The sequence below is a fragment of the Novipirellula herctigrandis genome, from assembly GCA_007859835.1.
GTDB classification, from domain to species: Bacteria; Planctomycetota; Planctomycetia; order Pirellulales; family Pirellulaceae; genus Novipirellula_A; species Novipirellula_A herctigrandis.
This window is the reverse complement of the sequence record SJPJ01000001.1, coordinates 4,742,091-4,799,761: the sequence shown is the minus strand read 5'-3', so window position 1 is coordinate 4,799,761 and position 57,671 is coordinate 4,742,091. Positions and strand designations below refer to the sequence as shown.

Annotated in this window: 33 protein-coding genes (1 of these 33 only partly in view); 20 read left to right on the top strand and 13 right to left on the bottom strand. The window is 52.2% G+C overall.

Translation table 11 applies throughout. The features are described from left to right. Window positions 1-114 precede the first annotated feature (114 nt). A complete protein-coding gene (locus CA13_RS17570; RefSeq protein WP_146398784.1) occupies window positions 115-438 on the bottom strand; it encodes a hypothetical protein in 324 nt (107 codons plus the stop codon). A 102-nt stretch (window positions 439-540) separates the two neighbouring features. Beyond that, window positions 541-1,401, bottom strand: a complete 861-nt coding sequence (locus CA13_RS17565; protein WP_146398782.1) for a hypothetical protein — start codon at window positions 1,399-1,401, stop codon at window positions 541-543. A gap of 235 nt (window positions 1,402-1,636) precedes the next feature. On the opposite strand from CA13_RS17565, the gene CA13_RS17560 reads away from it, so the two are divergent. Next, window positions 1,637-1,831, top strand: a complete 195-nt coding sequence (locus CA13_RS17560; protein ID WP_146398780.1) for a hypothetical protein — start codon at window positions 1,637-1,639, stop codon at window positions 1,829-1,831. A gap of 284 nt (window positions 1,832-2,115) precedes the next feature. Here the strand turns inward: CA13_RS17560 and CA13_RS17555 are convergent, their stop codons facing one another. The 8 genes from CA13_RS17555 to CA13_RS17520 all read right to left on the bottom strand — a co-directional run bounded on the left by CA13_RS17555 (window position 2,116) and on the right by CA13_RS17520 (window position 14,538). Next, window positions 2,116-2,844, bottom strand: a complete 729-nt coding sequence (locus CA13_RS17555) for a peptidoglycan-binding protein (protein WP_146398778.1) — start codon at window positions 2,842-2,844, stop codon at window positions 2,116-2,118. 236 nt (window positions 2,845-3,080) lie between these two features. Continuing rightward, the gene (locus CA13_RS17550) at window positions 3,081-3,572 is read right to left on the bottom strand and encodes a hypothetical protein (protein ID WP_146398776.1); all 492 of its coding nucleotides are present in this window, start codon (window positions 3,570-3,572) and stop codon (window positions 3,081-3,083) included. A gap of 298 nt (window positions 3,573-3,870) precedes the next feature. Next, window positions 3,871-4,389: a hypothetical protein gene (locus tag CA13_RS17545; protein ID WP_146398774.1), complete on the bottom strand. Its 519-nt coding sequence runs from the start codon at window positions 4,387-4,389 to the stop codon at window positions 3,871-3,873. A gap of 55 nt (window positions 4,390-4,444) precedes the next feature. Next, a complete protein-coding gene (locus CA13_RS17540) occupies window positions 4,445-5,266 on the bottom strand; it encodes a DUF4329 domain-containing protein (RefSeq protein ID WP_146398772.1) in 822 nt (273 codons plus the stop codon). 67 nt (window positions 5,267-5,333) lie between these two features. Beyond that, window positions 5,334-7,589: a type VI secretion system Vgr family protein gene (locus CA13_RS17535; RefSeq protein WP_146398769.1), complete on the bottom strand. Its 2,256-nt coding sequence runs from the start codon at window positions 7,587-7,589 to the stop codon at window positions 5,334-5,336. Between the two features lie 135 nt (window positions 7,590-7,724). After that, window positions 7,725-8,210, bottom strand: a complete 486-nt coding sequence (locus CA13_RS17530; RefSeq protein ID WP_146398767.1) for an Hcp family type VI secretion system effector — start codon at window positions 8,208-8,210, stop codon at window positions 7,725-7,727. Between the two features lie 152 nt (window positions 8,211-8,362). Then, the gene (locus CA13_RS17525; protein ID WP_419194505.1) at window positions 8,363-9,070 is read right to left on the bottom strand and encodes a hypothetical protein; all 708 of its coding nucleotides are present in this window, start codon (window positions 9,068-9,070) and stop codon (window positions 8,363-8,365) included. A 677-nt stretch (window positions 9,071-9,747) separates the two neighbouring features. Further along, window positions 9,748-14,538, bottom strand: a complete 4,791-nt coding sequence (locus tag CA13_RS17520) for a hypothetical protein (RefSeq protein ID WP_146398763.1) — start codon at window positions 14,536-14,538, stop codon at window positions 9,748-9,750. 176 nt (window positions 14,539-14,714) lie between these two features. Here CA13_RS17520 and tssK point away from each other — a divergent pair, with 176 nt between their 5' ends. The 5 genes from tssK to CA13_RS17495 are packed head-to-tail and all read left to right on the top strand — an operon-like array spanning window position 14,715 to window position 19,696. Then, window positions 14,715-16,172 carry a type VI secretion system baseplate subunit TssK gene (gene tssK, locus CA13_RS17515; protein ID WP_146398761.1) on the top strand — a complete coding sequence of 486 codons (1,458 nt, stop codon included), beginning with the start codon at window positions 14,715-14,717 and terminating at the stop codon, window positions 16,170-16,172. Window positions 16,173-16,202: 30 nt separating this feature from the next. Beyond that, complete coding sequence (locus tag CA13_RS17510) at window positions 16,203-16,853, top strand: DotU family type IV/VI secretion system protein (protein WP_146398758.1); 651 nt, start codon at window positions 16,203-16,205, stop codon at window positions 16,851-16,853. Between the two features lie 28 nt (window positions 16,854-16,881). Then, the gene (locus CA13_RS17505; protein ID WP_146398756.1) at window positions 16,882-18,588 is read left to right on the top strand and encodes a type VI secretion protein IcmF/TssM N-terminal domain-containing protein; all 1,707 of its coding nucleotides are present in this window, start codon (window positions 16,882-16,884) and stop codon (window positions 18,586-18,588) included. An 8-nt stretch (window positions 18,589-18,596) separates the two neighbouring features. Further along, window positions 18,597-18,959 (top strand): hypothetical protein, encoded by a 363-nt coding sequence (locus CA13_RS17500; protein WP_146398755.1) that lies wholly within the window; start codon window positions 18,597-18,599, stop codon window positions 18,957-18,959. After that, complete coding sequence (locus CA13_RS17495) at window positions 18,956-19,696, top strand: sigma-70 family RNA polymerase sigma factor (RefSeq protein ID WP_419194504.1); 741 nt, start codon at window positions 18,956-18,958, stop codon at window positions 19,694-19,696. Before CA13_RS17500 ends, CA13_RS17495 begins: the two co-directional genes overlap by 4 nt. 36 nt (window positions 19,697-19,732) lie before the next feature. Here CA13_RS17495 and CA13_RS17490 read toward each other — a convergent pair whose 3' ends face one another. Continuing rightward, window positions 19,733-23,899, bottom strand: coding sequence for a serine/threonine protein kinase (locus CA13_RS17490; protein ID WP_146398751.1), 4,167 nt, complete (start codon window positions 23,897-23,899; stop codon window positions 19,733-19,735). 357 nt (window positions 23,900-24,256) lie between these two features. Here CA13_RS17490 and CA13_RS17485 point away from each other — a divergent pair, with 357 nt between their 5' ends. The 11 genes from CA13_RS17485 (at window position 24,257) to CA13_RS17435 (ending at window position 39,881) form a co-directional block, all read left to right on the top strand. Next, the gene (locus CA13_RS17485; RefSeq protein WP_146398749.1) at window positions 24,257-25,585 is read left to right on the top strand and encodes a tetratricopeptide repeat protein; all 1,329 of its coding nucleotides are present in this window, start codon (window positions 24,257-24,259) and stop codon (window positions 25,583-25,585) included. Between the two features lie 189 nt (window positions 25,586-25,774). Beyond that, complete coding sequence (tssA, locus tag CA13_RS17480; RefSeq protein ID WP_146398747.1) at window positions 25,775-26,920, top strand: type VI secretion system protein TssA; 1,146 nt, start codon at window positions 25,775-25,777, stop codon at window positions 26,918-26,920. A 109-nt stretch (window positions 26,921-27,029) separates the two neighbouring features. Continuing rightward, the gene (gene tssB / locus CA13_RS17475) at window positions 27,030-27,539 is read left to right on the top strand and encodes a type VI secretion system contractile sheath small subunit (RefSeq protein ID WP_146398745.1); all 510 of its coding nucleotides are present in this window, start codon (window positions 27,030-27,032) and stop codon (window positions 27,537-27,539) included. A 115-nt stretch (window positions 27,540-27,654) separates the two neighbouring features. After that, window positions 27,655-29,160: a type VI secretion system contractile sheath large subunit gene (tssC, locus tag CA13_RS17470; RefSeq protein WP_146398743.1), complete on the top strand. Its 1,506-nt coding sequence runs from the start codon at window positions 27,655-27,657 to the stop codon at window positions 29,158-29,160. A 77-nt stretch (window positions 29,161-29,237) separates the two neighbouring features. Further along, window positions 29,238-30,845: a type VI secretion system contractile sheath large subunit gene (gene tssC, locus CA13_RS17465; protein WP_146398742.1), complete on the top strand. Its 1,608-nt coding sequence runs from the start codon at window positions 29,238-29,240 to the stop codon at window positions 30,843-30,845. 48 nt (window positions 30,846-30,893) lie between these two features. Next, window positions 30,894-31,703 carry a type VI secretion system accessory protein TagJ gene (locus CA13_RS17460; protein ID WP_146398740.1) on the top strand — a complete coding sequence of 270 codons (810 nt, stop codon included), beginning with the start codon at window positions 30,894-30,896 and terminating at the stop codon, window positions 31,701-31,703. 7 nt (window positions 31,704-31,710) lie between these two features. Next, window positions 31,711-32,205 carry a type VI secretion system baseplate subunit TssE gene (gene tssE, locus CA13_RS17455; RefSeq protein WP_146398738.1) on the top strand — a complete coding sequence of 165 codons (495 nt, stop codon included), beginning with the start codon at window positions 31,711-31,713 and terminating at the stop codon, window positions 32,203-32,205. Further along, entirely contained in the window at window positions 32,202-34,049 is a 1,848-nt protein-coding gene (tssF, locus tag CA13_RS17450; RefSeq protein WP_146398735.1) for a type VI secretion system baseplate subunit TssF, read from the top strand. Before tssE ends, tssF begins: the two co-directional genes overlap by 4 nt. Beyond that, entirely contained in the window at window positions 34,013-35,131 is a 1,119-nt protein-coding gene (tssG, locus tag CA13_RS17445; RefSeq protein WP_146398733.1) for a type VI secretion system baseplate subunit TssG, read from the top strand. Before tssF ends, tssG begins: the two co-directional genes overlap by 37 nt. A gap of 39 nt (window positions 35,132-35,170) precedes the next feature. Beyond that, on the top strand, window positions 35,171-38,005 hold the full coding sequence (gene tssH, locus CA13_RS17440; RefSeq protein ID WP_146398731.1) for a type VI secretion system ATPase TssH: 2,835 nt from the start codon (window positions 35,171-35,173) through the stop codon (window positions 38,003-38,005). A 250-nt stretch (window positions 38,006-38,255) separates the two neighbouring features. Beyond that, complete coding sequence (locus CA13_RS17435; protein ID WP_146398729.1) at window positions 38,256-39,881, top strand: hypothetical protein; 1,626 nt, start codon at window positions 38,256-38,258, stop codon at window positions 39,879-39,881. A gap of 50 nt (window positions 39,882-39,931) precedes the next feature. Here the strand turns inward: CA13_RS17435 and CA13_RS17430 are convergent, their stop codons facing one another. Further along, window positions 39,932-47,479, bottom strand: a complete 7,548-nt coding sequence (locus tag CA13_RS17430) for a dockerin type I domain-containing protein (RefSeq protein WP_146398727.1) — start codon at window positions 47,477-47,479, stop codon at window positions 39,932-39,934. Between the two features lie 339 nt (window positions 47,480-47,818). Here CA13_RS17430 and CA13_RS17425 point away from each other — a divergent pair, with 339 nt between their 5' ends. The 3 genes from CA13_RS17425 to CA13_RS17415 all read left to right on the top strand — a co-directional run bounded on the left by CA13_RS17425 (window position 47,819) and on the right by CA13_RS17415 (window position 57,137). Beyond that, window positions 47,819-52,843 (top strand): protein kinase domain-containing protein, encoded by a 5,025-nt coding sequence (locus tag CA13_RS17425; protein WP_146398725.1) that lies wholly within the window; start codon window positions 47,819-47,821, stop codon window positions 52,841-52,843. A gap of 383 nt (window positions 52,844-53,226) precedes the next feature. Beyond that, window positions 53,227-55,680 (top strand): TonB-dependent receptor domain-containing protein, encoded by a 2,454-nt coding sequence (locus tag CA13_RS17420; RefSeq protein ID WP_419194503.1) that lies wholly within the window; start codon window positions 53,227-53,229, stop codon window positions 55,678-55,680. Between the two features lie 305 nt (window positions 55,681-55,985). Beyond that, window positions 55,986-57,137 carry an alginate lyase family protein gene (locus CA13_RS17415; RefSeq protein ID WP_419194502.1) on the top strand — a complete coding sequence of 384 codons (1,152 nt, stop codon included), beginning with the start codon at window positions 55,986-55,988 and terminating at the stop codon, window positions 57,135-57,137. A gap of 193 nt (window positions 57,138-57,330) precedes the next feature. On the opposite strand, the gene CA13_RS17410 is transcribed toward CA13_RS17415, so the two are convergent. Beyond that, on the bottom strand, window positions 57,331-57,671 hold the 3' portion of the coding sequence (locus tag CA13_RS17410; RefSeq protein ID WP_146398721.1) for a DUF1015 domain-containing protein. 991 nt of this gene lie beyond the right edge of the window; 341 of the gene's 1,332 nt are visible here — the last part of the coding sequence; its start codon lies off the right edge, out of view; it ends in the stop codon at window positions 57,331-57,333.

The window sequence follows — 57,671 nt, the reverse complement described above, 5'->3', positions numbered from 1 at the left end:
CGGTGCCGTCAAACAAACGCAGCCAATCCGGATCCCTCGGGCTTTGGGCAAAGGGTTTTGCACTACCGCTAGCCAATGCGGACAAACGTTCCGATCCCGAAATGAGCCGTCTCGTTACAGACAAATAGCTTTGCCATTAATCGTCACACGCGTGCTCTTTCCGGTGACACCCTTTAGATGGGCTCCGCCGACAACCATTCGTGGTGTCAGCATTTGAAGTGTATAGGCGACAGCGACCGCGTTCATCAATTTTAGTGCCGTTGTTTGCGCACGCCGACTCGTGAAATCCGCCAGTTGTGCCTCAATTGAAAAGCTAAACAGAAAGTTGCAGCCTGAGGACGCCCCGGTCAATCCTCGGGGCGATTGTGCGACGCCTCGACGCGCGGGCGGCTTCGAGCTTGTCATCACAAAATCGTCGCCCTTCGTCGATTTCGCCATTCTTCTGCTGTTTGTGAGCGTTTTTTGGCAAGTTTTTTGGAATCGATACCGCTGAACTAGCGAACCATCATCGCTAGTTCTCGGCTCCCATGGGGCGTGGAATCACGGTTGGATGACCAGGGTGCCGATCTTCTTTCCGGTGTTTTTGTATTCAGCGTGCCAATCGTTGATATTTGGAAAACCGTCGATGAATAATTGCATGAAGCGGCTCCAATCGTTCGGCGGCAAATTCAAACATCCGTCCGAGGATCGCTTGGTGGAACTGATTCCGTTGTGGATGTTGATGCCGGAGGAAGTTTTTTTGGATGAGCTGTCGCTGTTAACCGAAACCGACTTGCGCATTTCAACCAACAATCCCGCTCGAATGCCACTGGTTTTTACCACTAGGTTCGCCGCAGTCTGTTTCGTAGCACTGCCGCCCTTGTGGAACCCAATGTGCAAATTGTATGTGCCGTCGAGCAAGTGCCCTTTCACTGTCATATCATTGGGCCAAATCGATCCACGGAATGTTCCGGTCAATCCGCCCGACAATTTAAACGACGACTCATAAGCACCATTGTAGGTACCGACGGGTTCGCCCGATTTTCGTTTTGTTCCCGTTGGCACCAGTCCACCGTGTGAAACGGTCAAGGTGATCAGCCCCTTGGCAGGCGTAGGTGTCTTAACCGGAACCGTCCCTGCAGCACTGGTTAATTTTCCCCAGGTGTTCCCGCCGACATCGATTCGACTGTCCGGGCGAATCATACGAACTTGTTCCTTTTGGAATGCGGTAATAGCCTTGACCGTTCCTGAGCGAGAGGCCACGCGGCTGATTAACCCATCAATCCCACCAGGATCAAACTGGGGACGACTAAGTTTCTTCGCCGCCGCAGTCAGTAACTGCTGGACCGTCGTTATGTCTGCTTTCACGTTTTTAGCACCGCTCTCGTAACTTCCGACCGAACCACTGATTCTTGCTGCCATTTTATCGTTCCTTAGAAAAGAAATTTCGAAACCTACCGAGGCTTATTGGCCGCAAGACGCGGCCTGAAGGGCGTGAAACCGTTCTCGTTGAATGACTCAAATAGTTGCGTAAGAAACGGCTAACAAACTAGAGAGAAAAGTAACGATGAATTGCGGAAAACCAAGCAACTACCCATGCAAGGTTACGAGAACAGTTATTGTCATCAACCTCGATTAAGTTTTTCGGAAAGATGCCATGAATCCAAAGACGAATCCCAACACCAATTCAAAGACGAGTAGCAAAACTCGGGCGTGGGGAAGTGTTCTTCCTCGGGAATACGATGCCAATCGTCACCAACGATTCATGTGCAAAGAAATGCGAGTCGCTTATCGAATTCAATTCGGTTGGCGTCGTTTTTTGATGATTTCTTACTGGCGATTGCTGGTTTAGAAGCTTTCACCCGAGATGTTCGACTGCGGAACAATCTTGACACTTCGATCCAATTCGAGGTGATTCATCCGAACACCCGATTTTTTGCACGTGTGAACACCCATCTTTTTGCACGTGTGAACACTCGTCCCAGATTCCAAGAACGTCTTGAAGCTCAAATCGCAGTCGAACGCAATCATTAAGCCCCTATAACAAGAACCTTGGCCGACTTCCTCGTAGGTGATTCAGTAAATCCCATATTCACACGTGCACTGAGATGCTAATTGGTTAAAAACGCTAGCAGACTATTTTGCGAAAACTCGGTAGGTTCGGGTGGGAACTTCGTTGAGCCATTTCATTGCATTGACCGATTTTTTCTTACCAATATTTGGTTTCCACGGGTCGTGTAAGCGTAGCGTCGTCCCTATGCCCGAAGGGTCGTCATCGCCTCGAATGCCAATGACGCAGATCATGTGACCGGGGGATCCAACGCCCTTCACATAGTCGTCAGCGTTCCACAGCATGTCAAACATTAACGGACTACGCTGCAACGCACTTCGAAGTCTTGAAAGCGCCCAAGACATTGGCGGATTGCATCGTAGATTGTGAATGCGGGCATACCGATTTCCCGAAGTCATTGCGTCATTTGTGTTCGACTTGTTGAATAGCCCCGCTTGGTCACTCCACATATCTTGTGGTGTCTTTGCCTTTACCTTGGCGACCGTTGAATTCGTCATCATTGCCGTACTCGCTGCCCAACAAGTGGTTAGAGTGGGTTGCGGTATAAACGGAATGAGATGCAAAACGGAAAGGTAAGTCTCTTTGTCATAAAGGGCGTTTTGGGTACACACCCCAGCAACACCGTCTTCTACGAGCCACCTATCGACTTGGAAGGCTTTTACTGCTTGGTAGGTCTTTCCGCCAAAAATTCCATCGGGAGCCAAATTTCGACTTGGTCGCAATTTCGCGTTTAGAGCAAGCTGCAATTTTTTAACCAGCGAACCACGTGAGCCAATTCTAAGATTCGTGATCATGATATATCTCCTTTGCGTTAACGATTGTGAGTAAGCCGTAACGTTCTGGTTGACATATCTGTTGTCGTTAGAAAGGAGCGTATGTTGTCGAAAATGCACCAAAAGCCGCTCGAAATCGCTATGATTTCAAGGACGTCCAAGCTGGGGTGACCGACCCAAAAAAGGCGGTTAGCAGAATCGCAATCGAGTGGGTGCGCAGCATGACTCGAAGGTGGTGCTCCGAGTTGATTGACGGTTTAGATTTGTTGCATGCGAAATTTATCAAAGACGATGTACTGCGTTCCACCACCACGCGTCATCTGGCCCAATTTTCCTCTCGCAGCAGGCGAGATGGACTGAAATAGGCGGTCGGTAGTCCAAGTGTCTTTGATCGCTCGAGCGGTGGACTGCAGGGCATGGACGACGCCAACGGGCTTGAATAGTTTGCGTGTTCGTTTTCCACCGGCCAAGCCAACCAAGTCAGGTGTCAAACCAGTGTCTGTAAACCAAATCCCATTGTGCTTCTGAACGTACTGCACGTAGATTGAGTCGGGTAAACGTATCATTTTCACAGGTTTGGAAAAGTCAATTCCTGTGAGGCATCCGCACGCTTGGGCCTCGGACATTCGGGCCGTCTTTTCGAGGAACTCGCCAGCAATCACGACGCGCTGGCGAACCGATTGACTTTTGCCAACTTGACCCGCCGCCTTCATCCAACGATCGATTTTGTCGTCTGGTGTGAAGCCCATATTGCGTTCTCTTTTGTTAGTGATAACACCTGTTTAAGATGGAGAAGGATGGGTTTGGTGCGGTCAAACCTTCCATTAGATCTTCCGTGCTTCTGCAAAGACCGGATAAAGATCTTTGATTGCATCCTTGAGACGTGAAGCACTATTGGCAGAAATGTCGGCGATCCGTTCAATCCATTCACAAGCGGAAATTGATTGCGTGTGGATCCCACTTTATTGCTCACGGTTGAAGCAAAGCTTTTCGGGGAAGGAAAGGCCTTGGCTATTTGCCGCCATCCGTGCTCTCTGAAATTGGTTTTCAACGAATAAAATTGGCACGGCGAACTCTGAGATCGTCTGGGTTGAGTTCCACTTCAAAACTAGGGCATTTCGGATTGTGGCCGCGAGTCATGGGGTCGCGGTCTTTGTCTGTGAAGATGGCAACAACAGATTCTCCGTCACGTACCAATTGAATTTTGTAGTTTACTAAGTCCACCTCTAATTTTTCTCGGAAAGCTTTCACAGAAACATCGATGATTTGGTAGTGTTTTCCCTTGATGGAAACTGCGATTTCAAGTTGCTTCAGTTCCTTGAGAGTTTCCAGTAGATGCTCCGCCGCAAGTACGAATTTGAGCTCGGGCTGAACACCAAAGTTCACTAGAGCGTCAGACTGATCACGCGTGTCCTTGAAAATCACCGTCTCGACACCGTTGTCGACCACAATCAAAATTTCGTAATCGACCAGCTTGAGTGTGCGACGTGCGAGAACTTCCAACGCCGTGTGGATGGTTAAATAGTGGCGACCGAGGCAGTTTTGTAAGACTTCGATTTTTCCCATGATTTATCGCTCGATCGTCATTGTATTGGTGATCATCATCATCGATGTTTCAGCTTTAGAGTACGCTGTCGGTACCCGTTGCAGGATCATATTTACGGAACGTACCACTTGGCGTCCCCAGATAGCCAACTTCACCACGGTTGGTAAAGACAGTCTTATCTTGAGTTGAAAAATTGTCACTGTTGAATCCATCGTTCGCTGGATCGCTTGTTCGGATCGCAGCACCCGTTGATGGATCCACGGTGGAATAGTCAGCATGGGTGTGATAGCTGGCCACCGATGTTGTTCCAGCGGGAGCCGGCGCATCGGTGAACGGATTGGCTCCTTGATCTGACCCTTGAACCGGTCCGGTGTAGTAGAATTTGCCGTCACTACCTTGGTAAATCATCCCTGAATATTCAAGGTTGTCGCGGATAGATGGCGGATTGGCAGCGTTCAACGCTGCTCGGGCTGCCTCGTCTGCTGAATCAAAGGGACCATTACTCGGTGTTGCCGGTGCTGCTGCCGTCCCGGTGGCCATTCCTGCTGCACCGCCTCCGCCTGCGGCACCCCCGCCGCCCCCAGCACCACCTCCGCCGCCAGACTCTCCGATCAATACGGTTGGGCAACCAACCGTGATTACGCCGCCGTGAATCGTCGGGTCTCCCAAGCGTGCGGCAGGCTTCATGCCAATCAATACCGACGGAGACCCCATCGCGATTGAGTCGGGAGGGCCAACACAGACGCACATGTCGCCCATCCGCGCGGCTGGCATCATACCAATCAACACCGTCGGCTCGCCGATACTGACAGGTCCGCCAACGTGTGGGACCGGTGGTGTCCCCGGCGTGACCATCGGGCAGACGTGCATATCGCCTATACGGGCTGCGGGTTTCATGACGGGAATTTCTTTGAATCGAGCTTGCTAGTCTTTTCTCATACGGTAGCCAATGAATGAGGTTTGACTAATCGGGTGCGGACTTAGCTCCGGTGTTTGAATCGTCGGCTTGGCTTGGTTCGGCCGGTTCGGCTTCTTCGGCGTCCTCGGGTGCCATGCTTTGTAGCATGCTGGCCTGAGAGATTACCGGCGGTGCCGGGCCGCTATTGATCCGTACTAAAGTACCAACAATCGTCACTCCCGAAGGGTCAATGGTGATGGAATTGCCGCCCGACTTGATACAGATTGCTTGGCCTTCGACCGAGATGTTCATTCCTTTTAGCAAGTGATCCGCACCGGCGATGTGCGCACTGCTGCCACTGACTTCCAACACTTGATCCCCACCGACGGCTGTATTGCGATTTCCATCAATGGCTTCAAGGCTTTTGCCTTTAACGTGCAAGTGTGCATCCCCCTCGATCAATTCCTTCTTGTCTTTCTTGACCACAATGTCTTGATTGCCGTCGCCGTCGATTCCGCCGACCAGCAATTTCATGTCGCCACCGATATGCTCGGTTTGATTAGCGTGGACTTTGGTGTCCTTGTCCTTTTTAATTTCTTCTTTTTGGCTGCCACCTTTATCACCGTCTTTTTCCCAGCCGACGATTTCATGGCGGTTGCCATAAATTCGTTCAAGGGAATCATTCTTAACACGCACGTCCATATTCCGTTCGGCATGAACGAAGATTTGTTCCTTGTCTTTTTTATCCTCGAACCTCAGTTCATTGAATCCCTCGCCGCCTGGCGACGAATTGGTTTTGATGTACGTTTTTGTTTTATGTTCTTCGGGATCGTAGTAGGGCATTTGCCCCTGGTTGTAGGCGCTTCCGATCACGAGCGGTCGATCAGGATCGCCTTCGATAAAATCGACGACAACTTCTTGACCGATTCGTGGGATCGCCATGAAGCCCCATTTGTTCCCGGCGATACTCTGTGCGACGCGAACCCAGCAAAAGAACATTTCGCCGTTGTCGACTTTCTTGCGAGGCTTTTTCTTGCGGTCGTCATCTTCGCGGTCCCAGTGAAACGCAACCTTGATTCGCCCATATTCGTCAGTATGAATTTCTTCTCCCTTGGGGCCGACCACAACCGCTGTTTGGATTCCCGAGACAACCGGTTTGGGAGTGATCCGAGCCGGGCGAAATTGAACACTACTAGGGATACAGGTGAACGAATTGGTATAGCTTGCCACTTCGCCGGTTCCAGCATCGGGCCCTGGTTGTGTCGCGCGGTGCTGGATGGATGTGATTAGGTAGGGTGTTTCGTGCTCCGAAACCACGTCGCCGTCGGGATGTCCGTCAAGTTCAAACGTATGCCCTGGCATGAGCGTGCGACAAAAACTGGTGACAGAGACGGAATCATGCGGCACTTCCTCTTCTTCCTGACGCACGCGGGCATCGGTCTTTCCTTCGTCGGGTTTCGTGTATTCGCCCGGATAGTCGTAAACTTCATATTGTGAAGCCGAGGGGAATTCTAATGAGACCGCAGGTGAATCTTTGCGCAAATTTGTGGTTGGATTTTCGAAATCGTAGTCTGTATGCATCCACTTGCCAGAGACGAATTCGTAGGAATGTTCCCAGCTGGTGATGTGATCGACGAGTGTCATACCGCCAGTATTAGCCGGGTACGTGATTTTGCTTTCGACCGCCTGGGGATAGTTCTTGGTCATATCGAGCACCAGTTTGTGCTCGCCGTCTTTTTGCGTGAAGTAATAAAAGACGCCGTATTGTTCCATGATTCGCGAAATGAAGTTGAAGTCCGTTTCACGGTACTGGACGCAATGCTTCACGACGCGATCATTTAGCTCCTTGATTCCTTGGAGATCCACTTTCGGCTCGATGTGATATTCTTCTTTTGCTCGCTCAAAGATTTCCTCGATTACTTTGAAGATCGTTTTGTCTTCGGATTCGGGAAAGAAGATGTACGAGCGAGCGGTCTGAGTAAGGAACCACAACCAAGGGACCAGTTCCGCCCGATATTCACGATGTCGAGTTCCATTTTTAGCGGTTTCGACGACGCCAGCGCTCAAACGGCTGATGTAACCGTTGATAAAACGCGACTCGAGTTTGCTGTCATCCTTGTCATGACGCGACAATTCAATCGTCATCGGCTGGCCAATTAAGTCGACCGGCTTCAAGTCCAACTTGCTGGAGACAAATTCCAGCTGAAAATTATACAATCGAGACATCGCTTCGTGCCCCGAGATCCCTGTTAGAATGACTTCACTTTCGTCGAGAGGCCCTTTCGTGATCCGCAGAAAACGATCTTGTTGTGTGAATGCCATAGTTCGTCGTTCTTACTTCAACATGAAAAAGCAATTTTGAAAGTGACCCGTTTCATCGACATCACAACGTAGCCTGGGCTACGTTGTGAATTTCGGCGGATGACCACCGTGCCAATATGCATCGACGGAATTGGTCTAGCCCTTTTCGCCTTCTTCGACCTTCCAGCTGTACTCGACGTTGCCCTTCTTCTTGCCGCCACTGTCGTTTTCGGTGTAGGTCACTTTGATCTCTTCAAAGTTTAGCGAGAAGTTCTCGGTTGGGACATCATCGGATTGACCGCTGCCGCCAATGCTGTAGCTGGTCACCGAAACATTCTTTAGTTCGTACTTGTAGTACGTCACTCGTCCAGCGTCGGTATAGGAAGCCGTCAGATCGATTTCGACTTTCGGGAATACCTTGCCGTTGCAAACCGCTTCGGCGATCTTGGGGCTTGACTTGTCCAATTCCTTGACAACCTGAACGTCTTCCATGATCGTGTCGCCACGGCGACGGGTGGCACCTGTAGCACTGCCACCTGGTTTGTGAACCGCTTGGCTGAATGACAGAATGTCAGTCCATTTCTTGTGGTCTTTGTCAAGACATTCGCCGTCGATGCCATCGAATTTGAGATAAGCAGCCATCTGAATTGTCCTCTGTGAAAATGGTGTTGGAAGATTTTTTTGAGAGGCGTTTGCCCCCCGCGACAATACCGTTTTCGTTGGTTTCCCTGAGGAGTTGCGTGTTGTTCGAAAAGATTCTGAAAAACATTGAGTCGCATTTTGCGCTGCAGCTGCTAGGCTTCGAGCTTATCACGATCGGTTGCTGTCCAGAGCAAGGGTATGACTGCGTCATTATCAGCGGTTTTGATCCTAAATACTTTCGGTGGTAAGTCGTCGCCGCAACGAATGTTCGTCGCAGCTAGCACCATTTCCGAGGCATCGCGGTCGACGAGATCCTTGAGAATCTGAAGACCTGTACAAAGGAAGACATTGCAGGTCGTGGCACGCTGTTCTCGACTCAGTCCACATCCATGGAAACCATGAAAAATACATGAGTCAGTGAAGGTCTCATGGGGAATTTTGGCCATGTATTGAGCCACCACATCAGCAGGCCCAGCTTCAGGTTGTTTTCTCAGCACTTCCTGGAATTTGCTGACGTTTAAAAACGCTGTATCACCACCGATTCGGCAGCAATGTCCGCCACATGTTCCACACGCAATTCCATTAAGTCTCGCAAGACGCCGCTCATGAGAGTCGTTGTTAGTTGGATTTTTCGAATGTTCGACGTTGGTGGCGGCGTCCGGCTCAGGATCGTACGGCGATTGGGACTGGGCGTTTAGTGCATAGGCTTGGTTCGCAAGTTCAAGGAACCCGGCTCCCACTTGTTGCCGTCGTTCCTTTGACACGATTTGCAGATTGTGGGCAGTGAACGGCAGGACAACAATGTTCAGTACTGGCTTCTCGACCAATTCCGGCTTGAGACTAATCACGAGTTCACGCACGCGTTGGATCAGTTGCCGCCTTTGCTCACTTATTTGCGCTCCATGGATTCGTGCATTCTCGGCTCTGGTTCGAGCGGCATCGATGGTGTGACAGATGGAACTTGGGCACAAATTCTTTGTAGCCGTGGTCGTGCGAGGTCCCAAGTAAATGCCGCACACACAACAAAACGAAGCATTGGCAGCGTGAATCGAGGCCGCCCTTGCTTGGCACTGAACTCGTGTGCATACCAAAGAGGGTTCCACGCGCGGGCGATAGCCTTTCATTGGCCGCCCGCACACACCGCAGAAGGCTTGGTGAGTCATCAAGTGCCTGCGAAACATCGACTCACAGGCTCGTGATTCGCACAAATGGTTGCCAAGTTTTGCTCTCGTTGGCGAAAGTGGTTGCTCACAAATGATGCACCGTTTTGCGTTCTGAAACATCGGAGATACTCGGCACAAAGGTTCGTATGCGATCCTTGGCAAACAGACAGCCACAACCGCGTTCGATAGGAAAATCTAACGCGAGAATATTGTAGGCCAGCCTTGAGGCTGGAATCATTTCGAGTGTTCGCAGCTCCGAACGGGACGAGGCTGGCAGAGTCGAACCTAGCAGAGCAGAGTCGAGCCTAGCAGCGTCGACACCGTATACTGAGTTTCAAACTTCGCCCTTCTCCAACAAACGTGTTCACCTTTACTTACTTGGATTTCGCCGCTGATGGTGAAAGCGATAAGAATGGTTTACCGCCAGCGATATCAATCTTTAATCCAGACCAAACGAAAGTCTTTGAGGCGTTGTTCTGTGTTCCTCGGAAAGTCAACGTGTATTCCCCAGGCGGGACATTTGAGAAATCGAACTGCGGATTCGCACTGCCAACTTCAATCGTATCGCCGGGGCGTATTTTTTCCGGAGCGGGTGAAAGAACGAGCTTGCCACGCATGGTACTGCCGCTTTGGATACGACCCTTGATCCGTCCACGTTTCGGAGGTTCCGCTGCGACCGGTTTGGAAGACGTATTCGACGGTTTCATTTCGCTCGTTGACGATGTTTGTTTTGGTTTTGGTTTTGGCCGGTCGAACACGATCACCGAGTCGCTTGTCCCTTGGCTAGCCAATCCGACGCCATCCCAAACCTGTACAGCAATTTTTAGAGGTTCTGCCTTCGCTGCCTTGAACGTGCGTAATGCGGCTGGAATTCGGGGTGAGTCTTCCGCTTGACGCGGGCGGAACAATCGGTCCTTGGAATCCGGTTTGCCGTCACCATTCTTGTCGACTCCGATGACGACTTGGCTGATGCCTGTCGATGCATCATTGCGTCTTGTATCAGCACAATCGATATCCCAAGTCACCGAACCGCCGACATAGACCGTGTCAAAACTAGTGCGACGTGGTCGTTCCACGGTTGGCGGGGTGGTATCGAGCGTCAATTCGAAGGCGGCGGTCTTTTGTTGATCGCCCACCCTCAATTCCGCTTGAAAGTCAAGTTGGTCATCCATTCGCGACGCTTCGGTTGTCCAAACCTCCTGCAAATCGCTGACGGTCGTCGTCATCACGATCGTTCCATCGTCGCCGACTGTGTTGGCGACGCTGGAAACGATTCGATCCGTCCAATACCTGCGCCGAACCTGCCCATCGATCAACAATCGAATTTCAGGGGGAGCGACATTATTGAAAAGCTCAGGTGAAAGATCGGCATTGATAAGCGTTGTCAATTGCTGACCGCCACCGCGAAAGATGACGCGGCTGGGGAAATTAACCGTCGTACCGTTGATGGGTAAATCATCCGCACTTCGACTTGGGGGGCTGTCGCCATAGTCGATCGAAACGGACGAAAAATCGATCGTGTCCCAGCGTGTTGGCGCACGACCTTGGAACCCTTCACGATGACTCACGAGTCGACGAATCGCTCGCGGCCATCCATCGACATCCAACCGCACAATCGTCTCTTTGCGATTCGGCACCAATACTTCCATTCGCTCGCCGAGCATACCTGGACGCAGCAACAGCGATTGTTCACGCCGCCTGTCGGTCGAATCACGCTGATGGCGGTCCCATTGGTCGTCTTGTGTCCAGCGAACTGTTACCGCTGTATTATTAATGTCAGGGATCTGGTCTGGTCGATCATCGCCATCGATCTGCGATTTTAATGTTGCGACAACGTTGACTTCATTGCCAGTGTGTAACAACGATTCGATATTGATGTAGCTTTCCGGCGACCAGGGCCTTGGGATTAACCATACAATTTCGTCGTTACTGGGAGTCGCGTTGCCTGTTTCGTCCAGCAAGCGGATCACCAACGCCATGCCATGCGAAATGTCGACCGATCCCGCCGTTGGTGCACTTGGCGGTGCTAAATCTGCTGCTGCGGGTGTATCGGTTTCCCCAGTATCGATCGGCTTCCACGTCAGCGGAGTTCGTTCTTTACCGGCACCGAGGATTAATTCGGAGGGGCCTTTCAGCACCTGGTCTCCGCTGAGCACCCTTGGCATGACACGTCCATCGCCGTCAACCAACAGCGATTCCATTGCCTCGATTCGATTCGCGACGAGGTCAGGCCAATACGCGGTAATTCTCTCGCCGACAAAAGGATTCTTAAGCCGTAGCAGCCAAACGCGAGCCCGAGCCGCTCGTCCCGATTCATTGAAGAGTGCAAATGAGAACGATGTCTCTCTAGACGCAAAACCTCGTAGCCATACACCATTGGCCAAACTCTCTTCATCGCTAACGACTTCGCTACTGAGCCCTTCGGTTGTCACGACCACACGGATTTGATCGGACTTTGGCGTTTGAACGCGGAACCGTTTGGTGACGTTCAATTGGTTCAACAGTGGATCGGCGTTCACATTGAGTGCTTCGATTCGGATTCCAATTTCGCCCGCGGGAGAGGAGTCGTCCCGTTCTCGCATGGCGCGGATGTCCAAACGAGCGACTCCCACTTGGCCGCTCGGGACCGTCAACACGACGGTATCGTCATCGGCGGTGCTTTGTAGACCGCTGCCGGCTCGCCAAGAAATTTGCAAAGGTGGCTCGGCGAAACCGGAAACCTCGGTTTGCTTTTGCCGAGCGGTTATCCGATACGTTGTCGTGCGATCACTCTCAGGCTGGATCTTCACTGACATAGAATCGGTCGTTGACTTTAATTTCAATACTTCCCCCGCGATGAGTTGGTCAGAGGAATTGAGAAATACCGATTTAAGATTACGAGGACGAACTGCGGCGACGACGTTGTGCATGATCGGTGACAAGCGATCCTCCGCATCGGTATCGGAGGGATCGATCCGCAGTGCAGCCGCAAACTGGTCGAGAAAATCAGCGTCCGCCGATCGTAGCTTGGTGTCTAGCAGGGAGTATTGGTTCGCCTTTGGCTCTCCGGTTTCTAACGGCAGCTCTAATGCCGTGAATGATGCAAAGTCGCGTTTGAGTGGTAAGAGCAGTTGGCTGACGATCGCGTTTGCCGGACGACTGGAGGCTAATTCGCTCGACGCGATTCCAATTGCGACTTGCTCGGTATTTACCGTTTCGATCCGAGTCTTTGCAATCGCAGTGGTCAATGCAGCTCGCATCTTGCCGCTGGGCAAAGGGCTTCGCAACCACGCATGAGCTTGGCGGATCACCGGCCACGATTTCCCTTCGTCGACAACAAGGAACTGATCCAGCAATTTTTCAACCATCGCTTCGACCGATCTGTCGGATTGTGCAACCAAGTCACGAATTTGTCGGGTTCGTTCCTTCATTCTCGATGCATCAACTTGGTCACCCTGTTGCTCGGCCAATAAACGTTCAGATGAATTCAAAATTTCAGGCCAATCCGAGTCATCCATCAGTCGAGCACTATCGCCAAGGATCGCCTGTTCTCGGTAAAGTAACCGGCTAGACAATCGTGTTCGAGCAATGGCGATGGCGTGCTGCAATTGATTGGCGATGACCACTTGATCATCAGGGTTTTGAATATTGCGCCGCGCACTGTCCCATCGAGTTGCCAGCTCTTGAACCAATCCCGGCAAATAGGCTTGCAGATCGATTGGGCGTGCCGACGTTTCGTCCCGCGATGATTGGAGCGTCGAGAGAAGGATTCTTAGGTCATCGGCTGTGCTACGGACAATTTCAGCTCGCGACAGGTCCGCTTTGGGATCGAGCGTTTCGATATCTGCATGGAGGACTTGGAGGATCAATTTTCCCCAAATTTGCGGGGCGATCGCGATCGGGTGAGGTTGCTCGTCCAGCGATATGGATTCAAGCGAATCACGAAGTTCCCAAAAACCAAGCGGCGCGGGCGGCGTTGCAGCCGCGTCGATTGGTGGTTGCGTTCCCTCAGCGTCGGGGGATGAAAGGTCGTCCGGCGGTGGCTCCGATGGATTGACTGCGGTTTTCGGATTGACTGCGGTTTTCTCTTCGTCAGTTGATGATGGGTCTGTATCCAACGCTTGATAGCGGACCGTTTGAATGTTGAGCTCAGCGGAACGAGTCGTTGACGCCGAATTTTCAGTCTCCTGGTCCGCTTCGGGTGTTGGAGCGGCAGTCTCGTCTTCATCAATCTCTGGTTCAACAGCGGGTTCTGATTTCTTGATCCAAACGTCATCGATCTCCGACAATTTCGTAATCCGACCGACGCCACCACGAAGCACCATGATTTGTGGCGGATCTGTCTTACTGCGTTGGCCGAGTCGCTGGTAACGCGAGGCCATGTAGTTGCAGAGCTCGTCGAGCGTGAGTTCGTAATCGTCGTTAAAGTTAGCCGCACCGAGCAGAGCATCGGTGAGTGTCGCGGTGGAGATCGGAAGTTTCGCCGCCGTGTCCCAACCAATGTTTTGCAGTGGTCCACGCGTCACCAAAACCCACAGCGACTCGGCATGGTCACCGGTAATTTGAGCAACGCAGTCGTTCAGCGATTCGAAAGCTTCATCGCCGAACTGGTTCAATCGCGGCAACGCAGCCAGCGGTTCGATGTCCAACACCACTAAACGCGTGCCCGAAAAAGACGAGGGTGCTTCGGCAGCCAACGGTTTGAGTAGTTCCGCAAGCGGCAACATTCCATTGGGCGAGTTGAAGTCCGCGGAAGGTCCTAGATCGCTGCAGGCAATCATCGGTTGCCCATCGGGACCGCTCAACAAATAGCCTCGCACGATGACTAACACGGAGTCGTCTGGGTCGCTGAGGTACTGCTTCAGCGCGGTCGTCTTGGTCAACTTTTCTCGTATCGAGGCTGCCGTTCCCTCAATTCGGTTTGCATTAAAACCGGTGACGATTGTTTGTGTGGCGGTCGCACCATACATCGTTGGCATGATCACATCGCCATCGAACGACCCAGGCTGCAGTAGAAATGTTTGCAGTTCTTGGTCAGGCCGAGCGCGAAAGAAATAGTAAATCAGCCATGCGAAAAGTAATAACGCGATCGTCGTCAACACGATGCGCCCGATCCAGCGGTTACCGCCAGAACTCTGAGTTTGTCGCCACGATTTTCGTTCGCTGTAAACGCCTGTATTGCTCATCGACTACGCCAGCAGAAAAGTTTTGCGTCCAGAGCCACCCTTCACTATGTTAGAGGGGTTCCGATGGTCTACCTAGTGGGCTACACAGTAAAAAGCTGTTAGACTACCGAGGTAGGGTTCGGCTATAAAAGAATTAGTGTAACATCTATCCCCTCATGTCTGTGTGAAAAAAGACAATGCAAAACGAGCAGGTCGCATGGTTGGAGGGAATGTTTCTCCGACCACATCACATGCAAGCGGCAGAACGCAGCATGACCGATCTGATGGGCAACGAAGTTGCTCTGGATCATGGTTACAGCTACGGATTGCGGCAGATCAGTTATAGCACTGAAGCGATCGCGAACGGTCAGTTTGAACTGAGTGAATGCAAGGCAAGGCTTCGAGACGGAACGATCATTTGGTTTTCCGTCGGTCAAGAACCGGATCGCAAGGACTTGGGCGGTTCGGCTTCCATTCGAGCCAAGGATCTTTCTCAAGCGTTCGAGCAAGACGAATCGATTGATGTTTTTCTTGCGGTTCCCAAATTGCGTCTCGGGCGCGCCAACACGCTTGTTGAGCGAGGTGGTGAGCATCGTTATGTCTCGCTCGTGTCGGACGTGCCAGACGAAAACGCTGGAGGTAACGAACAAGAGATCCACCTGCGAACTTTGAACGTCCAAATCATGCTGGGGACCGAGAATTTGGCCGGGTTCGAAACCTTGCCGATCGCCCGTGTCAAACGTAGCGGCTCGACCGAGGCGGCACCGGAATTGGACGCCGATTACATACCGCCACTGTTGGCCTGTGACGCGTGGCCTGAATTAGCCCGCGACTACGTGCGCGCGGTCTACGATATTATCGGCCAAAAAATCGAAGTCCTCAGTGCCCAAGTGAATAGTCGAGGAATTATGCAGGGCGCCCTCGAAGCAGGGGACATTAATCGTTTACTGATGCTCCATTCGCTTAATGAAGGGTTCGCTTCGCTGCGTTCATTGGCGTTCGCGGGAGGGGTGCATCCGCTCGTCGCTTACACCGAGTTGTGCCGCATCGTCGGATCGTTGTCCATATTTCGCAGCGATCGTCGACCCGGAGAAATTCCGCATTATGACCATGACGATTTGGCGCGTATCTTTCGCTGGGTACGTGAAGAGATCCGTTCGCTGATCACCGAAGTGCAAGAGTACAAGTACGAACGGCGCGACTTCATTGGTGCTGGTCGCGGCTTAGAAGTGGCACTGAGTCAAAAGTGGCTCGGAAGGGATTGGGAATGGTATATTGGCGTTCAGCATCAACAGATCACTGTAAAGCAGATCCGCGAACTGCTATCGCCAAAAGGATTGGACTGGAAATTGGGTAGTAGCGAGAAAGTGGACTACATGTTCAAGTTCCGCGTCCCTGGTTTGATGATCGAAGAGACACCTGCTCCTCGCGTGTTGCCCCAAGGCAGCAATTGGATTTTCTATAAAGTCAAGCGTAGCGGTTTGATTTGGGATCAATTGCAGGCTCAGGACTCACCGACATTGGGTGCTCGATTCAACGAGAACTTGATTGCGAATCTCGATTCGCTGCAAGGCCAAAAAGATTTGCATATTAACGCGAACGAGATCAGCGGAATCATTCGATTGAGTTTGTTCGCGGTTCCTTTGGGGCAGTAGTGATCCCTTCGAAAAGAAGTCACCAATTTTATGTCACCCGAGTTTTCCGCCGCTGTTGATCCTATTTTTACCTACGTTTTGTCTGTCATGGATGAAATCGAGGCTGGTCGTACGCCGCTTCCCGAAGATATTAGCGTTCGCGTTCGCGGCCTTATCGATAACGCCGAAAATCGACTTGGCTCACGGCCGGATTGGGAATTGGCAAAGTATGCCCTGGTCGCGTGGGTGGATGATTTGTTGATCGAAGCTCCTTGGGAAGGACGGACGTGGTGGGAAGAGAACCGGTTGGAATTCCAGCTATTCCGATCGGGCGATGCGTTCACCGCATTCTATTTGCAGGCCAAGAAGGCGAGTGAGTTTCCGAAGAAAGATGCGTTAGAGGTGTTCTACGTTTGTGTCGTTCTTGGTTTTCGCGGTCTGTACGGCGACCCTAGTGCGATCGAGCATGCAGAAGAATTTGGTTTGCCGCGATCGCTTGACGAATGGGCACGGCGGATTTCGATGTCGATCCAACTGGGGCAAGGACGTCCGCAACTTCTTGAACTGGGCCGTCCTGGTGCGGGGGCGCCACCGCTTGAAGGTAAGTATTTGGTGATTGGGTCGGGATTGTTTTGCGTTCTGTTAGCTGCGGTGGTCGCTGCTTTGGCGTACAAGTTTTTCGGCCCCGAATCGCCCTTATAAGACACGTTCTGATAATTGAGATGATCGCATGAACTTGAGTGGCCTTCGTAGTTTTATCGATTTGATCCTGTATCCGTTCCGGATGCTGGCTCGCATCCCCAGCAACGTGATCAGTTCACCGAAGCGTATGTTGGGGCTACCGCTGCCGGTTCGCGTCGCATTGCTGTTGTTTATCTGTTTGTTGACGATCGCGATCGTGCGTTGGATATTGATTTGGCGATTGGAGGGAATCGAGCAGTACTGGGTCTTTTTCCGGACGGATGTCTTTCCCATCTTGATGCTGGTGCTGTTTATTCCCTGCATCGTTTGGTACGCGCTAAAGCTATGGTTGCAGGGTGAACCGTCTCCTTATCCGGAAATCGACCGTGTTTGGAGTGAAGCGGTCAAAGCGATGGGGACGCAGTCCATTGATCCTTCCGAAACGCCTATCTTTTTGGTGCTTGGCCCGGGCGACAACGACGCTGCCAACGCGTTCATGGCGGCTTCCAATTTGAAGTTTTCCGTTCACGTCCCAAGTGGACCCGGACCATTGCATGTGTTTGCAAACGAGCAAAGCATCTATGTCGTTTGCACGGAGTGTTGTTGTTTAGGGCATTTGCTAAGTGCCGGTGTGGGGGCCGTTGCGGGAGCCGGTGTCAGCTCAGGCCCGGTACCAGCATCTCCGGGAAAAGCCACGCCTGCGTTTGATCCTACTCGGACGCTACAAGTCGGTTCGGCACCGCCGGAATCCTACAACGAACCGCAACTCGGCGGCAACGAGCCCGCTAATCCGGTCGTTCCCTTTGGCGGACCCGCCGATTCCTCAGGTTCCCCCGCTCCGATGGCCGGCGGTGGTGGCGATCCGAACGACATGGTTCGCGGCACGATGATGGTTGGCATGTCGGGAGCCGAAGGGCACTCGGTTCCGGTGGCGCCCGCTGCCACACCGCGGTTGGCCATTTCGCAGTCAAGCGAAGCGACCGCTCGATTGTCCTACCTGTGCCGATGTATCCGCCGTGTGCGAGATCCATTGTGTGCGATCAATGGAGTTTTGGTTGCAACGCCGTTCAAACTGCTTGCCGACGGAACTAGCGATGCCGTCACGCAATTGCAGACCGCGATCAAAGCGGATTTAGCCACGGTGCGTGGCGCGACGCGAGTTCGTTGTAGTGTGACCCACATTGTTGACGGCATGGAAGAGGAGTCGGGGTTCCGAGAACTGGTGCGCCGTGTTGGGAACAGCCGCGCCGCAACTCAGCGTTTCGGAAAAGGTTTCGGACTTTGGAATCCAGCGAAGCCGGACCAACTCGATGCGGTCGTGAAGCATGCCTGCGGTGCGTTCGAAGATTGGTCCTACTTGTTGTTCCGCGAAGAAGACGGGCTAAGCAAACGAGGCAATCGTCATCTGTACGGCTTGCTCTGCCGAATCCGTTCAAACTTCTTGCCTCGATTAGCCCATCTAATTCAATCTTCGTACGCCCTCGATTTGACAGCCAATTCGCTCTCCAGTCGCGAGCCGTTGCTGTTCAGCGGTTGTTACTTTGTTGCCAGCGGTCAAACGCCCGACCGACAAGCATTCCTCGCCAGCGTGTTTCGGAAATCTCGCGAGGAAGAAGAGGAATTGGAATGGGGCAGCGAAGCCATTCGAGAAGAAAATCGGATGCAGGCGGCCGTCCAACTCTTACTGATCATTAACGGTGTCCTTGTCGCAACCATTGCCGCAATCCTAATTTACTACTGGAAGTTTAAGACGTAATTCCGACTATGACAGCATCACAAAACGAACCGAATCGTTTCGTGCAATCGGACCTGCAATCCGAGAACATGGCTGCGACACGCGACCAATTGCTGGCTCAAGTTCTCGGTGAGACGCTTTCTCGGCGTCATGAAGATCCCGACACCTTGTTGCAATGGCTTTGCCAGTGGCGAACGACGCTCTCTAACATCGCGTTCGGGCCGGAGTTGTGCGAGTTGCTTGTTGAGCAAGTTCTGCAATATCGGATGGGAGCCGATTCAGGTCGTATTCCCATTCCGCTACGTCAAAACGTCGCGGCGGCACTATGGAACGACCCTGAAAGTCGCCGACGGATTGATCGATTATGGCAATCGCTGGAGACAGACCAATGACACGTCCCAGCGCTAAGATTGAATCCCTCGAAGAAGTTTGCGAAAGCAAACCGCAGAGCACGGAACCGGTCGATGTGGCCGGTCTAATCGAACAAGGCCAAGGGCTTGTCCGTTCAATCGCATTAAGCGTTTTTCACAGTTTGCCGGTCCCAATTGATTTGGATGATCTAATTGCATACGGCCAACTAGGGCTTGTCGAGGCAGCCCAGAAGTTCGACCGTACAGCCGGGACTCGGTTTACAACGTATGCCTATTACCGCATTCGAGGACAGATCTACGACGGTGTGTCCAAGATGACTTGGACAAGCCGAGCCAGATTGCGGCGGATGCGATTCCAGCAAATGGCCGATGATGTTTTAGAGCGAGAGCAGTGCGAAGCGAGTGATCAACCGACGTTGAAAGAGGACGTCGCATGGCTTGGCCGAGTGACCGAGCGTTTGGCGGTCGTCTATCTGGCGAGCGGTCGCGATGAGGAATCCAATGATGCGTCTTTACGGAATGCCGTTTCAAGCGAGCAATCTCCAAGTGCAGCGCTTGCTAGTTTGGAAATGCAGCAGCGTTTGCAGAAGGTTGTTGCTCAGCTTCCGCCCGATGCAGCACGTCTCATACGAAGTATCTATTTCGATGGCTATACGCTAACCGAAGCCGCTCAGCGGGCCGGAATTAGTAAAAGTTGGGCGAGCCGATTGCATGCCAAGAGTCTTGACCAATTAGCCAAGGGCATTCGGCAGGATTAGTTGACAATCTGCGGAAACGCCACGCTTCAAGTTCGCTCAGTACTTTGCCAATTCCTTCAAGAAAAAGTCTTTCTTTGCGCGAATGTCGGGACGCGGGTTTTGGATTTGGTTGAGGGCACTCTTTAGTTGTTGGACAAGTTCTCGGTTGAATTGACGACTGCCGCTTCCTAACGCTTCACTTTTTAGAATCACATATTCAAGTGAAATGATGTGTCTTAATGGATCTTCCGCATCAAGCGATTTTGTCGCAATTGCATAACCTTGGTCGCTATGTTGTCGGGCGGTCTTTTTGTCTCCAATAATGTCGTAGACTCGCGCCGCGCGACTGTGCCACTGCGATCGCAACCTCGCAGAGTCGGCGCGGATCGTCAGCGTTGCTAACCGACCTTTTTCGGTGGCCACCGCCTGATCGCTGATTTCGTTCATCCACTGCAATGCTGAGTTCTTGGTTTGCTCCGTTCTAACGGATTTCCCGTTTACCAACATGTCGATCCACAATCCGTTGAGTTTCTTTAACGCCAATTGCGTGAATTCCAATGAGTCGCGTCGTCGCATTAGGATCGCTTGATCGATCGCACCAATTGCTTCGTTCAATAAGCTGTTCTTTTCGTCTTTTGTCACCGATGTCGAGGCACTTACAATTCCCCAACAGACATCCGCCAAGGTTTCGAGTCGGTCGTCGTTATCGGCGTGCCAGTACGGGTGAAGTCCGATCGCGTCGCGAGCATCTTCGAGTGCTTTGAGATGTACCCGTTCGCTCTGTGGGGCGTTCAACTGAGTCGCACGACGTTGCTGAATGCTTGCCCGGCAACGCAGGACAACTCCACGGAAGCCGTCGTCAATATCTTTTGTCGAATCAATCAGTTGATCGTAAAGTCGAATCGCGTCTTGATAGTATGTTGTGCTGCGGTGGCTATCCGCTTCGGCGAACCCTTTTTGATCGGCAATTCGTGCCAATAAAAAGTCGGCGCGAGGTGTGTTGCCAATTGTGACCGCCTCGCGGTGGTATTGTTGCAAAATGCGGATGATTTCTTTCGCCGCTATATCGTCTTGCTGTTCGTAACGTGACTGCATGAAAGCTTCGCTTGCCGTGCAAAGAAGGTCCGCACGATGCGGAAAATCGCTCGACGCATTGCCTGCGATTGCCCCAGCCACTTCGACATCGTCAAGCCATTGAAGTATGTCTTGGTAAATTCTGCGCCCATCGGGCTGGGCAGCCAGTTTGACGAAATTGTCACAGAACTTAGCAAAGATACGCTCGTCAACGTGATTGGGGATTCTCGGGGTTTCGAGAGCGGAAGATCGCATTCGTGGCTTTTGCTCTTGCATCACCGGTCGATAGCAGCGAACAAACAACGCTTCCCTGGACCGCTTTGATGCTTCGTGTTCTTGAAACAGGTCGTCGGTTGTTTGTGCGATACACCCCGCGCACAACAGATACGTCCATTCGGCGTCCGGTGAATCGCGATTCGAGTCAACGTGATTCGAAGCAATGTCGAAAACGGCCCGTCCAAGTTGGGGCGTCAGGTCGGTTTCCAGTCGTTCGTTGGCCAACCTTCGGTACTGTGTTAGCAATACTTTCGCGGTATCAAAATCCGCTGCCGCTACGCAGCACAATAGTCGTTCCGATGCAAGCGGCAGTTGTAATGCATCCGCACCGGCACCAAGTTTCTCTACCGCATCCAATACCATGATGGCACTTCGATGAAGACGAGAGTAACGGATGGAGTCTATCTGGTTGTCACTCGTGTCTGATGATTTGATGAGCCAGTTTAATAGATATTGTGCCGCGCGATGTCGATCTTGATCAGCGGTCTTGGTTGTCAAGTCAGCATCCATGGCTGCTTTCTGCCAAGCATCAAATGCAGATCGCGATTCACCTTGATGCCAATCCGCCCATCCGGCAGCCAATCGGTATTGTGGCTCGAGTGCAACCGGCAGTGTTGATGGTGGATCTTTTGGCAACGACGGACGCTTGTTCGCGGGAAGAGATGTCTCGTCTTTTTCTTCTATCGGATGGAGCAACCACAGTGCCATTGATGCGATCGTGGACCACTTTGAATCACTGATTACGGAAGTAGCGGCTCGCTCGGTCGCGTCGGCGAGAGGTTTGTCGAGCGGCAATCGAGACCGTTGCAACAGCAATGCGATCAGATACCGCCCATGCAATGAAATCACTGCGTTTTGGTTCGCGGAATCTTTTGGGTTTAAGCTCTCGCTTCGCTGCAAATCGGACTCGGCGAGCTGGAAATCCCAGGCAGCGTTATTCCACTGCGCGGGCCAACTGTAGGCGATTGCCAAGGCGGCTTCCGCATTTGCTTCTGGATACGCATAGTGGCCATTCGCATCAAAGTGGCGACGAACTTGGGCGACTCGCGCCGCGATCATGTCAGGACTCACCGAATCGGAGACCGCCATCTCACGCTGCAGCTGGGCTAGCGCTAGTTGGGCCAATAGTGGCTGCGTGTTGGTTAGGGGCGCCTTTGGTAAAAGCGCAATCAATAGCGTGACCATTTCATTTGCATGGTCGATCAATTCACGATCGCTCTCTGACTGATTGGTCACAGCGTGAAATTGAGCTTGCATCACGCCGCAGGCCTCTGCCACTAACGCTTCGAGGATTTTTGGATCTAAACCGTTTATCGCCTCAGGATCCGCGTTTTGAAGCAACCTGAATTGACTCACGATACGCTGAGTTGTCGAATCAATCGAAGCCGCTGTTGATCGTAAAATGGCATTCAAATCAGGCGACGGGACAGCCATTTCCCTTGATTCGCTTTCGGTCGCTTCCGGTTCCATCGGTTCAATGTTGTGCTCTGTCACCGATTCTGCTTCCGATTCGATGATCGTGTCCGGTTCAATTGGCCGCGTTTCAACGATTTCTTCTTTCTGCGGTGCCTCCTTTGGCTCTGACTCAGCGACTTCTGACGCAGAATCTGAATCGGACTCAGCGACTTCTGGCTCTGGCTCTGGCTCAACGCTCGCGGTTTCCGTCGTGGTCGTTTCTGGTTGGGGCGTTGGTTGCATGTCTGCAAAGAGAAACCACCATGCTGCGATTGCCGAGCCGACGGCGATTAGTAAGGCAGCCAAGGTCACTGGGGCACGCCATTGTCGAGGAGCCGCCGGCGGACGATCCACCGCGGATTTAAGGGCTGCGACAAAGCTTTGGCAGTCCTCGTAGCGTTTGGTTGGATCTAACCGGGTTGCTTTCGAAATGACGTCTCGCTCTTCGGGAGCAACAAGTGCAAGATCCAGTTTCCCGGATGCTTTGGCTTTTAATAGCGACGATTGGGTGACTCGATCAAACGGTAATTTTCCAGTACGCAATTCGTAGTAAGTGATCGCCAACGAATATTGATCAATCGTCTTGCTGTAGGTGCGATCAAACAGCATTTCCGGGGCCCCATAAGCGGGTGTGCCGAATGCCATTTGTGTTTGACGACTCTTTGCTACTTGGCGGGCGAGCCCGAAATCGCAGACCTGAGCTTGTCCGCCGACGACGAGGATGTTTTGCGGTTTGATGTCGCAATGATAGATGCTGTATCGCTTGTTGAGTTCGTCGATGGCCGATGCGGCGGCATTGATATAACGCAGCAGTTCATGGACCTCGATTCCATCTTGCTTTGACTCGTCGGTTTCAATGCCGGCTAGCTGATTGGCTTTTTGTTTCGATGACTGGACTTCGTGCAAGCGATCGATGAGCGTTTTTTCTCCCAATCCCATCGCGACAACCATTTGTGTGGGGATGGGATGGTCGGGTCGCTCGTCCGACCGAGCGGATTCGGGTGAAGGATGCGGAATTGGGGCGGATGTTCCCATCGGTTGGGTGGCAACGAAACTTTGGTCGTCTGCTTCGGTTTCGGATTGGTTGGTCGAGTCGAGAACCATCGTCTCGCGCAATTTGGGATCGTGATAGAACGCGGCTTCCGTTTCTGCGGCATTGAAAAGGTTGCCCCCTACGTCAAAGAACCAAACGCCGAAGAGTGGACAAAGGTTTGGATGTTTGACTTCACGGACGATCCGCAGGGCGCCGAGTTCGCGTTGGCTGCCGAGCAATTCAAGATCTTGAATGATTTTGATAGCGACTTGCACGCCGCCCGAGGCGCGCGCTACCCAAACTTCACCGGCCATTCCCGATCCAAGCAATCGAACGAGCGTGAATCCGGGAACGATTTCGTCACCGGCTCTGGCGGATATCGACATCGACGAATGCTGTCCCTTTTGATGCAGCCGAATGATCACCCAACCACACACACTTTGGCTTTTCCATTACGGACAAGCCGAACGAGGGTGATTCCGGATCCGAAGTTCATTGAAGTGACGCCAACGTGCTCATTGTAACGAATCGTCCGGTCGTCAGTGCAAGGATGAACCTGATGGAGACCAAGCGTCCGGTGTCAAATATCAGAAAATCGAAACATTTTGGTGAACTTCGAAGAGTTTCGATCGACAATTCAAGTTGAGTGCCGCTGAGCCGAATCTTCGAAACTGAGTCGAATCTTCGAAACTGAGTCGAATCTTCGAAACTGGGTCGAACTAGCAAAGAGGGGAAGCTGATAGATGAACATCCGCGAACTAACACTCGAAAGTCTCAAGGCAAACGACTTAGTCGCGGCGCGAGCTCATTGCGACGAGTGGCTACGCATCGATCCGAAAAGTGGTCAGGCGTGGCACTTGCTCGGTGTCTGTCATGCGCAAGGCGGCGAATTGGCGGACGCGATCCGCTGTTTCTCCAATGCGACGGAAAACGACCCGACAAGCTCTCTCTATCCCTACAACCTTGCAGTCGCGCAGAAGCTTACAGGCGATTTGGAAAAAGCAATTGCGGCGTTCCGTCTTGCCATTGACCGACGCGGTGACTTTTTCGAGTCGAGGATTAACTTGGGAGTGTCATTGGAGGAAGCAGGTCGAAAAGAGGAAGCGATTGAGTGTTTCCGAGCGGCTGTCGATCAATTCCCCGATTCCGCCGACGCCAATTTCAATCTTGCCAACATGCTCAGCGAGGCCGGGCGTATTGACGAAGCCGCTTGCCACTATCGCCAGGCGATTGAATTGGATCCAAATCATTCTGCGGCACACGAAAATCTGGGTCGTGCGTTTTTGGATGCAGAGCGATTCGATGAGGCGAAAGAGGTTTGGACGCAGTGGCTCAGTGAAGATCCGAGCAATGCGACGGCCAAGCACATGTTGGCGTCGATTTCCGGTGAAGCACCACCGCCGCGCTGTGACGACCAATGCATACGAGAAGCGTTTGACGAGCGATTCGCTGAAAATTTTGATCGGAAACTGGCACGCTTAGATTACCAAAGCCCTCAACTGATTGCTGATGTTCTTGAAAAAATCGAGCTGCCCAATAGAAAAGTTGACGTGCTTGATTGTGGTTGCGGCACCGGACTATGTGGGCCGCTTTTGCGGCCGCTGGCCTCGAAACTTGTCGGTGTGGATCTGTCAAAGGCGATGTTGGACCAAGCATTCAAACGACAGCTTTACGATCAACTACACGAATGTGAAATCACGCAATTCATGTCGACTCATCCATGTTCGTTTGATGTTGTGATCTCTGCCGACACGCTTTGCTACTTTGGAGAACTTGACGAGGTGCTGCGATCCGCGAGCCAGTGTTTGAAACCGGGCGGTGTGATGATCTTCACGCTTGAATCGCTGAAACCTTCAACACTGAAACCTTCAACACGGCAATCGACAGCTTCAGCGGATTTGTACCAATTGTGTCCGCATGGACGCTATACACACAGTCGTGAGTATGTTGCAGCGGCAGTTCAGGGCGCGGGTCTGGAACGGATGAAGATTAGCAAAGTGGTCCAGCGGTTCGAAATCGGGCGGCCTGTTGAAGGTTGGCTGGTTTCGGCCCGACAAGGTTCTGGCAAGTAGTTTGTGTTCTGGTGAGCAGTTGATATCGATATTTTCGTCTTAATCGCTATAGGATCCCTAGGGGGAAGCGTTGGATTGTGGGAAACGCCCGGTAAATTAGGTGTTTCGATCCTACCTTGTTCTTAGACACCGACTATTGTGGTAGGTGATCGTACTCCCAATGAGGCTACTCTAAGGTTTAGCAATAGCATGGCATCCGAACTAACACTGGATCTTGATCATCTTGTTTCGCCGATCTCCGAGGAACATCCTGCCGGAACGTATTTGCGGGAAACCAATCGCGATTTGCTGCAGCGAGCCAAGGACGGTCGCACCGAGTCGGTCTCGAGGGAACGCCGCCAGCGAGAATTGGAAATCTATAGCGAAGAAGATTTGTCGCTGATCCCCGAAGAGGATCGCCGAATCGAAGCACCGGAATGGCGAAGCGTACTGGATTGCTGTACCGAAATCATAGCCGAACACTCCAAAGATCTCTGGGTTGCGTCGTGGTTGATCGAAGCGAACACACGATTGTCAGGTTTCGCCGGTCTTCGCGATGGGTTCAGACTTGTTGCTGAACTGGTTGATCGATATTGGGATAATATTTGTCCACCACCGGATGAAGAGGAAGGCCATGTGGGGACCGTTTCTCAATTGGCAAGCCTCAACGGTGAGAACAGTCAGGGGACGTTGATTATCCCAATCGAGTCGATCCCCTTGCTGACCGTTGCGGACCATTCCGATTTGTCATTTGCTGCCTATCGTCAAGCAACCAATGACTCCGATGCGCGGCCTTCGGAGGCCGAGTTTTATGCAGCCGCGAGGAAAATTGATCCCGAGCGACTTCGGCAACATGCCGAGGATATCGAGGAAGCAATTGAAGCGTTCTCGCAGATGAATCAACTGCTTGAGGCAAAGTGTGGAAGCCATGATGGGGTTCCGGTTGCACCACCGAGTTCACAAATTGCAAGTGCATTGGCGCAATGTCAGCAAACATTTCGGCTGATTGCTCGGGATGTCATGTCGGATGATGCATCCTCGGACGCGGAGCAATCCGAAGATGATTCAGGATCGCTGGTGCAATCAGGTGCATCGACTGGCGGGGCGGGTGCGGATCCTGTTAAGAAGCAAGTCGCCAATCGTGAAGACGCGTTCCGGATGCTGCTTCAAGCGAGCGAGTTTTTTCGCAAAACGGAACCGCACTCACCGGTCGGCTACATGCTGCAGAAGGCGGTTCGGATTGGCCGAATGGAACTGCCTGACCTGCTTCAAGAGATGATCACCGATGAGGAAGTTCTGACTCGATTTGCCGAACGCACCGGCATCGATATCAAACATGAGACGGAAGAGGACTAAGTCTTTCGGAAAACCCCTCCATTGGATAGTTGCATCACACCTGCCATCGTAATAGAATCGAAGATGTGTGGGGATAGCGTCTTTCAACTACCGCTCGGGAGAAACCATCATGGCTTCTGAAAGCCAACAAACGAAACTCAGTCGGGTTCGTAAGCCTCGCGTTCACATCACCTATGAAGTGGAAACGGAAGGAGCCCAAGTTGAAAAAGAACTTCCGTTTGTTGTGGGAGTGATGGGTGACTTTTCTGGAGACCCGACGAAGAAACTTGATCCATTGGCTAAGCGTAAGTTTATCCAAATCGATCGCGATAATTTCAATGACGTACTCAAACGCATGACACCAGGATTGAACATGCGTGTCGAGAACACGCTTGCGGACGATGGTAGCGAAATGTCGGTCAATTTGGAGTTTGAAAAGATCGAAGATTTCGAACCAGCCAATGTGGTTGAACAAGTCGAGCCACTGCGCAAATTGATGGAAACTCGCGACAAACTCCGTGATTTGGCAACCAAAATCGACCGTAGCGACGATCTCGAAAACGTGCTCGAAGAAGTGTTAAGCAACACGGAGCAACTCAAGAAGCTTTCTAGCGAACTCGGGGTCAGCGAAGACGCATAGGTAACGCACCTAACGCAACACATTGGAATAGGATGTTGATTGATGTCCGTTCTTATTCACTAAGACGCGTTGTTGTCTTCTAAATACTGAAATCCATCGCACTGGAGTTTTCGTTATGAGTCCTGGCAAAGCAAAAGCCGAAGCGAGTCAAGAGAGTCAACAGGTTACCGAAGGTGTCGGCGAAAGCTTGCTGGAAACCGCAATTTCGGCGACCAAACAGACCGAGCGGTCCCGAGCCGAAGAGCTTCTTAAGACGCTAACGAGCGAAGCACTCAAAGGAACGGTCACGTTTGACAAAGACGTGATGCGAAGTCTTAACGCCGCAATCGCCGGTATCGACGCGAAGTTGAGCAAGCAGCTCGCTACGATTATGCATCATTCCAAGTTTCAACAACTTGAAGGCACATGGCGCGGCATTCACCACTTGGTAATGAATAGCGAAACGGGCGAGACGCTAAAAATTCGCGCATTGAATTGTTCCAAGAAGACATTATTCAAGGACATGGATCGTGCGGTTGAGTTTGACCAAAGTCAATTGTTCAAGAAACTCTATGAGGACGAATTTGGCACGCCGGGTGGTGCTCCCTACGGTGCCCTGATCGGTGATTTTCAATTCAGTAATCATCCCGAAGACATTGACTTGCTGACCAAGGTCAGTGGCGTGGCTGCGGCCGCGTTTTGCCCTTTCGTCTCGGCCGCTGACCCCGCACTGTTCGGCTTTGACGACTGGACGGAAATGACCAAGCCACGCGACCTGTCGAGAATTTTCGATGCTGTCGAATACACCAAATGGAAAAGTTTCCGAGAGAGCGAAGATAGCCGTTTCTGTGTTTTGACGATGCCCCGAACCTTGGCGAGGTTGCCCTATGGTCAGAACACAAAGACGATTGACGAGTTCGACTTCGAGGAAGTCGAGGTCGGCAGCAAAGGTGAGTCGATCCATGTTGAACATGACGAGTTCTGCTGGATGAACGCCGCCTATGTGATGGGAACGAAACTGACCGATGCGTTTGCAAAGAGCGGTTTTTGCACTGCGATTCGTGGAGTAGAAAATGGCGGCAAGGTCGAAGATCTACCAGCCTACATCTTCAAATCCGATGATGGTGATATGGACTTGAAGTGTCCAACCGAAATCGCAATCACGGATCGCAGGGAAAAGGAACTCAGTGATTTGGGGTTCTTGCCGTTGTGCCATTTCAAGAACACCGATTACTCTGTCTTCTTCGGTGCACAAACATGCCAAAAACCAAAGAAATATGATCGTGCTGCCGCGACGGCGAACGCTGCGATCAGTGCTCGGTTACCCTACATTATGGCGACGAGTCGATTCTCTCATTTCTTGAAAGTAATTGCGCGAGACAAGATCGGTTCGTTTATGGAAGCGACCGATTGCGAAGCATGGTTGGATCGTTGGATTCACAATTATGTGACCACCGACCCGAACCCGTCCTCGGAAATCCGGGCGCGCTATCCGTTGGCCGAAGCTAAGGTTCAAGTCCGTGAGATCCCGGGTCAGCCTGGTTCTTATAACGCAATTGCGTGGATGCGACCGTGGTTGCAAATGGAAGAGTTGACAACCAGCATGCGAATGGTTGCCAGCATCCCGAAAATGGGCAGTTAGTTTCAGTCTAACATTCATGCGACGGGCCTCCGTGTCCGTCGTTTTTTTCATGAGCGGCCTTTCAGGGCCGTTGTACAATGAGGGTTCGTGCCGTGCTCGATGCCGATCCTAGTTCAAATGCGATGCCCACGCATGAACCGCATGCCGCGCCTGACGCGGTCGCTGATTCATTGATGGACATCGTGCTTACTCAATTAGATTCGGAGACGACTTCGTCCGAGACAAGAGCGAAAACCCGTGCCGATTCAAGGGGGGCTCTTGATGCATTTTTGAATGCTAAGCAAGTTAGCGAGGCATTAGAATTATGGCTGGGAAAGAGTTGGCGAGAGAATTCTCGGTACGATAGTGCGGAAGCAACCGCAACCCGTTTGTCCGCTGACATTGCTGCGATTGATGCGATGTTAAACGAACAGGTCAACGCGATTTTGCATGCGCCAAAGTTTCAAAAACTTGAAGCGTCATGGCGTGGTTTAGCTTTTCTCGTCCGTCGAGCGGATGATGAAAGTGATCCACTAATCAAAATTCGTATGCTGTCGGTCAGTTGGGCTGAATTGGAAAAGGACTTTGAACGCTCGGTTGAGTTTGATCAAAGTCAACTATTCAAGAAGGTGTACGAAGAAGAATTCGGAATGTCTGGTGGCGAGCCGTTCGGTTTGTTGATTGGCGATTACGAGATCAATCATCGCGTCACCCCCAAATATCGACACGACGATGTTTCCATTCTGCGTTCGATTGCAGGTGTGGCGGCGAGTGCGTTTTGTCCCTTTTTATGTGCGGCCAGTCCCGACTTGTTGGATTTCGAGTCATTCTCGGAATTACAAATCACGCGAGACCATCGGAGGCGACTCTCACAAGCAGATTATCTCAAATGGAATTCCCTCCGTGATCAAGAGGACTCTCGGTTTGTCGGCGTTTTGCTGCCTCGTATTTTAATGCGCGGCCCTTATGGCGATGATGGAAGCCGCATAGACCGATTTATTTTTTCCGAGGATGTTAGTAAGCCCGACGGTAGTGGCTACTTGTGGGGCAATCCGGGGTACGCATACGCCGCAGTGACGATGCGTTCTTTCGCAACGAGCGGGTGGCTAGCCGACATCCGTGGCCTGCGTCAGAACGAGGACGGTGGTGGGTTGATTCGTGATCTGCCATCATTGAGTTTTCCCACCGACTCACCTGGGGTGATTCCCCGTCCGGTCACAGAGATTGCTGTGACTGATTCGCTTGAGCGGCAACTTAGCGATTTGGGACTGCTGCCACTTTGCGATTGCAAAGATACGCCAATGGCAGTCTTTGCGAGCGGTCAATCGCTGCAGCGTGCAAAGACATACGATGAAGCGAATGCAACGGCGAATGCGAAAATTAGTGCGATGTTGCCCTACATGTTGACCGTTTCCCAATTCGCACACTACGTGAAAATAATCGCCCGATCAAAAGTTGGATCGTTTACCACGGCAGAGGAGTTGGAGCGAATTTTGCACGATTGGATTGTTGATTACGTTACGACCGATCGCGAAGCATCGGCGTCGGTCAAGAGCAGCAAACCGCTTCGTGAAGCAGATATCTCGGTGCAACCCGATCCCGGTCGACCTGGATCCTTTCGCTGCCTTATGCGATTGGCACCGCACTATGAACTTGATGAGATGGTCGGCAGTGTACGCTTAACCACAATTTTGGGAAGTGAATAGAGTTCCTCCACGACTCCGCTTTGCGGATACCACAACGAAAGCATCACAATGAACATGACACCGAGTGAGCTCTACCAAGCTGGGCAACTTGACGAAGCGGTTAAAAAGTCGATTGAGTTGGTGAAGAAAAACCCGGCCGACAGTCATTTGCGTTTTCAGTTAGCCGAGTTGTCCTGCATTGCCGGTGACTTGGAGCGTGCCGATCGTCAAATGGAAACGATTTCCACGCAAGACCCGCAAGCGGCGATGGCAGCGGCGCTGTTTAGGCAACTTGTTCGCGCTGAGATGGCGCGTCGCGAGTGTTTTTATTCGGGCCGGATGCCGGAATTTATCGGCGCACCTTCGGAACAACTGCAAAACCATGTACGCGCAATCACGGCGATTCGCGAAGGCGACATGACCGAGGCGGCCAGATTGATCAACGTATCGGCGGAATCGGCACCAGAGCTTCCCAGCGGATGGAACGTTAATGACAAAACCGTTACGGAACTTCGCGATCTTGATGACGTGCTTGCTCCCGTTTTGGAAGTGCACACGTCGACGGGCAAGTATTTTTGGATTGATTGGAAACAAATCATTGCACTCGAAGTTCACCCGCCAAAACGATCGATCGATTTGCTTTGGCGGCAAGCGTCATTGGCGATTGAATCGGGGCCAGATGGCGAGGTCTATTTGCCAGCGATTTACCTTGAATCGGACAGCGAATCGGTGGCAGACGCCAGTTTACGATTGGGGCGTAGCACCGATTGGGTCGATGTGGGTGAGTCGATCGTTCGAGGGCGAGGTCAGAAGACCTTGCTTGCCGGCGAAGAGGATTTGCCGTTAATGAGTTTGGTCACGATCGAGCCAGTGGAGTAGACAGCCTATGTCTCGTATTCCCACTGACACACGGTTGATCCCCAGTGTGCTCGATCGACTGATTGATATGGAACCCCATCGGACGTCGGAATTGCCCGCTAGTCGTACGCAGGTGTTGCAGCAGATGAAAGCGAGCGTTGGTCGTGATCTGCAAAACCTGCTAAATACTCGCTGTCGTGCGACCGGTTATCCCGATGGGCTCGATCAACTCGGCAAATCGCTCGTTGCCTACGGGATTCCCGATTGCGTTGGGATCAATACAGGCTCTCGAGAACAACAAGAAATATTGCGTGTCATGATCCAACGGGCGTTAGAGGTTTTTGAACCGCGATTAGTCAATATCCGAGTTATGTTGGCCGACAAGGATGATCCAGCGGACCGCAGCATGCGATTTCGGATCGATGCGATGTTGAAAGTCGATCCCGCACCCGAACCGGTTGCCTACGATAGTTGGCTTGACGCAACCGTGGGAGATTTTTCGGTACAAGGAGTGCGCCGATGAGTGACCGATTGCTTCCATACTACAACCAGGAACTCGAATTTCTCCGGCGTTTCGGTTCGCAATTTGCGACTGAGCATCCCAAGATCGCTGGCCGTTTGCGTTTGGGCGATGATTTGTCGGAAGACCCACATGTTTCGCGAATTATCGAATCGTTTGCTTTGCTCGCGGCACGGACCCGGCTCAAAATTGATGACGATTTCCCGGAAATCACCCACGCGCTGCTCAGTGTTCTCTATCCGCATTATTTGGCACCTCTGCCGTCGACTGCGATCATCGAGTTTTCACTTGATAAACGTCAAGCGGATCTGGTGGGTGGTTACGATGTTGCAGCGGGTGAGAGCATTGAAACAGAATCCACTACCGATGGAGTCTGCCAATTTCGCACCGTCTATCCAGTGAAGCTCTTTCCGATTTCGCTGTCGGCGGCATCCTACCGCGGACAACCGTTTTCCTGTCCTCCCACCGACTCGCTTAGTAAGAGTGAATCGGTTCTGCATTTGCAGGTGAAAAGTTTTCGTTCGTCGGTCCCGATTAGCAGCATGGATATTTCAGAGCTGCGATTTTTCATTCGGGGGTTGTCGCGGGCATCGATGGATCTTTACGAATTGATACACGGTGGTTGCGTGGAAGTGTTGTTGGCCCGATCACCGGAGGATCCGCATCCGATTCGGTTGGGACCGGATGCCATTGGTCAGGTCGGGTTCGCTCAAGACGAGGGGTTGCTTCCGACACAAGCAAGATCTTTTAGTGGCTACCGACTATTAACGGAGTATTTTGCGGCTCCTGAGAAGTTCATGTTCTTTGACGTCCAAGGTATAAAGAAAGAACGATTGGCAGATTTTGGTGAAGACCTGCATCTCTTCATTTTATTACGGCGGCATGTTGGAGACATCGAACCGTTCGTGGCGGCTGATACGATTCGGTTGGGATGTACACCGGTGGTGAATTTGTTTGAACATCGTGCTGAGCCGATTCGGGTGACGCATGGTGCATCGGAGTATCGAATTGTGCCTGATGCTCGCCAACCGCGAGCGTTTGAAGTCCACACAATCTCAGCGGTGACGGGAATCGACACGAACAATCGTGAAACGACATATTACCCTTTCTATTCCATTCGACATGCGGCTGAGCGTGACACGAGGCGAGGGTTCTATCATTTGCATCGCCGCGAAGCCGAGATGAGTGGTGGCGATGTGGATCGCGCGACCGACGTCTATTTGTCGCTCGTGGATCTCGATTTCTCACCTCAAGAATCCGCTGGGACGGTGCTTGATATTCGACTGCTTTGCACCAGCCGGAATTTGCCTGAGCGATTGGAGTTTGGAGGCGGGCGACCGCGGTTGCAATTGGTCCGCGGCGGTCCAATCGATGCGCCTCAATGTGTGACGCAGCCGCGTCCGACGATTCGGCCTCCGGTTGGCAAGGGGACCTATTGGCGTTTAATCAGTCATCTTGCTTTAGGTCATGTGTCGTTATTCGACGGGCGCGACGGCGCGTCGGCGATTCGCGAAATATTGAGCCTCTATGAGTTTGTCCAAAGCAGCGACATTCGGCAGCGAATTGATTCGATCCGATCGGTTCATTACGAACATGGTGTCGCGAGGTGTCAATCCGGTGCAGGCACCGGAGGAACCACCTTTTGTCGCGGTCTTGATATCGATGTACTGATCGATGAAGACAAGCTCAGCAGTGGCGGGGCATACTTATTGGGATCAATTTTGGAACAATTCCTCGCTCTGTACGCAACGATCAATTCGTTCACACGTATCAAACTGTTAAGCACCTTACGCGAAGAACCGATTGCGAAATGGCCGGCTCGATCAGGAAGAAAAACGCTTCTGTAATCGATCGGCTCGTCAAAGAGCCGCATCGATTCTCGTTCTACCAAGCTGTACGACTACTGCTTGCATCGGGTGCTGCGCGCTCGCTTGGCGCCAATCAAGGTCAGATTGGAACGATGAAGAACGCCGCGGAAGAGGCTGTTCGGTTTCAATCACAAGCAGCATTGGAGTTTCCCGCGGCCGAGATCGTCTCAGTAAAGGTTCCCCCAAAGCCGTCGCCTGATGATTCCTTGGCGAACGACGTTGATACGCTCCCAATCGAGATCGAAGTCGCGTTTTGGGGATTGATCGGACCGGTCGGTGCGCTGCCTAACCATTACACTCAATTGGTGATCGACCGTACTCGGGATCGAGACACGTCGCTGCGTGATTTCTTGGATTTGTTTTCACATCGACAACTGTCCTTGTTTTATCGCGCCTGGGAAAAGTATTACGTGCCGGCGGGAGTGGAGCGGGCGTTACGTCAAAGCGATCCCGCAGTCGACCTACTACGCGAATCACTATTGTCCATCGTGGGTCGAGGGACGCGGCGCGTTCGCGATCGGTTGCAAATTCTCGACGACGTGAGTGTGTACTACGGAGGAATCTTCAACGATCGCCCCAACGCCGAATCACTCGGTCAAATGGTTGCCGACTTCCTTGGACTTGATACCGAAGTGTTGTCGCTATTTGGGCAATGGCTCATGTTGCCTCCGTCGGAACAATCGCGAATCGGTGTGTTAGATGGACATAGCTGTCTAGGTGCGGACACGGTTCTTGGAGAAAAAACATGGGATCCAACATCGAAATTTCGTATTCAGATTGGACCGGTGGGGTATAAAGAATTTCAACGATTGATGCCAACGGGCGATTCATTGATTCCGATATGTCAACTGATTCGCAGTTACGTTGGGTGTGAGTTTTCGTTTGATGTTCAAGTCGTCTTAATCGCCAATGAGATACCACCTTGTCAATTAGGTAGTGCCGCCGCTGCGGATCGAGTCAAAACCAACTTGGGATGGAACACGTGGTTGTGCAGCCAAACGCCGACAACTGACAGTCATGATGCGGTGTTTCACCATGATGGTTCACCCGTCGATTACTAAGAAATTACTATTCATTTTCAACGAAAGGTTCTTACTACCATGTCGCAACTTAATTTGAAAGAACTTGTTGGCAAATTGAACAACACCTGCCGCGCATCTCTCGAAGCGGCTGCTGGGTTGTGTCTTTCCCGCACCAATTACAATATTGAAATCGAACACTGGTTGTTGAAGCTGCTTGAGAATGATCGAAGTGATCTTACGATTGCGGCGAAAGCATCTGGCGTCGATGTGTCTCGGTTGACGACTGATTTGACTCGCGCGATCGATAAATTCAAAACTGGCAACGGCCGTCCACCGGCATTGTCCCCCAACGTGGTCGATCTGGTTCGTGATGCATGGCTATTCGGGTCAATTGATCAAGGCGTCGGAAAGGTGCGCAGCGGACACTTGCTGGTTGCTTTATTGGCATCGAACACACTGCGTGGAACGGCTTTGGAAGCGTCGAAGGAGTTCGAGGCGGTCAACCCCGATGCAATCGCTCGTGACTTTGCCGTGATTCTGGCCGAGTCCGATGAAGAGCATGTCCCTATGACCAGTGGCGGCGGAACGGGGGCGGCAGGTGGAACAGCGGCGCCAGGACGCGGTCCGACAAAAACACCGTCGTTGGATCAATTTACTATCGACTTAACGGCACGAGCCGCTGCCGGTGCGATCGATCCCGTATTGGGTCGCGATCACGAGATTCGCCAAATCATCGATATCCTGACCCGCCGTCGCCAAAACAACCCGATTCTGACTGGCGAAGCGGGAGTTGGGAAAACCGCAGTTGTGGAAGGATTTGCTTTGCGAGTGGCTGCGGGAGATGTGCCGCCGTCGATCCAAAATATCCAAATTCGCTCACTCGATCTTGGACTATTGCAGGCCGGTGCCGGAATGAAAGGTGAATTTGAAAATCGTTTGAAGGGGGTGATTGATGAAGTCAAAGCCTCACCCATTCCCATTATTCTGTTCATCGATGAAGCACACACGATGATCGGGGCGGGAGGGCAAGCCGGACAAAGCGATGCTGCGAATCTGCTCAAACCCGCGCTAGCCCGTGGAGAACTGCGAACGATCGCGGCGACGACCTGGGCGGAATACAAAAAATACTTCGAGAAGGATGCTGCTTTGGCGCGTCGTTTTCAAGTGGTGAAGGTCGAAGAGCCTGACGAACCAGTCGCGATCGAAATGATGCGCGGACTTGTTGAGACGCTTGAATCGCATCATAAGGTTCGCATTCTAAACGAAGCGGTGGTCGATGCCGTGAAACTTTCAAGTCGTTACATCAGCGGTCGGCAATTGCCGGACAAATCGGTCAGTCTACTTGATACCGCATGTGCGCGGATCGGATTGAGCCAGACGGCGACACCATCGGCGGTCGAAGATACACAACGGCGAATTGATCAATGCAAAGTCACGATCGAAATTCTTCGTCGCGAACAACAGACGGGGGCCGACCACGAAAAGAAAATTGCGGAGTGCGAACAGGAACTCAAGCAAGCCGAGGAAACATTGCAACAACTGACGAAGCAATGGGAACAGGAAAAGGAACTTGTTACGCAGATCCAAAAGCTACGTCATCAGATTTCCGGTGAGCCGGTCGGTTTAGCAGTTTTGAATGAGGAGAAACAAACTCAACAGGCCTCCAGCGATCAGGCATCAACTGCGCCCAGTGAAGCCGCAGCGCCCAGTGAAGCCGCATCGCCCAGTGAAGCCGCAGCGTCCAGTGAAGCCGCAGCGCCCAGTGAACCTGCAGCGGAAGGTCAACCGGAGGCGCCGACACCCGAGCAGTTAGACCAATACAAAAAGGAACTCGTTGTAGCGGAAGGAAACTTGCATGAAGTCCAGGGCGAGAGCCCGCTAATGTTCGCCTGTGTCGATTCGTCGGCTGTTGCCCAAACGGTTGCCGCCTGGACGGGAATCCCGGTCGGACGCATGGTCAGCAACGAAATTCAAACGGTTTTGAATTTGAAGGGGATGATGGAAGAATCGATTGTTGGTCAATCGCATGCACTGGATCGAATCGCTCAGAGTATACGAACCAGTCGAGCGGGGCTTCGGGATCCACGGATGCCAATTGGCGTGTTCTTGTTGGCCGGCACCAGTGGTGTGGGCAAAACCGAAACAGCAATCACGCTGGCCAATTTGCTCTATGGCGGTGAGCAAAATATGACCGTACTGAATATGTCGGAATTCAAAGAGGAGCATAAAGTTGCACTGCTAATGGGCTCGCCTCCCGGATATGTCGGCTATGGTGAAGGTGGCGTGTTGACCGAAGCGATCCGCCGAAAACCGTACTCGGTTGTCTTGCTCGATGAAATGGAAAAAGCACATCCAGGGATTCAAGACGTTTTCTATCAGGTATTTGACAAAGGAAATATGAAGGATGGTGAAGGTCGGGACATCGACTTCAAGAACACCGTGATCATCATGACTACCAACGCGGGGACTGATTTGATCAAGAGTGTGTGTAGCGATCCGGACACGATGCCCGATCCGGATGAATTTATTTCGGCGGTCTTCCCCGAACTTCTTAAGACATTCAAGCCGGCGTTTTTGGGTCGTGTCAGTGTGATTCCTTACTATCCGCTAGGTGACGAGGTCATGGCAAAAATTACAAGACTGAAACTCGACAAGGTCGCCAAGCGTGTTGGCGAAAGCTACGCAGCGGAATTCACCTACACCGACGGCGTTGTCGACGCGATTCTCGCTCGTTGTACCGAAGTGGACACAGGTGCAAGAAACGTTGATCACATCCTTAACCGCACTCTTTTGCCAGAGCTTTCTGCTCAAGTTTTGGCGAAGCTCGCCGAAGGCAAAGGGATCTCGAAGGTTACCATTGGGGCGGATGACTCAGGCTTCACCTACGAAGTCATCGACGCCTCATCGAGTTAGCAGGCGACACGATAAGTGTATAAATGCATCCTCGCAAAGTTAATCTGTATGGATTGTGAGATCTTCGCCCAATTTTTCCGTACAACCGTCCGATTTACTACAAAACGACGCCCACCCAATTGGGATGCGTTTTGTAAGCCTGCCAAGTCGGAAGGCTGATCGAGCGTGTTTCCTTGCCGTTAGACGCATAGGGATCGCTTGAATCAAGGATAACGTGACAGTCCGTCAGTATGCGAAGGATCGTGTTGATATGACAAATTTGCGAGTCGCCCCCGGTTTAGCTCTTGCTGCGTTGCTATCAACATCCGCGATTTCTTTTGCGGATGACCCAGCGGCAATCGCTGCGGCCGCGCCGGCGACGGCCAGTGCTGCTGCGACAACGGGTCCAGCTACGATTTGGCGGCTGATTGGAATCCCTCAGGGGCTGCAGAAGCTCCGTGATGTGGCAACCAATCGGCGGGGTAACCATCCGGGGCTTGAACGGAAACCACCGCTCAAGGCGATTGCGGATCCAGCCAACCTGGAATCGGAAAATCCTGCGATCAAAGCTGCCGCTGAGGTCAAACAAGCCGAGGACATGAAGCAACAGAAGATTAAAGCGATCAAGTATCTCGCTACCATCGGTTGCAGTTGTTATGACAAAGACGGAAAGATTACCGATGCTCTAATCGCAGCGACCGATGACTGCACACCGGATGTTCGAATGGCGGCAATCAAAGCGGTTGATGAAGCATCTGATTGTGAATGCTGTCGCAAATGCGGATCGAAGTCGTGCTGCAATGAAAAGATCACCAAACGGCTTAGCGAGATCGCTTACGAACGTGATAATAGCGGATGTCCATTGGAACCGTCCGAGGAAATTCGCAAACTAGCCAAACGCGTTCTCTGCAAATGCTGTCCTGGCGGACCGCCAACGGGGCCAATCGAAGAAGACTATTCGGAACTAATCGAAGAGGAACCCGTTGTCCAAGAAGATGGTCCTGAGCTAATTCCAGTTCCCGATGAAAAGAAAAAAGGCGAGACTCCGGAGGAGGAAGAAGGAATGAAGGGTGAATCAACAGGTGCCGCCGATGACCTGTTGAGCGATATTGACGAATACTCCGCAGCGAATGAAATGGACGCGGATGAAACGAATAACCCGTTCGAAGATCAAGATGAGGGCAATGCTTCCGGCGAAGACTCTAGCTACAATTTATATCGTCGACCGATGGAGATGCAGTTGCAGAAGGCTGCGGTCTCACCCCCCATCAAAGCGTTTCTGAGTGACCGCAACGCTTCGTCACTCGCTAGTTCGTCCATTGATAATCTCCAACCTGTTGAAGTGGAAGACCAAGTTCAAATCATCCGTCGCAGGCCGATGGTTGTATCGACGCAACCGGTCGAAGCTGAAACGGAAACACGTGTATTCGTGGAGGAGTTAGTTCCGCAACTCCGTTCAATCCCAGTTGACCCAGAGAAAGAAACGGTGGTACCTGTCGTCGCCGAGGAAGTTGAAGAAGTGGTATCTGTTGACGCGGAGCAAACCGTGGTACAGGTTGTCGCGGAGGAACCCGTAGAGCATGTGATTTCGACGCCGACCGAAGAAGGACAGCGCGCACCCATGGTTACTTCTGTCAGATCACTGCCAGCCGGTTTGATCGTGGGCGAAGTGGTTTCGTTGAATTTTGATAACAACGAAGTGGTCCTCATCGGACACAACCTAGATCGAATTGATTTGGGACAGCCAGCCGGGATCTTCCGTCGCACATCCCAAGGCGTCATTCGAGTGACGCAGCTTGTGCTGAAATCGACAGGTGACGGAAAAGCCGTGGCAACCGTGGCGGACGCTGCCGCAGTACGCCAAATCCAACTCGGCGACCGAGCGGTATGGCGATAAGTTGGTAACTCGGTTTTCTAAACCTTGACAATAGCGGCACGTTGTTGCCGCTATTGTTTTTCTGGCATCTCAATGAGAAGCTTCAGGTGGTCGAATTCAGCGATTGCACTCTCGTCGCTGTTGTGAGCTGTCTCAAAGACCGAGTCAACTGCCTCAGCCCAGGGAACCAAAGTTGATTCCGCAAAACTCGCTTGCTCGGCTCCGCCGGTTAACGCGGCAGGAGCATCTAGGATTGATTCCTCAGCCACCGCTTTTTCGGCCTTGTCTTTCAGCTCGACTTTGTTATCCAGATCAATGATTTGTTGCAGGCCGGTTTGAACCGATTCGCCAGCGGCCAGCGTAGGAGCCGTACGACGGCTGAGTTCATTGATCACTAGCAGCGCATCCAGTGCCGAGAGTTGTCCGTCGCGGTTCACATCCACTTGCATCTTTGTGGTGATGTCTTCGGCTACTCGTTCGGATTCGCCATCGGTTTGCAGCGAGGTAGAGTTTTTCTGGACCTCATTGATAACGATTAACGCATCGAGCGCCGTTATGTCACCGTCGCGATTGACATCGAAGATGTTCTCACCTTCCGCATCGGTCTCAGGATCAGGCGTTGGCGACGAGACGGCCGGAGAAACCGAACTGATTTCGGTCGTTGCAAGTAGCGGCGTTGGAGAAGCGGCTACGGGATCAAACGGATCGAATCGTGGATCATCCGCCTCGAACGAGATCGAATCGAGTGGAACCAGGATGCCACGGAGCCACGTTAGAACATCCTTTTCGGCACCACCATCGCCGAGCAATTCACAGTTCCGCACTTTGTCGAGACCAATTTGGATGCAAACGTCGCCTGGATCGAGGTTGTCCTGGTCGCCACCGTCGAGAATTTCGCCACCAACGGGCAGCAGCGTGTCGGACCCAAAGTCTTGATCCGATAGAAGAATGTCGTTTCCATCACGGCCAAAGATAAAGTCGACGTCTTCGCCGCCAGTAAGCACATCTTGCCTTGTGCCACCGAGCATCGAATCGCCGCCGGGGCCACCGTCAAGCACACTGATCGCCATAGTGTCGTTGGCAATTTGGTCATCCCCCGCGCCACCATCGACACGAATGTATTCGACATTCGAAATTTCGATCGGTTCGACGGGGTCGTTGACTTGACCGATCGTGATTCGGTCCGCTTCGTCACCCCCGAGTACCTCCAATCGGTCATCTGCTGGGCCACCGGTGTAACGGATGATTTGGCCAGTTTCAGCGATACCGAATGGCACCGTACTCGAAATCGTCAACACATCCGCAGCGTCGCCGCTCACAATATTTACGTTTTCGACCGACATGGAATCAAACACTTCGTTACCGGTTTCGCTGCGAGGAGGATCTCCTTCGCTCGCAGGCAACGGCGTGGCAAGAACGCCTCGCGCAGAGCCTGTTACTACGAATCGCAAATCAAGTGTGGTCGCTGCTGCCGATGCATCGACGTTGATCGTATCACCTACGACGACGTCTTCGATGGTCGGTTCGGATGCTAAACCGGTAGAGGAAATCACAACGCCTTCGGTTACCGTTTGGGTTTCTGCAGTATTGTCGCCACCGTCGATTAACAATTCACGTGTCTTCGCAACCGTGTCTTGTCCCGTCACATTGATTGGATCGTCGTTCAGTCGTTGGAGGTTGCCGGTTGAGTCGGAGCCGGCTGCGTGGAGGTTGAACGTGTCGTTGCCAGTTTCGCCTCGCAGATCGACAATGGTTTCCAAGAATACTTCGTTGATTTCATACGTGTCCGATCCAGCACCCGAGGCGACCACGATCACCGCGGTTTGGCCGGACAATCCCGCCGGTGAAGGTGAGGGTGTCGCGTTACCGATCGTGATTTGGTCCTGATCAGGATACGTGTTGATGTTGTCGCCCGTGATGACATCGATGCCTGAGCCAATTCCACGACCGAAGATCGAAACATTGTCAACATCACTGGCCACTGCTGAAACATCGCCACCGACGGCTGCTGCGGCGGTGTTGAGGTTCAGCACACTTGCGTCGCCGGTCGTTTGTACGATGATCGTGTCAGCGTCGGTGTCCGTGACTCGATTAATGATTCCCGTCGTAACATCAGCGATCGAATCCGTACCCAAGTTTTCGATGTTGACGGTGTCGTTCCCATCACCCGTCATCAACGTGAATCGTGTAGAGTTCGCCGTGCCAGTGACATTAACTGTATCCGCGTAGCCGCTAGTACGTGCAATGACGGCTTCGAGTGCTTCGTAAGTGACCGTCCCCGTGACGATGCCGCCCGGTGTGCTGGTGCTGTTGATCGTCGTTGGTGTAATGCCATACTGAGCACCTTCGATTGCGCCCGCATCGCTATAGATTAGTCGATCCGATAGCTCGAACGTTTGAGCTACCGTTATTGTTCCCACGTCAGGCGATCGACGAGCGGTAACGGATGCCGGAGTCTCCGTCGTTGGGCCTCCACCGCCGTCGACACAGATCTCGCCGAGCAATGCTGAAACGCTGCCGGTGTTGATCGAATTTGGCTGATCGATTTGGCTTAGTTGATGCCCAAGATCGAACGTGTCCACGCCGTCGGTCGGCGAAGCGGTCGAACCGTCGCCAAACAGTTCGACGTTTGTCACCAGCGAAACGCCAACGACACCGAATAAGTCGTCGCCAGCATTGCCACTTGCAACCAATGCCTGCGCTCGGCCTGTTGAAACGATGTCAAAACCGTCGTTGTCTGTGCCACCGACCAGTTCAATTCCCGCGTCCAAACCGCCACCGCTCAGCGTCAAAACGTCATCGCCGGCATCGGCACTGAAGATGTTGACGCTGTTAGCGCCCGTGGTGGCGATGTCGATCGAGTCATTGCCGCCGGCGCTGTTGATGATCAAGACACTGCCGTCGCCGGTTAGCGTGACATCGATGTCATCCGCCACGTCTTGGCTAATAATCGTGGTCTTCGTGTTATCGGTCGTGTCGAGCACATTGATGTCGTTTGCCGCTTGGCCCGCCAGTAGGTTGATGGTTTCCACCGTTGCGAACATCGTCGGTGCAACCGTGGTGTCCCGATTGAACATGCCGTCGGACAAGTTGTACTGGGCCGCCGCGTTGTAACCTTGGTCAAACAGGTTCAACGTATCGCCGACTGGCAACGTCCGAGTCGCCGTGTTGCCTTTTGTGGCCACACTGTCGGTCGTCGTCGGAGTGGCAAGATTCGCGTTGCCGTTGAAAATGACTTGACCCAAAATGCCGTTTAACAGGTTCGTGGAGGAACCGAGGTTGAAAGTGTCATTGCCTTCGCTCCCACTAATTGTGGTTGTGCTACCGGTGGTCGTTGTCTGCACATTGACGATATCATTGCCCATTCCCGCATCAATGTTTGTTGTTCCACCATGAGTGCTGGCGATCGTTAGCGTATCGTCACCCGCATCGGAGAGGTCCAAGTTTAATGTTTCGATTGTGGCGTACGTAATCGGACCTGCGTTACCGAGTCCTGTAATCGTCGTCGAAGTTAATAATCCACTTGCATCTGCTGCGCCGCCTTCGTCACTAATATTCAGGACGTCCGTGTCACTTTCGCCCTCGATCGTCAAGGCCGCTGCGATACCGTCAACATTGCCGTTGTTTATTGGTGCGTCGGACGAGAGGTTAAAGAGGTCATCGCCACTACCACCAAGTAGCGTCGTCGGTGTTACTATGATAGAGACATTAAACGTGTCGATCGCCGTGCCGCCTTGCAGCATGGCGAAGCCGTCAAAGTTCAAAGAGTCGGCGCCTTCCGTATAAGTCGGCGTGCCATTGAGAGCCCAAGTCGCGTCCAGATTCTCGCCCGTGAGAGTTCCTGGGCCGATGCCGATCAACGTTTCGATATCGTTGAATCCGCCGCTGACGCCATCTGCCGTGCCGTCGAATCCGTTGGCATCGGAATTGGTCAGCGTTGCGTTGACAATCAAGTCACCTTGGAGCGTGTCACTGCCCGCTTCGCCGTTGATAGTTCCGGTCAAAGCCGCATCGATATCGAATGTGTCATTGCCACCACCACCGTTTAGATCGAACGTGCTCGGAGCGGTCACATTAAACGTGTCACTTGCAGATCCACCTTGCAGCATGGCGAAGCCGTCAAAGTTCAACGAGTCGGCGCCTTCCGTATAAGTCGGCGTGCCATTGAGAGCCCAAGTCGCGTCCAGATCTTCACCGGTCAGAGTTCCTGGGCCGATGCCGATCAACGTTTCGATATCGTTAAATCCGCCACTAACGCCATCTGCAGTGCCGTCGAACCCGTTGGCATCGGAATTGGTCAACGTTGCGTTGACAATCAAATTACCTTCGAGCGTATCAATGCCTGCTTCACCGTTGATAGTTCCGGTCAATGCCGCATCGATATCGAATCTGTCATTGCCACCACCACCGTTTAGATCGAACGTGCTCGGAGCGGTCACATTAAACGTGTCACTTGCAGATCCACCTTGTAGCGTGGCGAAACCGCCAAAGTTCAACGAGTCGGCGCCTTCCGTATAAGTCGGCGTGCCATTGAGAGCCCAAGTCGCGTCCAGATTCTCGCCCGTCAATGTTCCTGGGCCGATGCCGATCAACGTTTCGATATCGTTGAATCCGCCGCTGACGCCATCCGCCGTGCCGTCGAATCCGTTGGCATCGGAATTGGTTAGCGTTGCGTTGACAATCAAATTACCTTGGAGTGTGTCGCTGCCTGCTTCGCCGTTGATAGTTCCGGTCAAAGCCGCATCGATATCGAATCTGTCATTGCCACCACCACCGTTTAGATCGAACGTGCTCGGAGCGGTCACATTAAACGTGTCACTTGCAGATCCACCTTGTAGCGTGGCGAAACCGCCAAAGTTCAACGAGTCGGCGCCTTCCGTATAAGTCGGCGTGCCATTGAGAGCCCAAGTCGCGTCCAGATTCTCGCCCGTCAATGTTCCTGGGCCGATGCCGATCAACGTTTCGATATCGTTGAATCCGCCACTAACGCCATCCGCCGTGCCGTCAAATCCGTTGGCATCGGAATTGGTCAGCGTTGCGTTGACAATCAAATCACCTTGGAGCGTATCAATGCCAGCTTCACCGTTGATAGTTCCGGTCAAAGCCGCATCGATATCGAATGTGTCATTATCATCGCCACCGTTAAGAGTTGCGGTGAATGGCGCAGAAATGCGAATCGTGTCATCTCCAGCGTCGCCGTTAATGGTGGTCGTCGCGGCAAAAAGGCCATCGATGCCATCCACGTTTACAACATCGCTGCCGCTTCCAGCGTTTACTATCATTGTGTTTGTTGGATTCACAAACACGACCATTTCACCGAGTGTCGAATCGATCATCGAAAGATTGTTGTTTAAAACCGCATCATCAGAAACGGTGATTGTCTCCGCACCGCCGTTGAAGGTGAAAATGCGGTTGGTGGCACTCAAGTTGTCGGCAATCGGTTCAAGACCGGTATAGTTAATCGTCGCGGTTTCGATCCCCGCTATGATCTCGACCGATCCATCATTTTCGTTATTGAAAGTGTGTGTGATGGTGGTTGCAGCGATGCCGTTGACATTTGGCCCGTTGAGCACAAGGTTGTCGCCCGGTGCGCCGTTGTCTCCTTGGCCGTTATATGTCAGTCCACCGAGCGGCACTGGGTTTCCCGCAGCAAAGTCCAGCGTTAATGTATCGGCTCCGTCGCCGGTATTCACAACAATGCTGCCGGCAGCCTGGATACCATTTCCCGTCAGTGTGACGGCGTTGTCGAGGCTGTTGGTCGTAATTGTGAGGTTTGCACCGGCGGTCTTTAATGCGGCGGCACCAGACGTGATGGAAACGTCGCCATCATCGGATTGCAAACCATAGTTAGTTGGCAAGGCAGCTCCGGCGAATTGGGTTGCATCCGGCAAGTCGGTGTCAAGAATCGTTGCATCGACGCGATAATTGAACGTGTCGGGTGCTGCGGTACCAGCACTGTTGCGAAACATCGGCAAGTTGGTATTTACATCAATCGATGAAAGCGTTCCTGTGCCACCGGTACCGTCGCCTGCACGTAAATCGATGGTATCAGATGATAAGTTCACGCCTACCGAAGAGAATTGGATGGATCCCGTTCCATCAGTTCCGCCGTGGAGTACGATGTTCGTGGTCGCGGTAATATCGGCACCGATCGCGATAGTATCGTTGCCTACCAACTTGACGGATGCTGCATCCACAATGGCATCGACTTGGATTGATCCTGCTTCGACTGACAACGTTCCAGTGCCGATGTCGGTTGCGTTGGTTTGGAAGTTTATCGAATCGGTAGCAGCAGCGTTAATCACAAAATCGGCATTAAAGCCGGTTCCAACGCCTTCGACGTTGACGATATCGGGTCCGGCACCGGTGTTAATGGTCAAAGTTCCCGTCGGATTGGCAAAGGTCGTCGTTTCGCCAGTCGTTGAGTCAACATTCGTCATGCCAACGCCAGCATCGGTCGTCGTGATCGTTTCGGCGGTATTGCTAAAATTCAGTACCACATTGACGGCCGTAATCAACGACGTGATTGGCTCTAGTCCGGTGTAGGTAATCGTGGATCCGTCGATCGCGACGGAGCCATCGTGCTCGTTCAGATAACCGAAATCGATCGTGTCAGCGACCCCGTTTTCGAGAACCAACGCATCGCCTGTGACGGATTGGTGGCCTCCGTCGAAACGGATAGGCACATTGATCATGCCACCTGAATAGTCAATCGTAAGCGTTTCAGAATCATCCGATCCACTCACTTGAATGTGTTCGACCAACGCCACCGGCGCACTTGCAAGCGAGATTCCATTTGATGAATCGCGAATTTCAAAATTGTCTCCACTGCGAACTAACGAGTACGTATCGTCGGTCAGGTCTGCTGTAGGAGAAAAGGCGAAGGTCGTCGAGACATTAAGGTTTGCGGTGTCGGTTGCGACAAGTCCTTGTGAGTCGAACACACTCAGCGAAATCGTATTCTCGCCAGTACCAGTGAGTGGCGTATAAACGGATGCCTCTATCGTCGTGACGATGTTTGAAGTAATGACATCCGGGTTTCCATCACTATCAAGATCCCATTCGAAATGGACCGAATCGCCTTGATCGGGATCGATCGACCCGGTCGCATCTAAGGTCAAGCTTTCGGAGAGGTGAACTGCGTAAGGACCATTTGCCACGGCCGACGGAGTCTCATTCACATCCGTTATGACAACGCAATAGAGAATCGAATCCGACGCGTTGGTTGCGTCGGTCAACGTCACTTCGACGTCGTATTCGTTATCGTTATCGGAATCGGTTGGAACTTCGAAGTTGGGTTCGCTTAGGAATGACAACTCTCCGGTCGTCTGATCAATCGTAAACTGTAATTGATCCGCACCACCGCTGATGGCGTACTCGCTGCCGGGCCCGGAAACCACGGACCCGACATCATCGATGTCGACGACCGCCAGGTTATTCTCGGCTATGGGAAGCAAAGAGCCGCCGTTTCCGGTCAGCAACAATCTGCCTTCGAGCGATTCGAGCAAGATGGCGCGTGAACGCAGCGGTCGACGGATTTTCTTGCCGCGATGCTTCGATCGTTTGGTGATGCGTGTATCGTTTGCGAACCAAGAAGGTGGCCAGTTCATTCTCGTCATGGTGAAATCTTCAAAGCGGAATCGAGCTGCGATATCTGAGGGATGCAACGAGCAATCAAGTCAATTACAATATTACCAACCGGGGGGCAAGCCAGAGGGGTGTCAAAACACCATGATTGCCCCTTATTAAGTTAAATCAAACGGACTTTAGGGATCAAGGAAATAAGACAGGTTGCGAGGCTTTTAACTGTTTTAACGGCAGTCGGTTGGCTGGCTTGTCGGCGATTGCGAGTCCCATTTTTGAGCGTCTTGTCTTTATGCCCCGTCTGATGCATTAGAATAAACGGTCCACCAACTGATGGAGGACGATTCCCCGGCATCGCGACGCGATGAGGTCTTATGAGCGATCGAAGGATCAACGCGAGCCATTTAGAGTACGAAGCGGGGCAAGAAGTTGTCCCGGGATATACTCTCGTGCATCGATTGGGTGGCGGATTTTCTGGCGACGTGTGGAAAGGCCGAGCCGCGGGGGGGACCGATGTCGCGATCAAAGTGGTTCGGTCGTTATCGGACATCGGCGGCCGTAAAGAGCTCAAAGCGCTTAAAGAGCTGCGAAACATCCGCCATCCCAACCTCTGTCCGGTCCATGGATTTTGGACGAAAGACAGCCAGGGACATCTGTTAAAAGACGGTGAGACAAGCGTCGAAGCCGAATCGTTCGACGACGAGGATTCCACGACTTGGGCGACCAGCACCATGCAAGCGGGGTTCCCTCCCAAGCCCACTGAACGTGCAGCCGTTGGCAGTACAGCGGCCGACTCCGACGCGCATCACGCGGAGCAATTGATCGTCGTGATGGGGCTGGGCGATTGTACGTTGCACGATCGATTGCAGTTGGCTCGCCAGGAAGCTGGATTGAGCTCCGAAAATCCCGAACACCGTAAAGTTGCTGCGGGGTTAGAGCCGCGCGAGTGTGTTTTGTATTTGCGAGAAGCGGCCAAGGCGATCGATTTGCTAAACCATTCTCACGCGATTTATCACTGTGACGTGAAGCCGCAAAATATTCTACTTGTTGGTGGTGGCGTTCAAGTTTGCGACTTTGGTTTAGCAAACAAGATGGAAGGCGACAGCCGCATGACGCGTCGTGTGTTTGCTTCGCCTGCCTATGCTGCACCGGAGGTGTTAGGCGGCCAGACGTATAGTTCGACGATGGATCAATATGCTTTGGCGGTGACCTATTTTGAACTTCGAACCGGATTGTTGCCGTTCGATATCACCACCGAAGCATCGATTATTTTGGCCAAAGGCACCGGCGACCTCAATCTGAATGAAGTCTCGACGCGCGAGCGCAAGGTGCTGCGAATCGCGATGGACACTGATCCATCCAAACGTTTTGGGTCCTGTACCGAATTCGTTAAAGCGTTGGCGGTGGCTACAGGAGTCGAAAAACCTGGTAGTGCGTTTACTTTGCCAAGACTGCTCGCCGGATCCGCGCTCGTCGCGGCAATGCTTTTCGGCGGTGCTTTCACATGGCGAGCGGTATCGCCGGAGTCATGGCAGCGTACGTTTTCCGGCGGAGTCCAGCCCGAAGAGCTTTTCAAAAAAGCCCAAGCGAGCAAAACCGCTTTCGACAATATCGCCTCTATCAATGCAGACAATTTTAGTCACTCGCTCTCACTTCTGTCCCGTGCGATTGATGACGTCACGATGGCCTACCCTTCTGCGGATGAAGAGCTAAGGGCAGAGATTCAAAGCTTCACTGCGGATACGGCAAACGTTTGGATTCGTGTTTGTAATGATCAGCTCAATGGCGGCGGAATTCCAGATTCGAATGACCCGATTTCCGAGCAGCTTTCACTAGTCGAGAAAATTTACACGGACGAGAACGCTCCATTTCTAGACCCCGCATCGCGGCAAGTAAAAAATCTGAAGTCAAACGTGTTGTCCGCACGTGTCCAAATTGCTGCTTTGGATCGACAATCACTTGCGCCAGAGCACGAGAGTGAGCTTCGGCAATGGATTCGTGAGAACGGTAAGTCGAGTCAAACGCCGGTTACGATTGTCAGCATGGCACTGTTGCATCAAAATACCGATGCAGCGGCCGATCGCTACGTACAGGATGACGTGCTAAGTGACCTCGAATTTGCTCAGAAAATCATGACGTCGGAGCAACGTCAAAGTTTGCCGTCGTGGTGCGGTGAACGCTGGGTTGAGATGAGTGAGGGTGAAAATGGTTTGATCACGCAACTGAAGCGGGCGACTGAGCAGAGTCCAGGCTTGCGACCGCGGATCATCAATACGTGGCCCGATATTTTCATCGAAGCCGATTTGAATGATCTGAAGAACAAAATTGCCGCTGGTCAGTGGCAAGCGTTTGATGATGCGTTCGCCAAGTTTTCTGAGACGTATCCAAATCCAAGCGATGAGAAAATCAGACAGAAGTCTGAGGTTTTTAAAATGCTTCGCGGTGGACTTCGTGTCAACACAACAGAACAAGCGGCTCAGTGTTTCGCGGGCTTGATTGAAAAAATGCTTCAATCAGACTCGACGGTTAAGGCATTCTTTCAACGGGCGAAAAGTCCCTGGGTCAACGAAGTGCTTGCTCGAGCGAGTGCGGTTGAATCGAGGGTGGATCTCGAGGATATCCGAGCCATCCATGCCGAGGGATTGAAGCTAGTTGATAGTTCACAGGGGCAATCCGTGGCTGCCATCGATGCGATATTTTTGACCGCCGCAATCAAAGCGGGCCCAAACGCAATGGCCGATCCCGAAAGTTCCGAGACGGTCCAGAGTATCGCAAAGCGATCCACAGGGTTGAATCTGAGCTTGGCGACCGCCATCCAACTTGAAACTGCGGCTGAGGAAAATAGTCGACTTGGTGGGATCACGGCGGGACCGATGCAGAAACGCGTTGAAAACATCGAGTCTTTCACGGATGTGGCACATCGTATCCCGGCGGGCTATGGCGACTATCTAGTTGGCCTTGCGCGATGGCATCAGAACTTGCCCGCGTCGGCAGCCGAGGATTGGCAAAAGATTTCCTTGCTACCGCAGAGCGTTGAAGCCAGAAAGCAATTGGGACCCGAACGCTGTGAGTGGGTTGCCACAGCACTTCTTAATCTCGGCGTGGAGGAATCCGGTGTTCGCAATAGCGAAGTGTTGAGCCAACGGTTTTACTCCTCGGATGCCGGTGCCGATCGAATTGCGGCGGCCAAGTGGTGGTTGGAGTCGGTCAAGGATGAATCAACCAAGGGTTGGCAGAATTTCCAAATTGAGAGTTTCTTGCTGCAGGTCGCGACTCGTCAGCGAGAAGGGAAAAGCATTACCGACCTTCGCATTCCCGACCAGCTGCGAGCGTTGATTTTCCGAGACGATGCCGCGCCAAGTCCCGATCTGGGCCAACTTTATCGAGCCGGTTTTGAGTACACTCTTGATTATTGTGAGTCGAATCCAACCAACAGCAAGGCGGCCGCGGCACTTCTGCAAACGGCCGTGGCTGTATTAGATATTGGTTTGGGCAAACGTGAACTGGATTCGGTGAAGTGGGTCGAGCGAATACTCGATCCCGCGATGAAGATCATCAAACCTTTCGCAATTCGAGACGATTCCAATCTACCCACCGTTTCGCTACAGCATTTTTGTGAGCACTACCTGAAGCTTGATCACGCGAGCAAAATTGTTGCTTTTGATTCGTCACCGGAATCGGTCGACCGTTTGGATGGCCTCGAAATGTCGGCCAACACACTTGCTGATCGGGTATCGGATCCTACGCAACAAGCTCGGCTGTACATCGCGGCCGCAGAATTGGCTCAGCGACAGAAAGAAGCATCCGGTCAGCCGTGGAACGAAACGGAGCAGGCGGACTTTGATCGCTATTTGCAGAACGCCGGCGACCTTGATCCCGACAATCCGAATATCGCCGTCCTGCAAGCATTCCGTCGATACGAGGATGCTCAAGGAATCATCGACCGAGATCAACGCGTCGAGGCTCTAAGGATCTCCGCTCAGGCTCTCGAAACTGCCATTGATCGGTTGGAAGATGTTCCTTCGGTAGAACCATCCCACCTTATCAGCCTCTACACCGCGTACGTGCGTCACGCGAACACGTTGGTCGTTGTTGCTTTCGAGCCGCAAGAGAAGACGAATTTTAGATTGGAGGCACTAAGAAGTGCTGAGAAGAGCGCGAGAAAAGCCACCGAAATGCTTACCGCCTATGGTGGTGAAGGAGAACAGCTCGATTTTGTGCCAATGAATGATGCCTACATGGCTTTGGGCAATAGTTCGGAGGATTTGGCGTTCTATTGCAATCTTCCACTGAATGAAAAAAAACGGCTCTATATAAACGCGATCGATGCTTTCAAGCGTTCCGTTGAGCTGACAAGGTGGACCGATCCAACGAAAGCGAGCTACTCGTTAGCTCGGTGTCGCTATCGTTATGCAAGGGATATGGGGTTGCCAAGTGAACTTGCGCAGGCCGAGAAAGATCTTGGCGACTTTAACCCAGCGAGCTCTCCTGCGATCCAAGCACAATGGCTCGGATGGAGTGCTCAGATCAAAGGGCGCCAGGGGCACCTTGTCGAGGCGACGGCGGATGCCAAGCGAGCGTGCGAGGTTTGGAAGCAAGTGGAAGAGTCCGATCCCGATTCGCATTTTCGTGCTGAGATGATTTGGTTCTATGCTGACTGTCTATTCGCAAGCGATGATCCGAAACAGCAACAACAGGCACTTGAAATTTTGGATACGGAATTGCGGAACCCAGGTGCATCAACGTACCGAAAAAGCCTTCAATTACAATGTGAATTGCTAAAGGTGCTCAAGCGATCCGAAGAGCTAATCCCGCGAGTTCAGGCGATACCTGACGAGCGGTTTGAGGAACTTGCGGGCGATCCGGTCGCGGTTTCCGCTTGGCTCGGTGAACTGTCGTTCTACGTACGCGAAGCAGGGTTTCCGACGAGCTACGGTGCGCCCGAAACCCAAGCGACACGGAGGGCGATCAAATGTCTCGAGAAGCTCCAGAACGAAGTCGAGCAACGCGCGACATTGGTTGATTCGTATCTTGAGGCACAGTTATTCGCGGACATGATTCACGCAAATGCCTTGTCACTCTCTTCGGCACCTCTCGCCGATCGACTTGTCGCCTACAGCAAGCTGCTTGACGGTATCGACTCCGTTCCTATGGAAAGAAAGACGAAGGACAAGACCAAAGAAATGCTACAGCATACGATGCTGGACCAAGTCAAACAGCTTATCTATTCAGTGAGTAGCAAACAGAAGGAAGCTCGCAGTCTGCTGCTTCAAACGGCTGGTCGAATTGTCGGGAAGGATCGCGAAATTCTAAGGGAGCAGCTAACGCAAATGCGAGACAAAAATTTTCGCCGGGACTTAAGTAGTTGGATGCTATCAAATCTCGTTTCAAGTAAGTAGCCAATAGAGGCACCAGAGCGGAAAGATCCGGTATGACGAATTCAGCCGGACCACGGTGGAGACCGATTGATCCCAGCAAGCATAAACGAGTTCATCAAGACGGATATGTCACTGAACTTCTACTTGGGTGTTTCGAATTCTTAGGACCAACATTGGTGAGTTGAACTTGGTCAATGGTCTATTCGGGCAATGCTTCGTCTCTCGTGCAACCGTCACATGAGTTAGAAGCCGAAAAATCATCGTTATCTGGGGATTTGGAATAATCCGCCCCCCCTAAAGAAGTCGATTCTACAGAACATGGGCGCGTTCTCTCACAATTCGCGCATGCCTATCGATTTGAATTGATCCTGAAAGTGTGAGTAGTTGGTCGGGGGGCCACTGCAATGATTTGTCGTTTAAAGCGAGTACTATTACTACTGCTTCTTGCGCACGTGTCGATGAGTTCCGCAGCGTATCCTGACAATCCACACTCGGGTGTGATTGGGATCGCAGATTGGATCGAGGCGGATGCCACCCCCGAAATCCAACTGGTGCAACTGGAATCAGCTTCAACCGAGGCAACCCAACCCACTGACTTCGAAGGTGTTTCAGACCGTTCGGCATTTGGCATGTCCGACGACTCCGACTTGGCTAGTCGTTTGGATGCGTTCGACTTATTCAAGCCTGAACTCACAAGCGTAGCATCAACAAGTCTGAACACACCTGCGCAGGTAGAAGCGGTGGAACGGGCCACCGGCCCGCTCGATACCGGTGTCGTTGAAACAGCGCCTTTGAGCATCGTACCGGCTAGCACATTCAGTTTGGTGAACGTCCCGGATGTGGCGGAGGCGATTGTCGAGGCAGCAGTCGCACCGACCGTGCGCGCCCGGCGACGAAGTCCTATCTCGTTGGAACCACGAGTACGCGGATACGCGGGAAGCCAAATTTACACGACGTTTGACGGTGCGTTTGTCGGTCCTGTTCGCAATGACCTCGATGGCGTACTTAGTAAAGTTGACCAATCGCTGATCGCCAACACGCAAGTGATCAGTGGACCTTATGGCCTTCGCTACGGCAGCGGTTTTGCATTCGTAAATGTGGATTCCGCCTTGACGCCTCGCTACGAAAACGGGCGTGAAAACCACTTGCGTCTTGGGACTCACGTCCGTGCCAATGGTGGCCAAACCTATAATACTGCCACACTGCTAGGCGGCGGTGATCAAGGTGGTTACTACGCGAATCTTGGATACCGCAAAGGTAGCGACTACGAGGCCGGCAATGGCTTGGACATCCCTTCGAGTTACGAAGCGTTGAATCTATTTTCAGCATTCGGTCACGACATTGATGATGCCACACGCTCGGAAACAAAATTCAGCTTTATGGATCAAGGTGAGACTGAGTACGCCGGACAGTTCTTTGACGTTGACGCTTTGAAACACTACGGGATTAGCCAAAGCATCATTCATCACGACGATATGAGCGGGTTTGGGTACAACATCGATGCCTGGTATTCCGACACTCAGTTCAATGGTGATACTGACCAAGCCGGAAAACGCAGAAGTGACTTTCCTGTGCTACAACGCGTTGACAGTGCGTTGGCAGTCTCGACGGGCACTGTGATACCTAATGACACTCGGAAATTTGTCGGCGATGTCGATGGCAGTATCCGCTTGGCGGGTATTCGTGGCGGATTCAAACAAGAATACGACGAGACAACCTCGATCGCAGCTGGCGCTGATTTTCGCTATATACGTCAACGCATTATTGAACGATATGACATTAGTCAATTCTCAATTTCGGATCCTTTTTTTGAATCGGGTTTGCCGGTCGCCGAAGTTTTTGATCCTGGTATGTACACCGAATTTTCATACGGCGTGAATCGTCGCTGGAATATTGCCGGTGGATCACGCGTCGCATTCGCCTCGACCAGGGCCGATGGCACCACGCTGCCCGATCGTTCGAACTTCAAAGACGCGACTAGCGGAGCAGTGAATCAGGACTTAAGTGTTTCGGATGTTTTGCTCTCATTCTATCTCACCAATGATATTGAATTGACCGACATTTGGCGAACGCGAGTTGGTTTCGGTTATGCCGAACGTTTGCCCGATTTGACCGACCGCTATAGCGATGGACTTTTCTTGTCCACGATTCAGAGCGGTTTTAGTCGCATCATTGGGACACCGGATTTGAAGAAAGAACGCAACTGGCAGATCGATGCGCGACTTGATGCGGAATACGATTTTGTTCGCGGACGTTTTAGCGCGTTTCATGCTTGGATTCACGACTACATCACGTACGCTGCTAACCCGATCGAAGATCCACTCGGTGCCCGCTTGTTAAAAACGTTGAACACCGACTATGCCACTCTGGCTGGTTTTGAAGCCTACGGCGAAGCAGATCTGCTGAAAGGATTCCAAGTCTTTAGCAGTTTGGCGTACCTTGACGGTCGTGACCGAGAAATCAATCAACCGCTTTCAGGGATCTCACCTTTGGAAGGCCGCTTGGGGATGCGATGGATCGATGCCAGTCCGGAAAACGCCTATGGGTTGGAATGGGGATGGCGGATCGTTGACAACCAAGACCGTCTCGGTACGTTACGTCCGGTGCCGGCAAGTGGCTCAGACGTGCCAATCGAATTGGAAACTCCAACACCTGGATTTGCGACTTCATATCTCCGCGGATATCTGCGTCCGACCGATAATGTAAATATCACTGCGGGTGTCGAGAACCTGTTCGACCGAAACTATTACGAGCATTTGAACCTGCGACTGCCAACGGACGCCGCCAATGGCTTTGCACAAACCACCGTGCTTTCACCTGGCTTTACACCCTATTTCGGTGTTGAGGTCGAGTATTAGTCAATGGGCTCATTGCACGGCCGCCCGACACGTCTCGCCCATGGCTACTGGGTAATTCGTAAGCATTCACACCCGTGATGCAACCGAAGTCGTGCCATGCGAGCCAATTCGTGGGGGTTCACTTAGTTTCTGCCATTTATCACATGGTTCTTTTTTCATAAGACATCGCTCTATTTCTGGTTTTGAATGTATGGGTACCACGACATCGTCGCTCCATGATTTGCTCAGGGTTTCAGCGGCGTGAGATTGTCGTACTACAAATCACATCTTGTTTGACTACTTGTGAGACAAAAATCCATCCGCCGATGAGAGCTTTCGATCCGCGCCGATTATCTGTCGAGTGCTTCTTTGCATGGCTGCTTATTTGCTCCTTCCCGGCACACGCAGCGGATGTTGTTGATCGGCCGGTTCGAAACAGCTTTCGTCATCCAGGTCTGCTGCATACATCGGAGGATCTTGATCGTATTGCTAGGCAAGTCAAGGACGAAGTGCAACCAACGGTTGATGGCTTTGCGATATTTGCGAAACATGCTCAATCGCAAGCCAATTATCGAATGCGAGGGCCCTTTTCGGTTGTCCATCGTCCCGGCGCGGGAAACAATGAATTTGCATTGGACGCGAACGCGGCTTACCAGAATGCTTTGATGTACTGTATTAACGGCAACAAAGCACATGCTGAGAAAGCGGTTGAGATCATCGATGCTTGGTCGTTGAGACTACGTGGCATTGTTGGGCATGACTCGCACTTGGCCGCGGGCTTGTATGGATTCAAATTTGTTTCAGCCGCTGAGCTGATGCGTTGGCGATACGATGATTGGTCTCCCGAAAAGATCGCTCGTGCGGAAGAGATGTTTCGCGAGGCGATCTATCCGACGGTGAAAAATTTTGCACCGTTTGCGAATGGAAACTGGGACGGCGCTTGTATCAAGACCGTGATGGCAATCGCTGTGTTTTGTGACGACCAAGCGATGTTCGATCGAGCTACACAGTATTATTTGGATGGTGAGGGCAACGGGGCGATCACTCATTACGTGATCAACGAATTCGGCCAATGTCAAGAAAGTGGCCGTGATCAACAGCACACACAATTGGGGTTGGGTCAGTTGGCAGAGAGTTGTGAAGTTGCTTGGCACCAAGGAGTCGACTTGTATACCGCTGCGGACAATCGCTTGCTAAAAGGTTTCGAGTACACGGCCAAGTATAATTTAGGTCAGGGGGTGCTGTTTGAGCCTACGATCGATATCACGGGCAAATACCATCACCGATTCATTTCCAAAGAAGGTCGCCACCGCCTGCGTCCGATTTGGGAGATGGCTTGGAATCACTATCATCCTCGGCAAAGACTCGAAATGCCGTACACGCAGGCTGTCATCGAGAAGATACGACCCGAGGGAGCTGGGTTTCATGCAGACCACGTCGGCTTCGGAACACTTCTGTTTCCTAAATTGGAGCAGTGAAGTGTCACGAGTTCCAACCCAGGGTTGAACTTGCGTTGGGTGACAACCATGCTCTGCTTTTCCACTTCCGCTAGGCTTGTCCTAACGGAGTCTACGCGTGTTGATTGCGAAACGGAAACCCCCTTGTCCGAGCAGTCCGCGTTGAGTGTTCTGCTACGCGAGTGGAATATTTGCTACGCGAGTGGATTATTTGCTACGCGAGTGGATTAAATGTTAAACCGCTCAATAGCTTTGGAAAGAAGTAGGTGCTTTTGGCCGGCATCCGTTCTTTGTGCAAACTGATTGCTTCGACATGCTCTAGTTTCGCAGGCATGACTAATGCAGCGAGCGTGTAAGGTTCATCGCTGTCGCTTTCCGCTTGGCTTCCTTCACCTCGCATTCCTTCGATCACTTCGCTGACGTCATGGACGTACGTCGGTTTGGGATGATCTTTGCAATCCAACAAATTATCGATCACCAATCGATGTAGCAAGCTAACGCCGAGTTGTTGCCAATCGTCGCTCTTGTCGTCTGCCAACTCCTTCATCTTGGTAT

Coding starts and splice junctions, on each gene's coding strand:
- CA13_RS17570 (WP_146398784.1), bottom strand. CDS start 438: ATGGCGAAATCGACGAAGGGCGACGATTTTGTGATGACAAGCTCGAAG.
- CA13_RS17565 (WP_146398782.1), bottom strand. CDS start 1,401: ATGGCAGCAAGAATCAGTGGTTCGGTCGGAAGTTACGAGAGCGGTGCT.
- CA13_RS17560 (WP_146398780.1), top strand. CDS start 1,637: ATGAATCCAAAGACGAATCCCAACACCAATTCAAAGACGAGTAGCAAA.
- CA13_RS17555 (WP_146398778.1), bottom strand. CDS start 2,844: ATGATCACGAATCTTAGAATTGGCTCACGTGGTTCGCTGGTTAAAAAA.
- CA13_RS17550 (WP_146398776.1), bottom strand. CDS start 3,572: ATGGGCTTCACACCAGACGACAAAATCGATCGTTGGATGAAGGCGGCG.
- CA13_RS17545 (WP_146398774.1), bottom strand. CDS start 4,389: ATGGGAAAAATCGAAGTCTTACAAAACTGCCTCGGTCGCCACTATTTA.
- CA13_RS17540 (WP_146398772.1), bottom strand. CDS start 5,266: ATGAAACCCGCAGCCCGTATAGGCGATATGCACGTCTGCCCGATGGTC.
- CA13_RS17535 (WP_146398769.1), bottom strand. CDS start 7,589: ATGGCATTCACACAACAAGATCGTTTTCTGCGGATCACGAAAGGGCCT.
- CA13_RS17530 (WP_146398767.1), bottom strand. CDS start 8,210: ATGGCTGCTTATCTCAAATTCGATGGCATCGACGGCGAATGTCTTGAC.
- CA13_RS17520 (WP_146398763.1), bottom strand. CDS start 14,538: ATGAGCAATACAGGCGTTTACAGCGAACGAAAATCGTGGCGACAAACT.
- tssK (WP_146398761.1), top strand. CDS start 14,715: ATGCAAAACGAGCAGGTCGCATGGTTGGAGGGAATGTTTCTCCGACCA.
- CA13_RS17510 (WP_146398758.1), top strand. CDS start 16,203: ATGTCACCCGAGTTTTCCGCCGCTGTTGATCCTATTTTTACCTACGTT.
- CA13_RS17505 (WP_146398756.1), top strand. CDS start 16,882: ATGAACTTGAGTGGCCTTCGTAGTTTTATCGATTTGATCCTGTATCCG.
- CA13_RS17500 (WP_146398755.1), top strand. CDS start 18,597: ATGACAGCATCACAAAACGAACCGAATCGTTTCGTGCAATCGGACCTG.
- CA13_RS17495 (WP_419194504.1), top strand. CDS start 18,956: ATGACACGTCCCAGCGCTAAGATTGAATCCCTCGAAGAAGTTTGCGAA.
- CA13_RS17490 (WP_146398751.1), bottom strand. CDS start 23,899: ATGTCGATATCCGCCAGAGCCGGTGACGAAATCGTTCCCGGATTCACG.
- CA13_RS17485 (WP_146398749.1), top strand. CDS start 24,257: ATGAACATCCGCGAACTAACACTCGAAAGTCTCAAGGCAAACGACTTA.
- tssA (WP_146398747.1), top strand. CDS start 25,775: ATGGCATCCGAACTAACACTGGATCTTGATCATCTTGTTTCGCCGATC.
- tssB (WP_146398745.1), top strand. CDS start 27,030: ATGGCTTCTGAAAGCCAACAAACGAAACTCAGTCGGGTTCGTAAGCCT.
- tssC (WP_146398743.1), top strand. CDS start 27,655: ATGAGTCCTGGCAAAGCAAAAGCCGAAGCGAGTCAAGAGAGTCAACAG.
- tssC (WP_146398742.1), top strand. CDS start 29,238: ATGAGGGTTCGTGCCGTGCTCGATGCCGATCCTAGTTCAAATGCGATG.
- CA13_RS17460 (WP_146398740.1), top strand. CDS start 30,894: ATGAACATGACACCGAGTGAGCTCTACCAAGCTGGGCAACTTGACGAA.
- tssE (WP_146398738.1), top strand. CDS start 31,711: ATGTCTCGTATTCCCACTGACACACGGTTGATCCCCAGTGTGCTCGAT.
- tssF (WP_146398735.1), top strand. CDS start 32,202: ATGAGTGACCGATTGCTTCCATACTACAACCAGGAACTCGAATTTCTC.
- tssG (WP_146398733.1), top strand. CDS start 34,013: ATGGCCGGCTCGATCAGGAAGAAAAACGCTTCTGTAATCGATCGGCTC.
- tssH (WP_146398731.1), top strand. CDS start 35,171: ATGTCGCAACTTAATTTGAAAGAACTTGTTGGCAAATTGAACAACACC.
- CA13_RS17435 (WP_146398729.1), top strand. CDS start 38,256: ATGACAAATTTGCGAGTCGCCCCCGGTTTAGCTCTTGCTGCGTTGCTA.
- CA13_RS17430 (WP_146398727.1), bottom strand. CDS start 47,479: ATGACGAGAATGAACTGGCCACCTTCTTGGTTCGCAAACGATACACGC.
- CA13_RS17425 (WP_146398725.1), top strand. CDS start 47,819: ATGAGCGATCGAAGGATCAACGCGAGCCATTTAGAGTACGAAGCGGGG.
- CA13_RS17420 (WP_419194503.1), top strand. CDS start 53,227: ATGATTTGTCGTTTAAAGCGAGTACTATTACTACTGCTTCTTGCGCAC.
- CA13_RS17415 (WP_419194502.1), top strand. CDS start 55,986: ATGAGAGCTTTCGATCCGCGCCGATTATCTGTCGAGTGCTTCTTTGCA.